Genomic DNA, 49,876 nt, shown 5'->3' on the forward strand with positions numbered 1-49,876 from the left:
GCTTCCGCTTCATCTGTCCGTCCCTTTGTCGGGTCGGACTCTAGCTCCAACTGGAGGAAAAAGCGGGGGTCACGTCATAACCTCCGAGCCATCGCTATTCACGGAGACAAACCGACTCGAATTGACGAACTTTGTATCCTTACCGGCCCCCTTTTGCGCAGCAGACACTCGGCAAACCAGCCGATCGCCGGAAACCCAGTTGCACCAATCGAGCCGAAGCGGATTGCCGTCGGCCTTGAACACCATCTTCGGCTCGTTGGTCGCCAGCGACACGACGAAGAGGGCGTTCGACTTGCCACCCATCGGTGCGAGATAAGCCACTTTGGCGCCATCGGCGGACAGGCTGATGTCCATCACCGACTCCATCGCGCCGAATCTCGCAGCCAGATCGTCGGGCGCGTCGGCAGCCACCAGTGCGGACATGGCGAGTCCGCACAGCAATACCCTTTTCAACATGCTGCTCCCCCCGAAATATTATTGCTTCCCCAGGCAGATGAATACGCAAGCGTTTTGATTCGGCAAGTCGTCAACTTGCCTAGCGATGGCTTCACTGCCATTCAGCGCCCGCCCTCGTTCCCGCCCAAGGATTCTTGCCTGTGACCACGCCTCGCCAGCCCGCCGAATGGGCCGCCCATGACGCCGTCTGGATCGGATTTCCGAGCCATGGCGAGCTATGGGAAGATGATCTCGCCCCCGCGCAAGCCGAAGTCGCAGCCTTTGCGAATGCCGTCGATGCCGATGGTGCGGGCGAGCAGGTGATCCTCGTTGCCGCAGACGAAAAGGCGGCAGAGGCGGCACGTGCGCTTGCGGTGCCGCGCGTCGCGATCGAGGTTGCGCCGTTCGGCGACATCTGGCTGCGCGACACGGGGCCGATCCTGGTTTCGGACGGCAGCGCGCGATCCTTCCACTTCAATGGCTGGGGCGGGAAGTACGAGCTTGAGGGCGACGACGATGTCGGGATGCGCCTCGCCGACGCCCGCGGCATCGCCGCCATGCGCTGCGACTGGATCCTCGAAGGCGGCGCAATCGACGTCGATGGCAGCGGGCTGGCGGTGACCACCGAACAGTGCCTGCTCAATCCCAACCGCAACCCGGCCTTCGACAAGGCCGAGATCGAAGCGCGGCTGAAGGCAGACCTGGGGCTCGACCGCATCCTGTGGCTGGGCGATGGGCTCGCCAACGACCATACCGACGGGCATGTCGACAATCTGGCGCGCTTCGTCGGCCCGGGCCGGATCGCGATCCCGATCGCCGCCGGCACGGACGATCCCAATGCTGCCATCTATGCCGATGCCGCGGCGCGCGCGCGCGCGTTCGAGTTGGAAGTCGTTCCCCTGCCCTCGCCTGGCCGCGTCATCCGCGACGACGAGGTCGTGCCGGCATCCTACATGAACTTCTATATCGGCAATGCCGCCGTCGTCGTTCCCGTCTATGGCGCACCCAACGACGATGCGGCGGTGAAGGCGATCGCCGATCTTTTCCCGGCACACAGGGTTGTCGGACAGCGCGCCGATCATATCTTGACGGGCGGCGGCAGCCTCCACTGCATCAGCCAGCAAATCCCGTCACTTCAGGACGACCGATGACCGAAATCACCGTCGCCGCGCTCCAGCTCGGCTTCACCGCCGATATCGACGAGAATATCGCCAACGTCTCCGAACTGGTTCGCGAGGCGACGGCGAAGGGCGCGAAGGTGATCCTGCCGCCCGAGCTGTTCGAAGGCCCCTATTTCTGCCAGGTCGAGGACGAGGGGCTGTTCGCCAACGCGAAGCCGACCGAGCAGCACAAGGCGGTGATCGCGATGCGCAAGCTCGCCGCCGAACTGGGCGTCTATATCCCGACCAGTTTCTTCGAGGCCGACGGCCCGCATCATTACAACAGCCTCGCCATGATCGACGACAAGGGCGCGATCATGGGCGTCTATCGCAAGAGCCATATCCCCGATGGCCCGGGCTATGAAGAAAAATTCTACTTCCGCCCCGGCAACACCGGCTTCAAGGTGTGGCCGACTCCCGGCGCGACGCTGGGCATCGGCATCTGCTGGGACCAGTGGTATCCCGAGACTGCGCGATCGATGATGCTGATGGGCGCGGACCTGCTTTTCTATCCGACCGCGATCGGCAGCGAGCCGCACGATCCCTCGCTCGACACCAGCCGCCTATGGCGGCGCGCGATGGTCGGCCATGCTGTGTCCAATGTCGTGCCGGTGATCGCCGCGAACCGAATCGGCAACGAGAACGGCCAGATATTCTACGGCAACAGCTTCATCACCGACGAGCGCGGCGACCTGATCGCCGAATTTGGCGCTACGGAAACCGGCGTGCTGACCGCGACGCTGGACCTCGACCGGGTGAAGCGCCATCGTGCCGCCTTCGGCTTTTTCCGGGATCGCAGGCCCGATCTCTACGGAAGGATCGCCGAAGACATATAATCGAGGAGAGAGCGATGAGCGTTGCCCGCCACTATGTGATGATCGCCAAGCCGGGTGAAAGCGCCGCGCTGGAAACCGCGCTGAGCGATCTCGCCGACAAGGTGCGCACCGTGCCGGGCAGCGAAGGCGTCGACATGCTGCGCGATGTGGCCGACGAGCATCGCTTCGTCTTTATCGAGAAATGGGAATCGGTCGAGGCGCACAAGAATGCTGGGCAGCATTTGCCGCGCGAGGTGCTCGCCCCGCTCGGCGCCGCGCTCGCCGGGCCGCCCGATGGCGCCTATCTCGACTATCTGAAGATCGTCTGATCGCGCAGATCGAGCGCGCGCGCGAACACAGCTTCGAACATCTCCCGCGTCAGGCGGCCGGTATTCTGATTGTAGCGCGAGCAATGGTAGCTATCGATCAGGATCCGGCCATCGGGCATGCGATGCTCCGCAAGATGGGCGAAACGCGCCTTGGGCAGCTTGCCACCGAGCACCTTGACCGCTGACTGGTGCGCGATCTGGCCGAGCGCGACGAAGATGCGGGCGTTGGGCAGTGCGTCGACCTGCGCGTCCAGGAACGGCCGGCAATTGCGGGCCTCCTCGGGCGTCGGCTTGTTCTCGGGCGGGAGGCATTTGACCGAATTGACGATGATCGCGCCTTTCAGGCGCAGGCCATCATCGACACGCGCATCGTAGCGCCCCTCGCTCAGCCCGAACTTGTCCAGCGTCTCGAACAGGAGCGGCCCTGCGAAGTCGCCGGTGAAAGGCCGCCCCGTGCGGTTGGCGCCATGCTTGCCCGGCGCGAGCCCGACGATGCCGAGCCAGGCACCCGGATCGCCGAAGGCATGGACCGGCGCGTTCCACCAATCGGGATATTCGACCCGCAACTGATCGCGCAGCGCGACAAGCCTCAGGCAGCGTGGGCAATCGCGCGGTGGCTCCGTGGCGGCGAGCGGGCTTTCCAGCAACGTCATGGCGCGATAGTCGGCAAAACCATGTCGAAGACAAGCTATGCCATCGCGCTTGGTTCCAACCGGCGGACGCGCAAGGGGTCGCCCGAGGCGACGCTGCGTGCGGTGATGCGCAAGCTGGATGCGGCGGCCGAATCGCGCGTGATCGCGACGCCGGCCATGGGTGCGGCTGGGCGGCGCTTTGCCAACGCGGCCATAGTGGTGCGATCGAAGCTCGAGCCGCCCGAGATGCTCCGTCGCCTCAAGACGATCGAGCGCAAGCTGGGGCGACGGCGCGGGCGGCGCTGGGGCGACCGGCCGATCGACCTCGACATCATCCTGTGGTCGGAAGGGCCGTGGGTCTCGAAAGGGCTGGTCATCCCTCACCCCCATTTCCGCGAGCGCGACTTCGTGCTGCGCCCGCTGGCCAGCATCGCACGCGACTGGCGCGATCCGCTGAGCGGTTTGACCATCGCCCAGCTTCATGCGCGGTTGACCCGGAGGCGTCCCGCTTCTAGGTGACGCGCCTTGGCCTGACCGGGCTCGTAGCTCAGTCGGTAGAGCAACGGACTTTTAATCTGTAGGTCCCGGGTTCGAATCCCGGCGAGCCCACCAGTCAGGCCGCTCTACACCCCGCATATATGCGCAGAACCCCAATAAAACCCTAGATTTCCGCCGGTTTATATGCGCAGAATTGCGCATAGTTCCGCAGCCTACCGCGCCCCTTGTCGGGGCACTTCTGGGGGCACTGGCGATGAAGGAGGGTTCGGTGCCCCTGACTGATGCGAAAGTCCGCAACGCCAAAGGGGCGGACAAGCCTTATAAACTAGCCGATTCTGGCGGGCTATACCTATTCGTGACGCCCACCGGATTTCGTTCGTGGCGCATGAAATACCGTTTCGCGGGCAAAGAGCGGCGGCTGACGTTCGGCCCCTACCCTGAAATCAGCCTGCTCGCCGCGCGTGATATGCGCGATGAGGCGCGCCGGCACCTGCGCAACGATCGCGATCCGGGCATCGCCAAGGTAAAGGCGCGCGCTGCCGCCCAGGTCAGCGCCGCCACGACGCTCGAGGCAGTCGGCCGGCGGTGGCATGAGGCAATGCGCCCGCGCTGGTCCTCTGTTCATGCGGACAAAGTCATACAGCGCCTTGAGGCGAATCTGTTCCCCGCGCTGGGCAGCATACCGATCGCGGAAATCGACCCGCCGATGATGCTGGCGGCGCTCCGCAAGATCGAGCGCCGGGGCGTCGTCGAGATGGCCCATCGCGTGCGCCAGAGCGCCAGCGCCATCTTCGTCCATGCCATCAGCGAAGGAATCGCGAGCACCGACCCTGCGGCCGTCGTCACCAAGGCCCTGAAGCCCATGCCCAAGAAGCAGCCGCAGCCCGCGCTGCTGACGACCGATGCCGCGCGCGGCGTCTTGTCAGCGGCGGAGGCATCGACCGCCGATGCCGTGACGAAGCTCTGCTCCCGCTTCATCGCCCTGACGAGCGTCCGTGTCGCCACCGCGACTGGCATGGAATGGAGCGAGGTGACGGGCATAGATTGGGATGACGAGCGCTACGGCCCGGATTTGCCGACGTGGACCATACCAGCTCGACGGATGAAGCTCGACAAGGATCGGAAGGTCGAGGCGGCCTTCGACTTCATTGTGACGCTATCGAGTGAGGCAGTCGCCGTGCTGAGGACCGCCCGCCGCCTGAGCGGGGCGAGTTCGCTGGTGTTCCCGAGCTATCGCAACGGCCGTCAGGCGCTCAGCGGCAATACGATCAACTCGCTTTATCAGCGGGTCGGCTATGCGGGAAAGCATGTGCCCCACGGCTGGCGGGCTACGATGTCCACCGTCATGAACGAGTGGGCCAAGCGCCACGGGCAGGATGACGATCGCATGGTGATTGACCTGATGCTGGCGCACGTGCCGAAAGGCGTCTCGGGATCAGAGCGCGCCTATAACCGCGCCGCCTATCTCAACCGGCGGCGGCAACTGTCCCAGATCTGGGCCGGCTTGCTCATGGATGGCATGACGGGACCGGATGCCATCATCGACAGAGGTGATCACGCCGCCCTGGCGGGAGCCTGATAGCCGGCCGGATCGGAAATCCATTCATCGATCTGGCTTTCGTACCAGCCGACGGCGTTCCCGCCGAGATTGACCTTCGGCGGGAACGTCCCCGCGATCACCCGGCGATCGATCGTCGCGCGATGAAGACCGCAGCGGCCGGCGACTTCGTCGAGCCTCATGATGCGTTCTTTCGTCATTTTCTGGCCTCCTTCACCAGATCGTCGATATTGAGAGAGCGGATGGCGGAGGCGATGCAGAAGGCTGCACTAGCCTCGGCGGCATGAACCAAGGCACCCTGACCGTCCTTCTCCTTACGAGCCGCATCGCGCATCTGTTGGGCGCTAATCTTCTCTTCGTTAGCCACCTCCGCACACCGCTCCACCACGGCCCTGACCAGCTTCTCGTGGTCGGTAGAGGGCGCGCGCTTGTTCCATGCTGCAAGGGCTTCGGCTTTAGTACCCCAATGACGCGCGATCGGCGTGCAGTCGTCCTGCGCACACTGGGCATACCAGGCGTTGTCGAGAGTCTCGCCTAGCAAGGCCTCGCCGCCGCAAAATGGGCACGGCAGAAGCTCAACCATCTCTTTGGGATCACCGCATTCAGCTATTAAGGGCTGACCTTCATTATGGTCAGAGTCGCCGCGCTGATTAAGGCCAGGGTTTACCATCTTCACCCCTCCATATGCTCGTTGCGGCGGAGGGCGGCTGCGATAAATCGACCAGCAAGGCCTTCGGCAGCATGGACGAGAGCGCCAGTGCCGACGTTCTTTGCACGCGCGGCATCTCGCAAAGCTAGATCAGCAGCCGCATATTCCTCCGCCAGCGCCGCCGCTCGCTCTGTGGTCTCGCGCGCGACCGCGATGCGGTGGCGGGCGAAGGCTTGGACGGAGGGATCGTCATCCAGTTCACCGCAAAGAATGTCTCCATATTTGTGAGGATCGCCATACCGCAGCAAGTGCAGTTCCGCCGCAGCATCCCTATCCGCCTGCGTCACAAGCGCAGGGTCCAGCTTATCGGCGGTCATCGTCCAGTGTCCTTGTTGGAGAGGGCGGCTTGGGCGACGGTCTCAGCGTTGCGCTGCTCGGCGAACCATTCGATATCATCCTCGATATCGACGCCATCGCTCCAGACGCGTGCCTCGACGATATCGATCATATCCGCGCCGGGCTCGGCGGCGAACCCTGCTGCGATAGCTTCGTCCCTGGCCCCGTGGTCAGTGCAAAAGGTCTCGTCGTCGTGCGGCTTCCACCACCAACGCCAATCGCCTTTCGCGTCTTCGCCCATGCCGGCACGCAATCGATCACGGATGTCATCATGTTCATCGGACCATTCGCCACCGCAATGGATGTCGCGCAGCATGGATCTGACATCCGCGCGCAGCTTCTCGATCTCTTCTCCTTGAGCCTCGACCAGTGCGAGGCGGTCGGATGCGGGTGGCTCGGGGGATGCGGCGAGCATGGCTGCCTGATATTTCTTTACTAGTTTGTCACCGGCCTCACGAAGCGAGTTCAGCCTATATTCGCTCTGTTCGAGTTTACCCTGAAACCAGCCAACTTGCGCCCAAGGATCGTTGTAAAGCAGGCAGCAATCGACTTCGCCAGGATGTTCGGGGCAGTCGGAGCCATCGCTTGAACGCGAGCCTGCGCCGTGGTCAGCGGCGTCGTTCAACAATCGCTCGCTCGACAAACGATGCTCCGGCTTATCGGCGACCAACCCGATATTCTGTTCGGTGGCGGCGAAGGCGGACAGCGGATTAGACGGGCAGCGAAGCATGACCAACTGGGCGAGAGCCAGCCCTGCCAGCCCCACCATATGATCTTCCGCTTCTTCGCGAACATCATCGGGGAGTTCGCCGTCAGGATAGTCGTCGAATATGCCTTCATAGCTGCATAGGGCCTGCCCCATACGCCCAAGGAAATCCGTCTGCGTCCTCGCCACATCACGATGCGCGCTTTCGACGACATCGCTGACCGCCTCCCTCGCCCGCGCCTCGGCCGCAGGGTCTGCAACTGATTGGGTCATGTCAGTGGTTCCTCGATTTCGTCGTTAAGGTCGTATTCGACGACACCCGTCCCGCCGCAGCGCTCGCAAGGGACACCGTCGTCATCGGGATCTCCATTGCATCCCGGCGAATGTTGCAGGCCGCATCCCAGACAATTGGGGCACTCCGCCTCGATCAGCATCGGCGTCATCTCAGTCGTCCTTGGTGTTGTTGGAGCCGGGCGAGAAGCGATGATCCCAATCGACCGAGACCGCGCCATGACGCTGCTCAAGGATCGCGCGCGGGAACGGCTCGATCTCCGAATAGCCGACGCACTGGTAGCCAAGGCCGCGCGAGGCGAGCGTGAATGCGCTGTATCCGCTGCACACGTCGAGATAGCGGATCGTCATTCCCCGCCCCCATTGAGGGCGTCGCGGACGGCATAGCCAAGATCGGTAAGGTATCCGTGACGGTCGCACAGCCCCATCGCCGCCAGTGCTCGCTCACCAGCTTCAGCCTCCACCTCGCTTTGCCACGCAAACATCCCACAGACTGCGTGCTTCTGTGCCTCAGTCAGCCTCTCGACGATCGCCTTGATGTCGTCAGACATGGGCGGATTCCTTGGCGATAAATGCCATTTCGTGCTCGGAGCAGTAGCGGCGGAACGCATCCTCATGCAGTTCGCCGACCAGCATTTCGATGCTGTGGCCGACAGTGCCGCCCTTCCACGACCCCTTGCGTCGCCCCGTTTCGCCCGAGAAGTCTATGCTCAGCGACCGAGACACGCGCTTCCGGAACCAACCAAGCCACTTGAATCCGCGCTCGCCGAGCGCCCACTCACGTTCTTCGATCCTTGTCGTGGCGGTCAGTTCCTCGCCGTCGAAATCCCGGAAGGAGAAGACTGCGGTGGGGCACGCCGCTTCAATCGCCCGCTCGACATTCCAGCGATTGCGCCACTCTCGATAGTTAGGCTTCTGCGGCAGATGGCTGAATAGCGATCCCGAGAGATCAAAATAGCTGTGCCTGATCAGCCGCCATGAGCGCCACGGCAGAAACCAGACCTTGCTCTTCGTGGTCTCGCTGTCATGCGTCTGCGGCCCGTAGTGGAAGTGCACGGAGCCTTCGAACGTCGAGAATCCGAACTCGCGATGATGGCAGTCCCAATATCCACTGCCCTTCCCCTTCGACCATTCATAGCGCGACGTATCGACCCAACGGCGGTAGGGCTTGAGGAGCGCAGGCAGGGACACGATGAGCGTGTGAGCGCCAATGCACAGGCGGAGTTTGCAGCCGGGATATTCATCGCCATCCCCAGACGAGAGCATTACCGCGATCTTGCGGTATCGCGGTTCATGGGCATAGGTGAAGGGGCCGAAATAGCGATCGTTATCGCTCCAGCGAACGCGCCGAAACCTCATGTGATTTCTCCATTTTTTGGCTAGCGCCTTGATGTCGGGGGCCGTCACGACTGGCCTCCCAAGAATACATCCTCGACGAACTCGCGGGCGAGCCGGGCAAGCGTCAGATCGCCCCACTGCGCTTCCCAGCGGCGGGAATATTGAATGCCCCCGGAGTTGAAGGTCATTGACGTGAAGGGTGTCGTGCCTCCGATATATTCGGAGATTTCGACGATCGTATACGGGTGTCGGTAGACGCTTTCCCGATGCGTGCCGTCGTGGACCCAGCTTCCCTTGCTCAAACGAGGGCGACCGACGCACCACACGTCCTCTTGGAAATCGGAGACCCGCGCGCTCACGACTGGCCTCCCGTCGCTCGGGCGATGGCGGCGCGCATGGCGTCCACCTGAGCGGTGTTGTTGAGCGCCGGAAACGCTGAGAGCAGTTTGACCGCGAACCGTAGCTGGACCAGCAGATCATGGGCCGCGCCGAATAAGGCCGCGTTGGCCGCGACTTCTTCCGGCGGGCGCATATTGCTGACCACCGCCGCCACTGCGAGTGAGTCCGCCGGGTGCAGGATGTTATAGTCGCCGAATAAATCCGGCCCTTCGGCACGGTACGGCCCCGGAGTATGCCCCGCGCTCACAGGACATCTTCCCACTGAGCGCCGCAACGGGTGCAGCGGTAGTGGTGGACGCCTTCGAACGCGTCCTCTCCGATGGTCTCTTTGCCAGGGTGGCCGCGAAGGGCGCACCAGAGGCGCGTGATGGTGTTCATCATGCGAACTGATCCTGCTTCTTTGAGAGGTTGGCTTCCCAGCGCGCGCGGCCGGGCCAGCGGCGCCAGAGTTCATTGGCGACACGGAGGGCGTTGAGGCCGTATTTGGCCTCGAACGTCGTCCAATCGCCGCGCGCTCGGAATGGCCCGGTCTCGCCGCGCTGTTCTGCATGATGAGCGTTACACAGGGGGATGGCGAAGCGATCCGCGACCTTGGTCCCGAAGCCCTTCCCGCCCGCATAATCGACGTGAGCGGCCTCGATCTTGCCGCTGCACCCGCCCTGTTTGGCGCAGGCGCATTCGTGCCCCCTCACCCACTGGAGGAAACCGCGAGCGTCCTTCTCGGCTGGGCGACCGCTGTTGCGGTGCTTGCGCTTCGGGATCAGCGTCATTCGCCCCAGCCCTTCCGATCGAGGAATGAGCCGACCAGCGAGCCGTTGGCGTTGACCCAGATCTTGTCGCCGGTGGGCGACACGACGAGCGCCTTCGTGCCGTCGCGCGACCGCGCCAGAACCGGGCATGTGATGTCGTAGATCGGCATCTTGTCGCCGACCGGCACATAAAACTCGCGCACCGTCGTGACGCTGTAGACCGTCATGGTCTCGACCGTATTAGGATCGCGCCCGGTCTCGCGCATCCAGCGCCGCTGCCGGTAGGTGTACCACTGGCCCTCGACGCGCCAATCGCGCCAGTAGTTGGGCTTGGACGGGATGATCTGCCAGACGATGTTGTTCGCCCTCGCCTCGTCGGGCGTGGGCAGCAACATGTGCCGTGCTGGCGGCGCTGCGCCGATCCGCATCAGTCTTCCTCTTCCAGAAAGCCGATACGGATGCCGGGCCAGCGCGCTTTCGCGGCCTCCCATGCGGCCTTGTAGGTCGCGCCCAGCACGATCCCCTGCCAGTAGCCATGCCGGCGGGAGCCGGTCCACGCCGACCAGCGACGGTTGACGTCGATAACGTCCAGTTCGCGCGCCATCACGAACCCCGAAGGTTGGCCGACGCCCGCCCCGAAGGCGTCGGCTTGGTTGCGGGCGCTGCGGGAGCTTTGCAGCCGGGGCTGTGGGGGTTCGAGAATAGGAATGCCGCGATGCGCTGGGCCACGGACGGACGCTCCCGCCCCCGCAGCCATTCGTCGCGGAACTGTTCGTGCCGGCGCGCGCAATAGCGACGCAGCGCATCGGGCGGCATGTCGCTGACCCTGACGGGCGCGTTCTTGAGGTGATCGAGCATCACCGCGCCACCGCCATCACGACCGGGACAGCGAAGAAGAAGGCGGCACCGGCGGCCATCCACATGGCGGCCTGCCAACCGGTTATGGCGAACGAGCGATGCTCACTGGTGAAGGTGACGCGCATCACGCAGCCTCCGTCTCAGGCGCAGGCGCAGGCGCAGGCGCAGCAGGCTCGATCAGGCCGCAGATGGCCGCCATCCGCTCCAGATGATCGACGAGCGCCATGCTCTCGTCGCCGAGACGGGTGCCGGCGCGGGTCGCGGACCAGTGCGCGCGAGCCTGCTCAAAGGTGAAGTAGCGGCATCCCGCGATGATCCGCGCGCCTTCAGGCGTCGCCGCTACGACGAACGTGTATCCGTCCGTCCGAGTGGCCGCGACGATAGGCAGGGAGACCTGCGCATTGCCGTAGACCCGCGCATTGCCGGAGACCCGCGCATTGCCGTAGACCCGCGCATTGCCGTAGACCCGCGCATTGCCGGAGACCAGCGCATTGCCGGAGACCTGCGCATTGCCGGAGACCTGCGCATTGCCGGAGACCCACGCATCGCCGTAGACCTGCGCATTGCCGGAGACCCACGCATCGCCGGAGACCCACGCATCGCCGGAGACCTGCAGGCTCTTCTCGCTCTCGACATAGCCGCCGAGATCGCCGGCAGCGACACTCAGCCCGATCGCTACGAGAGCCCTGATCCTGAAAAGCGTGCGGCCGTCCCACGTGGTGACGGTGTCATCCTTGAGCAGTTCGTATTTGGTGTTGGACTGCTCGGCCTTTTTGCGCGTGGCCATGTGATTGGACCTCCCATCGGAGCCCCGTCTTGCGATCCGCTACGCCGGGTGGCGGATGATCTGGGGCGATGGGAGGTAGTTTGCATTTCGCAAACCGCCAGTCAACATTTAAGTTTGCATTTCGCAAACTGCTTAGTGGATCTCCACTTTGAGCACCACGGCTGTAAACTTCCGCGACCCTGATGGGGCGTGAACCTCGTCGATCCATGCCTTGTATTTCTTGTCCTGATCAAGCAGCGCGGCCGTGAGCCATCCGTCGCGCGGCAGGAAGCCGATTTGCAGACGCTGGGCGTTTAAAACGGCAACCGCCCTGGGGTCGTGCTCGTTGTCTGTGATATGCACGAGCGTCACTGGATCGCCCCATCGGCACGCAACTATATTGGCTTGGTAGAAAGACTCTCCCACGACGCTGGCCTTGTACTGGCGCGGCGGCACGGTTGGTATTTCGTACCTATCACTTTGACCGCCAATAACCACGCGGACTGTAATGGAAGCTCCAGACTCTCCTATGGTGACGCAGTTGATACTTGCATGCAGAAGCCGCTGTCCTGCAGTTAATCCTCGAGCCACCCAATGCCGCGCGGTCACCGCTCCTATAGTCCGCCCCGCGCCATCGACGAACACGTAGCCACCGGGCTTATCGCTATCGGGCAGAACCTTCAGCGGATCACCCATCCGCGCATCGGCGGCAGCCTGCGAACTTCGCGAGCCGGGGCTCGGTTTGAAGGTTTCTTCCCGCATCCAATCAGTCTCCGGTGCCGGTTTTAGGCTCGTCCGGCATGGGTGTTTCGAAAGCTTCGGATGTACGCACTACAACGAACGCATCCTTCCTCCACTGTCTTAAGGCCATGGCATCTTTTGGATGCATCAACAGTTCGTAGGGCGCGATGTTCAGGGCCTTAGAAATATCGCGAATTATGGGAGGCGAGTAATCCTGCCTATCGTTAAACAGTAGGCTGATCGCCGCCTTGCCCAAGTCGGTTCTCTCGGCGAGCTGGGCTTGAGAAACCTCCAATGTCTTCAACCAGTCGCGTAGATACCAGTTGGTATATCGCTTGGGGCGTGAGTGGGCCATCACCGCACCTTACCCGAGCGGCAGATGATAGTCGTTTGCGCAATGCAAACTTCGTTATTGAATTTGAGTTTGTAATATGCAAACTCATTTCTATGAGCGCCGATCCAACCCCAACCACCCTGGCTCGCGAGGCCGGTATCAGCGTGCCGTACGCCAGCCAGATTCTCAAAGGCTCCCGCACCCCCGCAAGGGCGCTGGCGATCCACATCTTTCGTGTGACGGGCTGGTCTCACCCGATAATCGCCAGCTTGTCCGGTGAGGAGATTGGGCTGCTCGAAAAGATAGACCCGTGGTCGCCGCGACAGGAGGCCGCATGACCGACTCCCACCCCACCAACTACGTCACCACCCTGACCGAGGATCGCATTCGCGAGATCGTGCGGGAGGAGATTGCTGCCGCGCCGGACGTCGCCCTTGTCAGGCTGCGCTTCGAATGTCTCGACTACGCATCCGCCGCCGCCGCTGCCGAAGAGCCGGATAGTGTGACGTTCGCGCGCGCCGAGGAGGTGTTTGCCTTTGTGACCGCCGGCCCGGGTGCAAAGTAGATGAACGCCCTCACCCTCGCCGCCGCCCTTTCGGTCTCCCGCCTGATGCCAGTGCGCTTCAACGGCGGCATCCCGGCCAACGACCAGCGCCCCGACTGGTGCGCGGGTTCCTGCCACACGTGCGGCATTAGCGCCTGGCATCCGGAGGCCTACAGCTGCACCGCGCCTGATTGCGAGCTTCGTCATGCCCACGAGGAACCACGGCGCGAGCCGGGCTAACAAGAGTTATTCACAGTTAATTCAATTAGTTAAGTAGTTAAAACGGGACAGTTTCATGGTCGGTGCGAAGGGCTCCGGGGCAGCGAGGGCTGCTTCGGTGGGTGGAAAGCCGCGTCCGCCATTTCGGCGGTATCGGCTGGGCCAATCGGGCTGGGAGCCCATCGGCGAAGTCTACCCTGCCGCTCTTCTCACCGACCCGGATTGGAACCGCCACGCAGGTTTTGCGCGGCTTGAAAGGGAGAAGTGACGATGACGGACGTTATTTCGGCGGACCAGCTCCGCCTGCTGATCGAGCGGATAGAACGGCTCGAAGAAGAGAAGAAAGGCGTCAGCGACGACATCAAGGATGTGTACGCCGAGGCCAAGTCGACCGGCTACGACGTCAAGACGATCCGCCAGATCGTGCGCCTGCGCCGCATGGAGAAGCATGTCCGCGAAGAGGCCGACGCGCTGCTCGAAACCTACAAGGCCGCGTTGGGCCTCGCCTGATCGTGTCTCGCGGTCACGCCTATCGTGACGGCCACCACGGCCGGAGCTTCCGGTCCAGGCCGGGTGTGGGGAGCGCGACCTTGGTCGCCTCCCTCGCCTGCGCGCGCTGCGCGAAGGTGGGCGAGATCAACTTCTCGACGTCGATGCCGCCCGCAGACCAGATCGACCAGAAGTTCGCGGCCAAGGGTTGGGACGTGCGGAAGCGGCTTTGCACCGGCTGTCGCGCCGATATCGCCGCGGACAAGCAAAAGGAGAAGAAGATGGCATCCACGCCGTCGGCCAGCGCCATGAAGGCGCAGGCAAAGATGTTCGAACTGCTCCAGGTGTATTTCGACAAGGACAAGGGTGCGTTCACTTCCGGCTGGTCCGATAGCCGCGTGGCCTCGGAAACCGGATTGTCGCCCGCAATGGTGACGCAGTTCCGGACGGCCGCCTTCGGCGAACTGAAGGAGCCGCCGGAGATTGCTTCGCTCCGCGCCGACATCGTCGTGCTCGCAGACCTTGAGCGCGAGCATCATGCACAGATCGAGCAATCGATCGCCGAAGTCCGATCCCGGCTGGCCAAGGTCAGCGAACAGTGGAGGGCGGCATGATCGTCACCACCCTCACCACCCTGACCCTTCTCTCATGGACGGGCTTCTGCATCGTCTATGCGAAGTGGTCTTCGGACAAGCACCATCTGGTCACGCTGGCGCGCGAGCTGGCGGAGGCGGAACGGCTGCTGGCCATCGCGGAAGATCGCCTGTCTTCGGGTGGGCGGACCCGCGCCGCGCGCCAGCGGGAGGCTGACGAGGCGCGGCGGGTGCAGATCCTCGCCCGGCTTCGGGAGGGGCGCTGATGGACAGCTACGTCCCATTCTATCTGGTCTGGAGTCCGACCGGATCGACGCCACCGCGCCACCGCCATGGAACGCAGGACGCAGCAGAGGCGGAAGCAGACCGATTGGCGCGCGCCAATCCGGGGAAGAAATTCTTCGTCGTCGCGCCGCTCTACTCGGTCCTCGTCGCCGGCTTCGAAACGAAGCGCTTCACCGTCCCTGACGAGGTGCCGTTCTGATGGTCGCGCTCATCTGCTCTCACCTCGAATGCTCAACGCCGCTGGCGCACAACCCGCGCCGTAAGGGCACGATGTGCCAACGCCATGCGTCGCAGGTCGCCGCGCTCTCGATCGAGCGCCGGCAGAAGTGCAGCGCCGCGATGAAAGCGCGCCTCGCCGATCCGGATGAGCGTGCCCGGATTTCCGCACGCTGCAAGGCCGGCTGGCGTCGCGCCCTCGCTGAGAAGCCTGCATTGCGTGCGCAACTCGCCGAAACCGGTCGGCGGCTCGGGAAGCTGAACAAAGGCAATACCCTCACGCCGGCCGGATCGCCCAGCCGCGTCCGCGCGGCCCGCAAACAGTCCGAATTCTACATGGGCTGGTGTCCGCTCGAATATCGCGACGACTATCGAAACCTCGTCAAGAATCACCGGATCACCGCCGAAGAGGCGCGCCGGATCATCCTCGATCAGATCGCGGCTGACGCGAGGACTTTCGCGCGTACCGGCATGTTGCCCCAGTCGCAGCGCCAGGCGGCGAGTGGTGCGCTATGAGCGCGGTTCCGGGCACTGTGCAGGAGATCGTGCAGCGGGCAGCGATGCTGACCGGGCTGACGCGGGCGGAGATTGTCGGAGACTGCCGGCAGCGGACGGTAGCCCGCGCGCGGTTCGCGGTTTGCGTGGTCGCCAGCCGTAAGCTGGGGCGATCGTCGGTGGCCATAGGGCGCGCGCTTGGTGATCGCGATCACACATCGATCCTCTACGCGCTGCGGCGCGCCGAAACACTTGTCCGCGACGACGAGGATTTCGCTCGGGTGGTCTTCGATCTGGAAGCCAATACCGGGAGCAGCGCCTACCCCACGCCACTCCCGGACGCTGATCGGATGATCGTGCGCATAGAGACTACCGCTGGGGTGGAGATCGGTTCCAGATGAGCGCTGGCGACCTTCTTGGGCGCCTTGTCGCTGCTGGCGTGCCCGCCGACCTGATCGGCGAGGTTGCGATGGCGCTTGCCCGAGGCGAGGCAGCGATCGAGGCGATCGGGAAGCGGCGATCATCCGACCGCGACCGCAAGGCCAAGTCACGTGACATCACGGGACAGCACGTGACATCCCGTGACGCCGCGGACACTCCCGCCCCCTCGCCCCCTTCCCCTTCCTTCCCCCAGACCCCCAACAAACCCCTACCCCCACACCCCCACCCGGATTGCGAAATCCCGCGCACGCGTAAGGCCGACCCGTTCCCCATGCCGGATTGGGCCGATGCGCAGGCCTGGAAAGACTTTCTCGCCAACCGGGCGAAGAAGCGGCTTCCGAACACTCCATCCGCCCACAAGCGGTTCCTGTCCGACATTGCCCGGCTGACCGATGAGGAATGGCCGCCCGGCCGCCTGCTGCAACACGCCGCCGAGCGCGGCTGGTGCGGAATCTACGACCCAAGGGATGAGGAACAGCGGAATGGCAGGCGAAATGGAAGGCGAAGCGCTGACGACGACAGCCCCCACGGGCCGAGCACTCGCGCCGCAATCGGATTCCTTGAAGACCTTGACCGATCTGACGCCGGTCACGCGTGAACAGTTTGCCGCTGTGCTGACGCCGTGCCTTGCTCTGGTCGCTGCAACGGGCATGGACGATCGGGCGCGGCGCGAATGGCTGCACGCGGCTTTCGCGGTTCTCCGTCACATCCCGGTCGATTTGCTGAAGCGCGGCGCGAAAGCGGCGATGGCGCGGGTGGATCACCCGAGCAAGATCGTTGCCGCGATCATGGCCGAAGTTTCGGGCGACGTGGAATGGCGACGAAACACCGTGCGGAGTGATGCACTTCGGGCGTCGGAGGACGAGGAGCAGCGGCTTCGCCTGACCCATCAGCGCTGGAAGCCGCGACCGGGCGAGACGACGGCAATTCTGGCCGAACACGGCATGTGCTCATCAGCGCCGGCGACTGATGCGCCCAAGCCGCTCCCCGCCGTCGAGGACTATCTCGCGATCGGCGTGCCGCAGGCAGACGCCGAGAAGCTGGTTGCGAGGCAAAGGGCTGACGCGGCGAAGGGTTCGATCGCGCAGACGGAAGCCGCGCGGGCGGCGGCATAGATAACGACAAGAGCGGGGCGACAATGAGCGATTGGTGCATATTGAGGATGGCGGGCCGCAGTACGCTGGCGCTGGCGACGGGGCTCACCGAAGCCGGGTACGAGGTGTGGACGCCGATCGAGATCGAGAGGCTGCGAGCGTCGCGTCGTCGCAAGGCTATCGTGGAGCGACCCTCACCAATCATGCCGGCCTACGTCTTTGCTCGATCCATACACATCGCCCAGCTGTTCGCCCTGGCATCAGATCCGACCCGTTCGTTGCCGGGATTTTCGGTCTTCCGCTATCGGGACAGGATTCCGCTGATCGCCGACGCCGAATTGCAGGCTCTGCGTCGGCGCGAGGAACGGGCGCGGATCAGGATTCTGAAGAGTAAGAAGACCGATCCCTTTGAGCGTGGCGAGATCGTCAAGGCTCCTGATGGCGCGTTCGCGGGCATGTCGGGCGTCGTCGAGCTCAGCGACGGGAAGCACACGCTGGTGATGTTCAACGGGCGCTTCGGCGTGAAGATTGACACTTTCCTTTTGCGTGAGAATGAAATAGGAACAAACCGTCCCGATTTGGGAACCGCTGCCTGAGCAGCTTGTCGGAGATGCGCGGGGCTTGAGCCATCGGCGCGCCGCACACCGGAGACCGCCAGATGTGGCGTTTCTGCGGAAGTGCGAAGCATTGATTACGCCGAAACCGCGAGCCTGACCCCGAGCGCCTTCATCACCGCCGATATCGTCGAGAAGGACGGATTGCCGGTATCGGCCAGTGCCTTGTAGAGCCCAGCCCTTGTGATGCCAGCCTTCTGCGCCACCTCGGTCATTCCACGAGCGCGCGCCACGTCGGCGATGGCGGCCTTGATGAGCGCTGGATCGCCTTCCTCAAGCGCGGCGTCGAGATAGGCCGCGATTGCTTCGTCGTTATCGAGATGCTCAGCCACATCCCATCGGGTTGTCGTAACCATTTTCATACCTCCTTCGCGATTTCCTTTGCGTCCCTGATGTCCCGCTTCTGCGAAGACTTGTCGCCGCCCATGAGCAGGATCACCACGACCGGGCCGCGCTGGGTCAGATAAATCCGGTAGCCGGGACCGTAGTCGATCCGCAGTTCGCTCACACCCTCGCCGACCGGCTTGATGTCGCCGAAGTTGCCGAGCGACAGGCGGCGAATGCGAACGTCGATCTTGGCCTTGGCTCGCACATCACGCAGGTCGTTGAACCATGTCGTGTAATGGATTGTCTGGCGAACCTCGATCATGCGTATCCTATAAGATACATCATCGAGCCGGTCAAGAGAATGTATCGTCTGGTATACGTTTATTCTCGTCCCCGCCCCGCTGGTTACCCTTTCCCCAGCGGTCGGGTCGCAGCCCCCGGTGTTCGTCCGAGCCGGGCTTAGCTGGCAGTGTCGTGGTGGCCGGCGCCACCTAGCCACATCGGGCGAACAGATCATGCGGGCATAGTTCAACGGTAGAGCATCAGCCTTCCACGCTGAGAATGATCGGTTCGAATCCGACTGTCCGCTCCAACCATCGCGAGGCAACCATGGCCAAGCTGAGCTCATTGCCCCCGTTGCTCACGCCTCTAGCGCCGACGATAGACTACCTTGAACACAAGCCCAGGAGTGCAGAGGGCCGGCGTCTCATCTTCTCACCATGGCGCAAATGGTACAGCACCGCGCGCTGGCGCGCTCTGCGGCTCACGATCTTCAGACGCGATGATTTCACATGCCAGATGTGCGGTCGGCTCGACGGCAACACCTCTCGGCTGATCGCCGACCACCGAGAGCCTCACCGCGGCGACGCGGCACTGTTCTGGTCACCTTCCAACCTTCAGACACTCTGCAAGCCCTGCCACGACGGCCCGAAGCAGCGCATGGAACAGCGCGGCGCATAGCCGCGATGGCCACCCCCGGGTCGAAAGTCTGAGCGGCCGGGGCGTCGTAATACCGGCCCCGAGACACGGAGGGATTTTTTCGTGGTGGGTTGGAGGCTGGAGCGAACTTTCTGGGGACTTGGTGCCTGATGGCAGATCGCAAAACGACTATCGATTGGCCCCGGATCGAGATTGAATACTTGGCCGGCGAAGATTCCATTCGCGAAATAGCTGATAGACATGAGATTTCTGACACGGCTATTCGGAAGCGCGCCAAGGTCGAAGGCTGGGTTCGCAAGGTTCGCACGCCGAAAAATCGCGAACCGGTGCGCTCACCGCCCCCGCCACCGCGGTCGTCTGAGAAATCGGGAGAATCCCCCGCCATCGCCGGTGAGGCTCGGTCGCTCGTCGCTCGGATGCTCGACGAACTGGATGTGATTACCAGCCGCCGCGGCGAGCTGGAGGATATGATTATCGACGCGACTGACGGCGACGACGATGCCGCGCGCCGTGAGGCGATGATGAAAGCTGTTAGTCTACCGGGTCGAGCTGCGACCCTCAAAACCCTCGCTCTCGCGTTCAAGACGATCAACGAGGCCAGTGCCCCGCAGGGCAAGAAGGCCGCTGCACAGGAGCGGGCAGATGAAGTTGCCCAGCGATTCAGGCCGATGGGGCCGCCAGCGCTCAAGTCGGTAAAATAGCGCGTGGCCGACTGGACCACCGCCTGTCCTGATTGGGAAGACCGGATCAGGCGCCGGCAATCACTTATACCATTCAAGCCGCTATTTCCCGCCTCAGCCGAGGCGAAGATGGCCACGTTTAAATCGCTTCGCATCCCAGATCTTCCAGGGCAGCCTACCATCGGCGAAGCCTGTGCGCCGTGGATGCTCGAGTTCGCCGAAGCAATCTTCGGTGCGTATGACCCTGAAACTGGTGAGCAGTTCATCAAGAACGCCCTGCTTCTGGTCAGCAAGAAGAACACGAAATCGACGATCGCGGCCGGCATCATGTTGACCGAGCTCATTTGCGGATGGCGGGAGCACGACGAGAATATCATCCTGGCGCCGACGATCGAGGTGGCGGGAAACAGCTTCAAGCCTGCCGCCGCCATGGTGCGTGCCGACCCTGAGCTAATCGACCTGCTTCATATTCAGGACCATCTTAGACTGATCACGCACCGAGCGACAAAGGCCACTCTCAAGGTCGTTGCGGCGGATACGCGTACGGTCGCGGGGAAAAAGGCAAGTCGGGTTCTGGTCGACGAGTTGTGGTTGTTCGGTGAGATGAACAATGCGGACGGCATGCTGGGGGAGGCCACCGGCGGCCAGATCGGGAGGCCCGAGGGCTATAGCCTGTTCCTCACCACGCAGTCGGACAAGCCGCCGGCCGGCGTTTTCAAGGAAAAGCTCGCTTACGCGCGGGACGTTCGCGATGGCATAGTCGATGACCGCGAATTTCTCCCGGTCCTGTACGAATATCCGCTTTCGATGCTCAAGGCCGATGAGCACCTCGATCCGGCAAATTTTTACATCACCAATCCAAACATCGGCCTCTCCGTTCGGCAGCGCTGGCTGGAAACGGAGTTCACGAAATACGAAAATGCCGAGGACGGCACCAAGCAGATATTCTTCGCCAAGCATCTCAATGTGGAGATCGGCGTCGGCCTTCGCCACGACGCATGGATCGGCGGGGTTTATTGGGAGGGTGCGGCAGCAGCCCCCGAGCTTTGGGACGGCACGCTGGAGCAGTTCCTCGAAATCGTCGAGGTGGTCGTCGCGGGGATCGATGGCGGCGGGCTCGACGACCTTCTCGGACTGGCTCTGCTCGGGCGCCATCGCGAGACTAAGCAGTGGCTGTTGTGGTGCAAAGCGTGGGCGCAGATGGATGTATTCGAGCGCCGCAAGGACATCGTCAGCCGCCTGAATGACTTCGTCGCGGACGGATCATTGGTAAAGTGCACCGAGCCGACGCAGGATCTGGTCGAGGTGGCGAACCTGCTCGATCAAGTCAAGGATGCCGGTCTTCTCCCTGACGAGGCGGCGATCGGATGCGACCCAGCCGGAATCACGGCGATGGTGGACGAGCTGCGCGGACGCGGCTTCACCGCCACTCAACTGCTCGCGGTCCCGCAGGGGTTCAGATTGTCGTCGGCCGTATGGGGCACAGAGCGCAAGCTGAAGGACGGCACGTTCATTCACGCCGATCAAGCGCTGATGGCGTGGTGCGTCGGGAACGCGAAGTCGGAGTCGCGCGGGAACGCGGTGCTGATCACCAAACAGGTTTCCGGCAAGGCCAAGATCGACCCGTTGGTAGCGGCGTTCAACGCCGCAATGCTCATGAGCCGTAATCCTGCGGCCAAGAAAGCGTCGGTTTATGCAACGCGCGGCGTGATCCGCCTGCGCTGAGGGAGGACAGATGGCTGGAATGTCCCCCGAAGATTATCAGGCCGCTGCCGGATATCGCCGTTCGAGCGCTAGCCCGGGGTCGGCGCCTGCAAAGATCGCTGTGCCTGTCCGCGCGTACACGGCCTATGAGATGAACGACCCGGCGTTGATCGATTTTCTGCGCGACGGATCGCCATCGGTATCGGGCGTCGTCGTCAACGACCATGTGGCGCTTCGGAACAGCACTTTCTATCGCTCGATCGCATTGATCGCCGGTTCGATGGGCATGCTTCCATTGCACCTGATGCGCCGCCTGCCCGACGGTCGCATCGAGAAGGCGCGCAACCACCCTCTGTTCCGCGTGCTCCACCGCAAGCCCAATTCCTATCAGACGGCGGTCGAGTTCAAGACCTGGATGCAGATCATGGCGTTGCTCGACGGCACCGCCTATGCGCTGGTTGTCCGTTCGCGGGGCAAGATTACCCAGCTTATTCCGCTTCCCCGAAAGTCAGTTCGCCCGAAGCTCAACGACGATTTCGAACTGACCTTCGAATACCGCCGGCCCTCTGGCGGCACGCGCATCCTCTCCGCTCGCGATGTCATGTACTTCCGCTCGCCAGTCACGATCGACGGGCTGACGGGCGTTTCTCTGCTTAAAGTTTCCGCCGATACGATCGGACTGGCGAGCAAGGCCACGAAGGCCGTTGCGCGCATCCTGACCAAAGGAGCGATCGTTTCGGGCTCGCTCGAGACCGACAATTCGCTCGGGGAAGAGGCCATCGCCAATCTGAAGGCCAGTCTTCAGGAGGACTATTCGGGCGTCGACGCATCGAACGATTGGCTCATTCTTGAGGAGGGCCTGAAAGCAAAGAGCCTTTCGGCGAACGCCAAGGATTCTCAGCTGGCAGAGACGCGAAAGGCCGAAGCCGAGGAAATGTCGCGCTTTACCGGCGTTCCTCGCCCGCTGCTCATGTTCGACGAGACGAGCTGGGGCAGCGGGATCGAGCAGCTCGGGCTATTCTTCGTCACATACTGCCTGATGGTGTGGTTCGTCATCTGGGAAGAGGCCGTTTGGCGCCTGCTCGACGATGACGAGCAGGAAAGTGCCGATGGCACGATGCTCTACGCGAAATTCAACGAGCGCGCGCTTTTGCGCGGTTCGATGAAAGATCAGGCCGAGTTTTTCTCCAAGGCGCTCGGCGCTGGCGGCGGCTTCGGATGGTCGACCCAGAACGAGGCGCGGGATGCCTTCGACATGAACCCACACGAGGATGGCAACGATCTTCCCCGCCCCGGCACCACTGCCGCCGCGGCTGTCGAAGATGCCGAACCTGAGCCCGACCCCCAACCCGCGCCCAACAAGAAGCAGAAGCAGGATGCATAGGATGTCACCGATTTTCGCGATGGCGCGTCCCGGCGCGCTGCCCATTCCCGGCGACAAGCGTGTCGGCGCCTTCACCAAGGCCGACGTCATGTCGCGCTGGTCCGATGATGCCGCAGGCATCCGCCCCGCCGCTCTCGAACAGGGCGACAACGTCATCACCATGTTCGATGTGGTGGGCGAGGACTGGTGGAGCGGCGGCGGCATCACGGCCAAGAAGGTTGCATCGCAGCTGCGCGCGATCGGCGATCGGCCGGTTGAAGTGCAGATCAATTCGCCGGGCGGCGACATGTTCGAGGGCCTCGCGATCTACAACGTGCTGCGCGAGCATCCGCAGCAGGTGACCGTGAAGGTCATGGGTATGGCGGCATCGGCGGCATCGATCATCGCCATGGCGGGTGATGCCATCGAGATCGGGGCCGCATCCTTCATCATGATCCACAATTGCTGGGTTTTGGCGATCGGCAACCGCCACGACATGGCAGAGACGGCGGCGTGGCTCGAGCCGTTCGATCGGGCCATGGCTGACGTCTATGTTCAGCGCACCAACCAGTCGAGCGCCGATGTCATCAAATGGATGGATGCCGAGACCTACATGTCCGGCAGCGTGGCTATCGAGCGCGGATTTGCCGATGCGCTGCTCGCCGCCGATCAAACGAAGGTCGACGAGAAAGCGAAGTCGAGCGACCGCGAGATCAACGAAATCAGGGCGATGGAGTTCACGCTTCTCGCCGCAGGCGCCACGCGCACCGAAGCCCGCGCGCGCATCAACAAGATCCGGGGCACGTCGGACTCTGCCCCCGAGCCCACCACGCCTGGCGCTGGTGATCCCGAACTGGCCGGAGCCCTGGCCGGACTTCTGAGCACCATCAAAGGATAATCGAAATGAAGAAGCAGTTTGCCCTGCTCGCCTGCACGGCGAGCCTGTCGGCGCACCTTGCCGCCGCCCCCCGCGCCGTCGCCGCCATGCCGCGCGCGGATGTCAATGATCCCAAGGCGCTTATCGCGGCGCTCAACGGCGCCTTCGAGGAATTCAAGGCCACCAATGACGCCAACCTCAAGGCGAAGGCCGACGACGCGCTCGTGACCGAGAAGCTCGACAAGATCAATTCGGCCATGAGCGAACTCGAGAAGGCGATCGACGAGCATGCCAAGAAGATCGCCGTCGCCCAGCTCGGCGGCGGCAGCGATCTTGAGCCGACCGACCCTGAATATCTGAAGGCGTTCAAGGCGCACATGCGACGGGGTGACGTGTCGGCGGCCATGACTGTCGGCGTCGCGACTGACGGCGGCTACCTCGCGCCGACCGAGTGGGATCGCACGATCACGCAGAAGCTCAAGCAGATCTCGCCCATTCGCGAGAATGCGCAGGTGATCTCGATCAGCACCAACGGCTTCTCTCGCGTCTATAACGACGGGGTGATCGGTTCTGGCTGGGTCGGCGAGACCGCTGCTCGCCCGATTACCGCGACTCCCGGCTGGACCGCGCTCACCTTCAATACCGGTGAGCTCTATGCCAACCCGGCAATTTCGCAGATCGCGCTGGACGATGTGGCGATCGATCTCGAACAATGGCTGGCCAACGAGGTCGACGGCGAATTCGCCATTCAGGAAAACATCGCGTTCCTGTCGGGCAACGGCACGAACAAGCCGATCGGCATCCTGAACTACGTGACCGGGGGCGCCAATGCCGCGACGCACCCGTTCGGCGCGATCCTCGCAACGACCGCAGCGGCAGTCGGCGCGGTCACGACCGATGAGGTGCTGACGCTGGTCTATTCGCTCCCGAGCGAGCGCAATGCCAACGCCAAGTTCTTCCTCAATCGGACGTCGCTCGGCAACATCCGCAAGCTGAAGGATGGCCAGAACAACTATATCTGGCAGCCGAGCTACACCGCTGGCCAGCCCTCCACGCTTGTCGGCTATCCGGTGATCGAGGTTCCCGGCATGCCGAACATGGCGACGGGCAACATTTCGATGCTCTTCGGCGATATGGAAGCCACCTATCTCGTGATCGACCGCGTCGGCACGCGCGTGCTCCGCGATCCCTTCACGAACAAGCCCTACGTGCACTTCTACACGACCAAGCGCGTCGGCGGGGGCGTCCAGAACCCGGAATATATGCGGGCCATGAAGCAGGCCTGATTGTGAACGCGGAGCCGGCTTTGGCCGGTTCCGCACCATGATCCCGAGCAACCCAGAAGGAGGACATGATGTCCACAGCTAAAAAGCCGGAACCGGCGGCCGCCGTTGCGCAGGCGCCGGTGACCGATCAGATCGACATGAACGATCCCACTCTCTCCAATCTCGAAGCGGTCGAGAAGAATCTCTCGTCTGTCGAGCCGGCGCCCGCTCAGCCGGAATAAGCCCTCCCCCCTGACTGAGGGCCGCTCGCCCCGGCGGCCCTCGCTTTTCCCAAGGATATCCCGATGACGCTGCAACTGAGCACCGCCGTCCGCAATGCCATGCTCGATGCGATCGAGGTGGCTATCGCCGCTTCGGCCATCCTCCGCATTCGCACCGGCGCGCCGCCCGCGAACGTCGCGGCAGCTTCGACCGGCACCGTGCTTGCCACGCTCAACCTGCCCGCAAACTGGATGCAGGATGCCGCAGCCGGCGTGAAGGCGCTGCTCGGCACATGGCAGGACACCGCCGCCGATGCCTCTGGCGTTGCCGCGCATTTCGAGGTCGTCGCGAACGACGGCACCACGCGCCACATGCAGGGCACGGTCACCGCGACCGGCGGCGGTGGCGACATGACGCTCGACAACACGTCGATCGTTTCGGGGCAGACGGTCACAGTCACGTCCTTCTCGCTCACCGCCCCGAACGCCTGATATGGCCCTTGCCTCGATCAACGCGGCGGGCTGGTCGGCCGAATATTCAGGCACGCCGCCTACCTTTGCGCCCGACAGCTCGCCCGAGACGATTTCGGTCTCGCGGCAAGGCTTCGACGCGACGGGGGCGGCGGCGGTCTATGTCGAGCAGATCACGCTGACCAAGCGCGTGCGTCAGGCCTATCCTAACCAGGCGTCGCTTTCGGCTGCCACCGTTTCGCTGTCCGACTATGTCTATTCGACCGACACGATCTCCGGAGTCACGAACAATTCGACCGAGATCAGCCCCAAGCCGATCGCGCAGTGGCTCCAGTCCGACCGGCGCATCGTTGGCAATAGCATTTCGGTCGAGATTTTCGCGGTCCACCGCAATGCACGCGGCTTGATGCCCATCGCCGCCGTCATATTCACGGCGACCGACGGCACGACGACGATATCGCAGACGGTCGCTGCGCCGGCCATTTCGACGGCCGCGAACGACCAGTGCCCGGTTCTGGCCTACAAGGCGGTGCTGGATATCACGTCGCTGGCCGACAATGCCGATATCACGGTGAATGCGAAGGTCTATCCGTGGATCGGCGGTGCCGGTGCGGTCGCCGACAGTTCGGCGCTCGCGGTCGACAGCACGGGTTTCTGCGCGCAGCTTTATCGCAAGAATACGTCGCGCGCCGCCGCGCCGCTCTATTGCTATGTCGATTCGACGAGCGGCAGCGACAGCACGGGGGTGGCGAGCGCCAATGCGGCGACGGCGGCGGCATCGCCGGTCGCGACGATCGGCGGCGCCTGGGTGAAACTGCGCGCGCTGATCGGCGGGGCGACGGTCGATGGCTGCGAGGTGCGGCTGAAGGCGGGGACGCATGTCTTCGGCGCGGGCAACGTCTTCAACACCTATCAGTCGAAGGCGGAAAATCTGATCACCCGCGACCCTGCGGCGACGCGGGCCAGCGTGATCCTGCAATTTGGCTCGGCCAATCTGGGTTATGACAATATCAGCTGGGTGCGGGTCGAGGATGTCACGATCCAGCGCACCGGCATCTATGCGTTCAACATGGCCAAGGCCGTGTGGCGCAACGTCGATTACACGGGCGGGGGGAGCGGCTTCAAGGGCTTCTCGGGCAACGTCTATATCGAAGGCGGGTTGAACGCGACCAGCCTGGATAATGATTTCGTCGCCAGCACCGGGCAGAAGATTGGCCTGTTTCGCGGCGCTGCGACGAGCGGCGGTCCATTTCCGCTCGATGCGACCGCCGTGTTCGGCTGCAGCTTCGCCGTCGCCCCCGGCTTCGGCTGGGTCGCCGGTCGCCGCGACGGCACGATGGTCTGTTTCAACAGGATCATGGGCGCGACGGCGGAGGTGTGGTCGCCGGGCGGCGCGGCGGTCAGCGGTGTCGCGTTCATCCAGAACCTGCTCGAATGGAAAGGCGCGGGCATATCGGTCTCGTTCGGCCCGTCGCGTGACGCCGACACGGGCTCGATCACGCACCTGTGCGTCTGGCACAATACGATCCTGGGCGCGAACAGCGCCGGGCGATCGAACATTCTCTATGATGACGGGCCGAACGGCAATCTGCGCACGCATAAGCTGCAATCGTTCGTCGGGAATATCCACGCGCAAATCAACACGAAGAGCGACTGGTTTGCCGGGGTCAATTCGGGGCTGGCGGATGCGTCGAGCCATGTCGGCAACTGGTCCTATCTCCACGGGGTCGGGTGTCGCGGCGAAGTCAGTCTCTATCTCGACGCCGGCCCCGGTCTTCCGCAGTTCCGGCAGGACTATCCGGGCCTGAAGGCGTCGATCGGGACGAGCAGCGTGACGCCCAACGCCGTCAATTTCGTGACCTACGGCGCGGTGACCTATAACGGATCCACCTATACCGCCGGTGCCGGCGGCTCCAATGCGCGTCTCACCGGCTCCAGCAATGCCGCCTATGGCCGCATTCCGGTCAGCACGGGTGTGCTGCCCTTCGATCTGCAGGGTCACGCGCGGCGCACAGATGCCGCCGCCGCTGCCGGCGCCTACGAAAACGAGCAGCCGATCGTCAGCACGGGCGGCCTTACCGCTACGCTCGGCGCGATCCAGTTCGCCGCAGCCGGCGCGGTCGCCAATCCGCCGATCGTCGGCACCGCCGCGATCACGCTCGGCGCGGTCACGCTGGCGGCCGATGCCGACGTGATCGTGAAGGGCGCGGCGGCGATGACGCTGGGCGGACTGACCCTTGCAGCGGACGGCGCAGTCGTCGGCGGTCCGATCACCGCGACCGGGGCGATCACCGCGACGAGCGAGCGCACGATCAAGCCGACGCCCGTGCCGAGCGGCACCGGGGCCAGCGACGTGACCGTGCCGACCAGCGCCTATCGCTGGACGGCGATCTTCGATCCGTCCGACCGCACGCCGTTCGCGATCGACTGGTCGGGGCTGCTGCTGAGCGACGAGAAGGTATCGGCGATCCAGAAGATCACCATGTCGGCGGCCGGGGCGGCCGTGGGCATCGAGATCGACACATCGACCGGGCGCACGCCGATCATCGGCACCGACGGCAAGATGACGCAGTTCTGGTTCCTCTGCGCTGCGGGCTTCCAGAACAACGCTGCCTTCCAGAATGGCGGCGTGCAGATCGGCCTCTCTGTCCTCGTCCGCACCGATTCCGACCCGTTCAAGGAATATGAGCGGACAGGCGTGCTTCAGGTGGAGCAGCTCTGATGTCGGTCGACAATGGCCGCCGGGTGCGCCTGATCGTCGACGGACTGTTCGACGGTATGGCGGGGGAGTCTGGCGGGATCGTGGCGTTCGTGCCCAATCTGTCCGCAATGCGGCCGGAGGCTGCGCGCGGCGGCATTATGGACGGTGAGCCGGTGCTGCTCACGCTGGACGCGCGGCGCTCCGATGGCCGGATCTACTCCTATCGCTGGAGGCGGCCATGACGATCGACGAGATGCGCGCGATCCTCGGCCTGCCCGAAAGCACGCCGCCCGAGACCGTCGTCCAGCTATACGGGCAATATGTGCTCAATCAGGCGTCCGCCGCCGATCTGCTGCCGCTGGCGCAGATCAAGACGGCGCTGCGGATCACGACCGATGCCGAGGACGACACGCTCGCGCAGTTCCGGCTGACGGGCATCGGCTGGGTCGAGGATTATACCGGCATCATCCTCGCGTCGCGACCGGTCACGCAGCAGTTCAAGTGTTTCAACCGCTTGAGGCTCCGCGCCTGGCCGGTCAACTCGATCGTCAGCATCAACTATTTTGCGGCCGACGGCACCGCGACCCAGCTCGCCGATAGCGAATATCGCCTCATGGCGATCACGCGCCCCGCGCAGGTAGGGCGCGCTGCGTCGGGTGTGCCGAGCGCTGCCGCGTGGCCGGCGACCATGGGCGGCGTCGATGATGCGGTGAGCGTCACTGTGCAGGCCGGATATTCGTCGGCCGATGCGATCCCGAACGAGTTGCTCACGGCGGCGCTGGTGATCATCCGATCGCTCTATGACGATCGTCGGGTCACGCCGGAGGCCGCCGACAGCGCCAAAGGGCTTTGCCAGTTTCATCGACGGTGGATGGTATGAAGTTCGTTGCGCTCGCTGCCGGCGACCTGAACCAGCTGGTGTCGATCGAGATCGAGCATCGCGAGCCCAATGGGCGCGGCGGCTGGAATCCCGTCGGGTGGACACAGGTCGGGACCGCATGGGCGCAGATCATCCCCCTTCGCGGCGACGAGGCGCTTCGGCTCGGCGCTGAGCGTCAGACGATGCTCTACAAGGTCGTCATCCGCTATTGGCCCGGCCTCACCTCCCAGCACCGCCTGCTGTGGAACGGCACGCCGATGAATATCAGGATGCTGGGTGATCCCTATGGTCGGCGCGACCGCTGGGAAATGACCTGCGAAGTCGGGACGGGCGTCTGATGGCGCGGTCGAAAGTTCGGGGCCGCGCGCGCACGAAGCGCCTGCTCAAGGCGATCCCGCAGGTCTATCGCAATGAGATCGTCGATGCTTTCGAGGAAGCCGGTCCGCAGTTCGTGTCGGCCATGCGCGCCCGCGCGCGTCAGAAGACGGGCGCTCTGCGGCGGGGCATAAAATATCGGGTTCTCAAGGGTCGCTTGAGCCTGAAAATAGGCCTGCTTGGTCGAGACGCCCCTTTTTACGGGCGCATTCAGGATCGCGGCCGCCGGGCGCAGGTCGTGACCGTTCGGCGCTTCAAGCGTGGATCGGCGCGCTCGTATATCCGGGGCATCAAGAGCGGCTCCGGCGTCATTTCGTACAAGATGCGCGTCCGCGCGATGCAGGGCACGCGCTTCGTCACGGGCCAGTTCACCAACCTGCGCCGCGCTCTGTCCGTCAAATTGAGCCGTGGTTTCGAGCGGGGCCTGAAGGCGCTCAGCGGGGGTGGCTATGAGTAGCGCGCTGAGCGTCGCGGAGCTTGCCGCCTACCAGCGGCTCGCGCCGAACATCGTTGGGGCGGCTGTCTATCAGCACGTCCCGGACGAGGCCGCGCTGCCCATCGTGATCATCGGTGACATGGATGGGCGCAGCGTCGGCGCCAAGGACGACGGCGGCGATCGCTTCGTCAGCCTCACCATCCAGTCGATCACCCAAGGCGAAGAGCGGAAGCCCTGCCTTGATCTGATCGAACAGATCGAAACGCTTTTCGATGGGTTTGCGACCACGCTCGACGGGTGGGAACTGACCTTCGCGTTCGAAAGCGGCGACGCGATCCGCGACGACGAAAGCAACATCTACCTCGGCCAATCGGTGCTGACGATCCTCGTCTCTCGCGCCTGATTTTTCTGAAAATTCAACGTCTCCGGGGGGTGCTTCGCCAGCGCCCCTCATTTTCATGGAAGGAGAAGCACGATGGCGAAGCGCCTAGGCAATGACTACCGGCTCTGGATCGAAAGCGCCACGGCCGGCACCTTCAACGAGATCAAGGGTCAGACCACCCTCAAGATCAGCCGGCAGGCCGGATCGATCGACACGTCGACGAAGGACGACTTCCCCTATGGCACGCAAGCGCCCGGGCTGAAGACGCTGACGGTCGACGTCGAACTCTACCCCAACCTGCCCGACGCGAACGGCTACACCCGGTTCGAGACGCTGTCGCAGGGCTCGACGCCGGTCAATTTTCAGGTCCGCAAGGGTGGATCGGCTGGTGCTGCGGGCGATGTCGTGTTCGAGGCGTCGATGTATATCGGCAACTTCGATACCGACATGTCGAAGAACGATGTGCTCAAGGTTACGGCCCAGCTGACGCTGGCAGCTGCGCCCGGGACCGACGTTCTCGCCTGATGGCCGGCACGATCAGGATCGGAGCGAAGTCGTATGATACGGCTCGCCCCGACAACCTGGCCGATGAACTGGCGGCCGGCCTTGGCCTTGGGGTCGACGAAGCCCGCCAGTTTCTCTGTGATCGGCCGTCGGCCAGTCTCGTCGCGCGCGCGCTCGCTCCCTTTCTGGACGAGCCGCGCCCGGCGACGGCTGACCTTGCCCGCGAGATCGCGGCGGCCGGAACCGCCATGGTCGCGGCGGAAGTCGCGGCCATGCTGATCGACGAAGGGGATGACGAATGAACCTGGCCGATGAACTGCGCGGCGAAGTCGATATCGAACTCGACGGACAGCGCTTCGTGCTGCGGCCCAGCTGGCAGGCGGTGCGCAAGATCGAAAGCATGCTCGGACGGGCACTGATCCCGCTGGCCATGCAGGCGGAACAGTCCGCCCTCAATCAGGACGAGATGGCAATCATCGTCGCCGAGCTGGTCCGCGCATGGGGGCAGTCGCTTCAGGTCGACGACGCAACGCCGCTGATCGACAAGGCGAACGCCTCTGCGGCGCGTGGTGTGAACGCCGAGCGCATCGGCGAACTGCTCTATTCGGTGGGCGTCATGAACGTCATGCCGCGCGTGAGCCTCGTGCTCGGCCTGGCGGCGAGCGGTGGGTGCTTGCCGTCGGGGGAACTGAAGACGGTGGGGACGACGATGATCCCCGAGACCCCCGCCGTCGAATCGCTGGACTCGCCAGCGCCTGTCTCGGGTGGACAGCCGACCAGTTCTGGATGAGCACCGGTCATGAATTCTGGTCGGCGTTCGAAGCGTGGAAGCTGATCAATAGTCCGAGCGAAGAAGATTAACGGAGTTGCCAATCCAGGTCGCCCGTTCCGCGCATATTTAGTTCTCAGGGCCGCCGCGCCTACGCCGCGAATATCGACTTTTAAGCATTTAGGATTTGAGCCGATGTCAACTAATAGCACGCCTGTTATTGCGCCCGAATGGAGCGTTAGTCTCTCCGGAAAATCATATGAGCTTCTGCCTTCGGTCGATCGCCTGATCGCCGTCGAGCGCCTGTCTGGTCTCACGATCTTCGGTCTCGTCGACCGCGCGGCCGGCGATGGACTGACGCTCGACCAGCTCGCCGGGGCCGTCTCGGGATTGGCGGTCGCGGAACCGGGCGATCCGATCTTCGGCTTTGGCGGCGTGGAGGCGGCCAAATTGGGTATGTCGACCAACCGGCCCACCGTGGCGGCGGCCATCGTCGAGGCGGGGCCGATGAAGGTATCGGCCGCCCTGCTCGCCCCCCTGTCGGCCTATCTGACCGGCAAGCTCAACGCTGACGGCACCATCAAGGCGGAGTAAATCCGGTGGCCGAACGCGCGGACGTAAAAGCGCTGCTCCTTAACGTCGAAGCCAATGTCGAACTGCTTCGCCGGGGCATGAATCAGGGTATCGGCGCTGTCGACAAGTTCGATAAGCAGGCTCAACGCCTGCTCGATCGGTTCGACGGTCGCATGGCGCGCGTCGGGCAACGGGGGATGCCTGCCCTTCAGGCCAATCTCGACAAGGTCCGCGGTTCGATCGGCGCGCTGGCGGCCGGGCTGGGCGTGCTCGGCGTCGGCGCGTCGGCGCGAACCTTCCTATCGCTCGCCGATCAGGCCAAGTCTCTCGACGCGCAGTTGCGGCTGGCGACGCAGGGGCTTGGCTCGTTCGGCGAAGCGCAGGCGGACGTGCGGCGCATCGCCGCCGAGACCCGCACCTCGCTCGAGGCGACGGCTTCGCTTTACGGCAATTTCATCCGCGCGGCCGGGGAATCGGGGCGAACGCAGGGCGATGCGGCGCGCGCGACGGAGACATTCTCCAAGGCGCTGAAGATCGGCGGGGCGACCGCCGAGGAAGCCGCCAGCGCGACGCTGCAATTCGGCCAGGCGCTCGCCTCTGGCGTCCTGCGCGGCGACGAGTTCAACAGTATCGCCGAAGCGTCGCCCCGCATTCTCCGCCTGCTTGCTGACAGTCTGGGCGTCCCGGCGGGCCAGTTGCGCGCGCTGGCGGCGCAGGGCAAGCTGACGAGTGAAATCCTCTATACGGCGCTGACCGACAAGCGCTTCACTGCGACGCTCGACGCCGAGTTCGCCAAGCTCCCGCAGACCTTCGACGAATCGATGCAGCAGATCCGCAACGCGGCCGTCATCACGTTCGGGGCCTTCGATCGCGGCGGCCAATTCTCGCAGTCGATCGCCAATTTCGCCACGCAGGGCGCGACCGACATGAAGTCGCTGGAGACGGCGGCCGAAAATCTGGCGATCAGCATCAAGGCAAGCCTCGCCGGCCTGTCCAGCGCCTTTCAGCCGCTGCTCGACGCGGCGCGCGACGCCTATCGCGAAATCTACGGCATGGATTGGGGTAAGTCCGGCGCCGGCACGATCGACATTCAGGGTTCGCTCGATCAGGTCGATACCGCCACCCGTTGGCTGTCGCGACAGGGGCCGCTCGGCGCGGTGCTGACGGGCAACAGTCCGTTCTCCAATCGCGACCAGCGCACCGGCAGCAATTTCGGTGGGCGCTATCGGGATGCCTCCACCGCGTCAGCCCGGATGCGCCGGCTGGAGCTTGGCGAGCAGGTGTTGCTCGATCGCTTCGGGTTCCGGGGCGCCGGAGTCGACGCGTGGGGGCCTGTCCAGCGCCGGGAAGCGCCGAAGCCTACTCCATCGGCCACAGACACCGCCAAGGCCGCCCGAGAAGCCGCCGCCGCGCGCCGGAAGGAGGCGCAGGCCGTCGTGGACGCCGCGAACGATGCGCGCGCCTATGCGGCGGCCCAGCGCAGCGCAAACGACACCATCGCCCGTGCCCATGCCGAGTTGACCAATTCGGCCGCCGAGAGGGCGCAGATCGAGCGCGACCGGGTGGAGGCGGATCGGGTCAGCAAGAACGACGAAATCGCCCTGCAGGGGAAGGCGGGCCGCTATACCGCCGAGCGCGTCAAGGCGCTGCAGAAGCTCAACGATCAGGCCGCCGCCGCGCAGACGGCCGTGATCGACACGCGCGAGCAGCAGCGGCTGGTCGACGAGGCCGCTTCGGTCGCCTCCCGCGCGCTCGACACGCAGCGCGATATACTGGAGCAGCAGGCCGGCCTTACTCGCACCGCTGCCGAGCGCCGCGCGATCGAACTCCGCCTGCTCGACCTCCAGCGCAAGCAGGAGGAGCTTGCGCTCGACAATATCCTGAAATCGACGACGACGAGCCCGGAAGAGAAGGCGCGTGCCCGCACCGACAAGGGCACCCTCAACGCCCGCTATGGCGTCCGGGAAGCCGGCATCATGCAGTCGACGGCAGGCCCCGGGGAGGCGTATCTTCGATCGCTGCCGCAGTCGGCGGCCGAAGTGAAAGAGGCGATCGACGGGATCAAGGTCCAGGGCCTCCAGTCTCTCAACAGCGAATTGACCGACGCGATCATGGGAGCAAAATCGCTCGGCGCTGCTTTCAAGAATGTCGCCAACCAGATCATCGGCGACCTGCTGCGGATCGCGATCCAGCAGGCCGTTATCAAGCCACTCGCCACCGCCCTGTTTGGTGGGATCGGATTCGCCGATGGCGGCAAGGTGAGCATCCCCGGCTTCGCTACCGGCGGATTGCTTTCCGGCCCCGGCACCGGCCGGTCTGACAGTATGGTTGCGCGCGTGTCCAATGGCGAGTTCATCGTGAACGCCGCCGCCACCCGCGATCACCTTCCCCTGCTCGACGCGATCAACAGGGGCAAGCTGCAGGCATTCGCCGACGGCGGGCTGGTGACGCCACGGGCGCCGATAGTCTCGCCGACGGTTCCGTCGTCGTCGCTAATGAGGCGCGCCGCGCCGACCGCGCCGACGCAGGTGATCGTCCATGTCGAGGCCAGCGATTATTTCGATGCCCGCGTTTCCAGCATCAGCGACAATCGCGTGCTCGCGGCGGCGCCGGCCATCGTTTCGGCAGCGCAGGTTCGCACGACGAGCGCGCTCCGGCGGGGGAGGCTCTGATGGCGCTGGTCACCCTGCCTGACAACAGCTTCCGCAATGCGCAGTGGACGCTCAATCAGCCGACACAGGTCAACAAGTCCGAATGGACCAACAGGCGCCAGGTGACGCAGCTTCCCGGCGCTGCATACTGGACCGTCAGCGCCGACCATGTGCCGATCATCCGCGAGGGCGCCTTCAGGCCGTGGCGCTCGTTCCTCGCCGGCATGCGCGGGCAAGTGAACACGACGCGGCTGATCGCAGTCGAGGAAGCGCAGCATGGTGGCGCCAATCCTGTTGTGACCAGCGGCGTGGCCGGGGGCTTCTCCGTTGGGCTTTCCGGCATGCCTGTATCGGCGCAATTCCTGCCCGATGGCGCATTCATGACGATCACCTATGCCGACGGGCGTGAGCAGCTCGTCGTCGTTCGCGGCAATGTGATGGCGAATGAATCCGGCGCAGGCGCAGCGATCGTCGAGCCGATGTTGCTGGCGTCGCTAAGCGGTGCGACGGTCGAGACGCGCCTGCCCTGGGCGCGGATCGCCTTCAACGCCAGCGCGCAGCCCTATTCGGTCGACGCCGGGCAAATCTATTCGATCAAGATCGAAGGCACCGAGACTTTCTGATGTCCATGCCCGACGCAACGGCCTCCGCCGCCCTGGGCGGCGCAGTGGTGCGCCCTGCCTTCCTTTGCTGGCTCGATATCGTCGGGGATCCCGTGCGCGCGACGACGTGGCCGGTTTCGCTGGTGATGAGTGGGACCGGCGATTCGGATCTCGACGGCTACACGTTCAGCGCGGTCGACCCGACGATGGTCGATGTCTCGGCGGTCAAATATCAGGAAGGTGGGGCGGAGAGCGTCACGGCCTCGCTGTCCGGCCTGATCCTGCCTGACAACGATCTGCTCAACATCATCGGCGACGAGAGCAAATGGCGGGGACGCGAGGCGCGTCTGTGGGCCGGAATCTACAATGAGGCTTATGCCCAACAGGGCAGTTTCTGGAACTATTACACCGGGCGCATGGTCAGCGCGACGATGCGTGGATCGGCGCAGGCGGGCGTGATCGAGATATCGATCGAGACCTATCTTGCCGCGCTGACGCCGGCATCGAACCGCAACTATCTCGATCAGTCGCACTTCGATCCGCTCGACCGATCGGCGGAGGCGACGCTGGCCGTGATCAACGGAATCGGTTCGACGAGCGGCGTTGCGCCCGGTTCAGGCGGGTCGTCTGCGATCGGCGGAGGATCGCCGATCGGCACTCCATGGGTGAAACAGGTATGATGCGGCTGCCAGACTGGGACGATCGGCTTTCCGTGCTGATCGCCGAGCGTTTCGACGCGCCATTTGCATGGGGATCGCATGACTGCGCGCTGTGGGGCGCGGACGTGGTCGCGTCGCTGACCGGCATCGACCATGGCGCTGCATTTCGCGGGACATATAGCGATGCGCGCGGTGCGGCGGAGGCGCTGCGCATCCATGGCGCTGGCACGATCGTCAAGACGTTCGATACTTATTTGACGCGCTGCCGACCTGCGTTCGCGCGGCGCGGCGATCTGGTGAAGGCACGCGGATCGATCGGTGTGGCGATCGGCGGCGATGCGCTGTTCGTCGGCGCGGAAGGCGAGCGGGACGGACTGGTCCGCATCGCGCGCGCCGAATGGTCGCTGGCCTGGCGAGTCTGACGAAATGGGCAAGATACTGAAGATCGCGCTCGTCGTCGCAGCGGTGGCGGTGAACGTCATTCCGGGCGCAGGACAGGCCGTCAGCGGTGCGATCGTTGGCGCACTGGGGGGCACATTCTCCGCGCTTGGCGTCGCAGTGACGGCCATCCAGGGGATTACGGCGCTGGGGCTCGCCGCCGGGCTTGGCATGGCCTCGAAGGCGCTGGGGCTTGGACCGAAATCGCCGAGCATCAGCAGCTCGACAGGCAATCGTCTCAATGCGACTCTGGTTGGTACGACGCCGCGCACCATCGTCTATGGCCGCACCGCGCTGGCTACCGATATTCGGTATCAGGCCTATACCGGAGCCGATCAGGAATATTATCACCAGATCATCGTCTGCGCCTCGCACGCGGTCCAGTCGGTCGAAGAGATCTGGATCGAGGAGCAACAAGCCTGGTCCAGCAGCGGCGGGGTGACGTCGGCCTATTCGGGCTATCTGCAGGTCGATGTCGTGCTCGAAGGCTCAGCATCGAACATGATCGATATCGACAGCGTGTGGAACGCGGCGAATAATCGCCGCCTGACGGGCTGCGCCTATGTCCATATCCGCTACAAGCTGACCGGCAACAGCAAGAAGGCCGAAAGCCCGTTCGCATCGACCGTTCCGAACCGGATGACGATCGTCGGGCGGGCTATGAAGGTCTATGATCCGCGCCGGGATTCGACGGCGGGCGGATCGGGTTCCATGCGTGCTGACGATCAGTCGACATGGGCGTGGTCGGTCTCCGGCGATGAAATCGGGCGCAATCCAGCGCTGGTCGAGCTCAATTACCTGCTGGGCTGGCGGATTGGCGGAAAGCTGGCCATCGGGCGCGGAATACCGCCAAACCGGATCGACATGGCGTCATTCATCGACAGCGCCAATCTGTGCGATGAGCCGGTAACGCTGGCGGCAGGCGGGACCGAGCCGCGCTATCGGTTCGACGGGATATTCTCCGAAGGTGACGATGGCGCGTCGGTGCGGGGCGCCATCGAAACATCGATGAACGCGGTGCTGCGCGACGGCGGCGGGCGGCTGTCGCTTTCAGTGCTTCACAACGATCTGTCGGCTCCGGTGATCAGCTTCACCGAAGATGACGTGATCGGTCCATTTTCATGGGAGCAGACCTCGCCGATCAGCGAGGATCGCAATATCGTGCGCGGGCGCTACACCAGCCCGTCCGCGCTTTACCAGTTGGTCGATTATCCCCAGGCATCGATCGACAGCGGCGATGGCATAGACCGCATCCTCTCGCTTGATCTGCCATGCGTACAATCGATCGGACAGGCGCAGCGCCTGGCGAAACAGCAGATCCAGCGGCTCAAATATCTCGGCACCTTCACCGCGCCGTTCAACGCCAAGGGCTGGGCGGCGCAGGTCGGGCGGATCGTCAATCTCAATTTCGCGCCGCTTGGCTGGGCGAATATGAAGTTTCGCGTTGCACAGCAAACGGTGCAGCCCGATGGCGTGTGCGAGCTGGTGCTTCAGATCGAAAATCCCGCCATATACGCCTGGGATGCTGAGGAAAGCCCGGCGCTGACGCCGCCGACGCCAACGCGCTACGACTATCTCAACAACCCCCTGCTCCCGTCGGACTGGGCCTATGGCGTCAACCAGTTCGCCAACAGCGCCTTTCGGTTTGGGGTGAGTCAGTGGGGTAAGCCATGGTCCGGCGAGGCTGGAAACGGCGTTCTGACGTGGTCCGACGGGAAGCTCCTGTTATCCAGTCCCGCTCCGGATCCCGGTGCGGATGCAGGCTTTTGCAGCGTTTCTGCATATGACGGCGGGTCGCTGCTTGGTGGCTGGCACCTCTTCCAGGTTCGGCCTGGACAGCGCATCGCGGTGCGCGCACGAGGCTCTGTCAGCCGCACAAATGCTCACTTTTCAGGCGTCTTTCGTTTTTACGACAACCCCACGTCCACGCCGATCGCCGAGGCGGTGGGCACGGCCTTTCCGGGATATTCGCGCGATCTTTCGTCGGATATGCAGGAGGCTGCATATTATGTCGACGTGCCGGCTGGCGCGAAATGGCTTTGGATCGAGTTTTATGGAAACTCGATATCTTCGGGCGACAGCGTCACCATCTCGCTCGAATCCATGCTGCTCGCCTATATCGACCCGGCGCAGACGATCCCGCCCGTCTGGAACGAGGGACCGACAAGCGCCTATCGTGCTGACGTAACCGGCGAGAACACGGCGCTCGACACATTCAACGTCAACGGCGTGCCCGCCTCGACGCTGATCACCACCGTCAACAACATCGGCAGCGATAGCGTCCTGTCGCGCGGCGAGAAGCCGCAGGTCTACACCGCCTATGACGGGCTCAACAGCAACTGGGGCGCGCTGGATGCCAAAGCGGCAGCGCTCGGCATTGCTGCTACGGAGCGCGCTGCCGCCAGTTCAGCAATGGGGACGCTCTACAGCTACCTCATAGGTCTCTCGCCTTCGTGGACCGACAACACAACCGACACGGCGATCAGCGCCAGCACATGGCAATCCCGCTGGGGCAGCGCCTATGGGACCGTCGCGAACTTGCAGGCGGCTATTCAGGGGCAACCGGGAAATCCGGGCACAAATGGCGTTGACGCGCTGACCATTTCTGCGCCGAGCTCAATCTCGGTGCCCTGCACGACGAACGGGACGCCCAAAGCAGCTGTACCCGGCTTTTCGATCAAGGTTGGTCAGGCCGGTGCCGACGTTACGAGCAGCGCGACCTACGGCACGCCCGTCGTGTCTGGCCTCACCGGCTCCATCGTCGTCAGCGGCTCGGGTGTCGTCTCCGGCATCAGCGGGTTTCCGGGAGACAGCGGCTCGATCGAAATTCCGATCAGCCGTGCAGGAGCCAGCCCGGGAAGCGCGATAGTCAATTACACAAAGGGGAAAGACCCGCCGGCATACGCCACCGATGATGACACGACGATCAGCACGCCCGGCACGAGCTATGGCGAGGTTGCGCGCAACACGCTGCTCTGCGGCCCCAACGGCACCTTCTCCTGCGCGTGGAACGTCTCGGCGATCGTCACCGGCGGGTCGAGTGCGGCGATCGACGGATATCTTGAATATAGCCTCAACGGTTCGACGTGGACGACGATCAGCGGGTCGAGCGGCAGCAGCGGCTCGTTCCCGCCGGGCGAAGGGCTCGCGCCATCCGCCACGGCCGGGTTCAGCGGTTCATCCGTCAGCCTGTCGACCAAGCAGACCTTCTATGTCCGGCTGATGATGCGCCGCACGGGCGCTGGCGGTGTGGGCAGCGTGGGCGGCAGCCTCCAGACGCAGTGGAGCGGATGATGCGGCATGTGATCCTGAAACCCGATCAGCAGCAGGCCCAGCTTGTCGACAACACTGACGGCCACGATCTGACCGATCGCACCGTGATTGTCGTCGATGATGATTTCTCCTGGGCGACCAGCGACATCGACTGGTCCACGCTGACCATCGTGCCGAACACCGCCAAGGCGCTGGCCGACCTGCGCGCGCGGCGAGACACGCTGATGTTCGCGACCGACCCGACCCAGCTCGCCGACAAGGATGAGGCTTACCGGGCGGCATGGAGCGAATATCGGCAGGCGCTCAAGGATCTGCCCGAGACGGCGGCGGACCCGTTCAACCCGGCATGGCCGTCACCGCCGGATGAAGACGCGCTGATCAAGCTCGTCGGGGCCTTCATGGCCTCGCGCGCGACCCTGCTCACGCTCTGACGAAAGGACCGACGATGAAGCGAACGCTGCTGGTCGCGGCGGTGCTGGCCCTTGCCTCGTGCGGGCAGACCGGTGCTGACGGCTATGAATATGGCAATGCCACGATGGCGCGCGACACGGTGACGGTCAGCGTCATCGCCTATCCGACGCAGGCCGCACTCCGCGCCGCTGCGCGCGATCAAGGGGTGAAGGCCGAGGGGGCGGATTTGATGGCCTTCGCGACGATCAGCGAGGCCGCCCCGCGCTGCACGATCCACATCGTCGATCCGGCGGCCGTCTATCGGCCGGAATGGATCGGGCACGAATTCACCCACTGCATTCGCGGGGAATGGCACCGATGAACATCAGTCACCTTCTCGACCATCTGAGCGAGCCGGCCAAGGCGGTCGGCGACGCCCTGTCTGTCACCGTTCTCGTGGGGGCCATCATCAACATGCTGCCGTCGATCGCCGCGCTGCTCACCATCGTCTGGACCGCGCTGCGCATCGCGGAGTCCACCATCAAACTGCGCCGGATGCTGGCCGACAAATCCGAGAAGGAGGCAGGCGAATGAAGACGATCCTGATCTGGAGCCCCCCACTCTCCGAGCCCAAGCGCGTCACGGTCGACGATGCCATTGCATCGGCCGCCGTCCGTGCTGGCGTCGCGACCCCGGTGGACCCGCGCGACCTTGGAGTCCTTTTGGCCGGCGGCGCGGTGTCGCCCGACAATCCCGTAATGATCGCGCTCGGACAGGTCGAAGGTGAGCGCAAGTTCATGGTGCGGCTGGCGGTGCCTTCGGCTGTCGCATCGATCGCGCTGGGCTTGGGTGCTGCGGCCGTCGTTTCGGCGGGCGGGCCGGCACCGACGCCGACCCCTACGCCCACTCCGACGCCTACCCCGACCCCAACTCCCACGCCGACAATCACGGACATTGCGCCGGGTGCCGGCTGGAACGGTACCGCCGGGTCAGTGGCGGGAGCACCGACCGATCCCACCCGAACGACCGCGAAGCCCGTCCTGAGGACCCTCGTCGATGTCGGCGGCCATGTCGTCGATCCCAACAATCGCGTCATCGGGGTCCACGCCTATTCGCTCAACGGCACGGGGCCGATCGCGCAGACTGTCTCTGTCTGGATCGAGGGGAACAGCTACGACATCCCCTTCGGTAGCTACAGCTATACCGACGCCAATGGTAACGCTCGCACGATCTGGGGCTATTTTGCGCGCCTGAAGCACAGCCTTTTCGCGCAGAACGGCAGCGCCAATGTCTATTGGACCTGCGATCCGACGGCCGGCGATGCGACGATGCAGCGTCGCGTTATCGGGCCGTTCAAATACACTCGCGTGGCATTCACCGGCTACGATTATGACATTCAGGTCGGCGCGAGCCTCACGGCCAACGGCACGACAATCTTCAACACGCAGCAGGCGGCGCTCAACTACCTGCGCTCGGTTAGCGCCATAAATCCGCGCCTCACCCACATGGAAAGCGCCACGCTCGTATGGACGGGGCCAACCTTCGCCTATGCCGGCGGCGCTGGCTTTCTCACGATCACCCATGCGCCGGGCGTGGTCATTACCTATCGCGTCGAGACCGCGATCGTCGCAAATCCGCGTCAGATCTACTGCGGCTACAACGGGATGATTTTCCGGGGCTCGGGCATCAAGTTCGACTATGATTATTTCGGCGGGTTCTATCTGACGTACGAGTTCGGTGCCGCCACCAAGGGCGTCATCCTCGACGGCCCGGAAATCTTCGCGACATCCGGCGCTTTCAACAAGATGGGCGGGGTCCGGAACGAAATATTCGTCCACGCCGGCAGCAGCGGCGGAGACAAGTTCATCATCCTCGATGACACCTATATGCACGATTGCCTGCACGGCTTCGTCGGCGGCGCGAGCGGCATTGCGCTGATCCGCAATGCTCGCATGAAGACCATCGCGGGCGACTTCACGCAGACGGTCTACAACATCTATGGCCTGACCGTCGATGACGGCCGCAACGACTATTATCGGGACTATTTCGGAACCGCTGATGGCGGAAATGCGGCGATGACGCTGCGATACGAGGGCGCGGACGCAACGGCAACTTGGGAAAAGGCCTATGGCACGAACACCAAGATCACGCTGAAGAGCGGCGGTGTGACGCGGCTGGTCATCAACGTCGGCGGCACCGCAGACGCCGATGGAGCGATCTACTTCGACGTGTCCGATGTGGTCGCGCGGATCAACGACCAGCTCGGCGGGTCGGGATGGACTGCCGTCTTCCAGTCGAACAAGCTCCCCGCTGCCTGTCTACAATCGGGCATGGCGAGCGGCAGCCCGCCGATCGCAGGCGGGACGGACGCCAGCTTCGGGGGCGTGGTCAATCCGCAAAGCGTCAAATCGGTGACGCGGCAAATTTATGTCGTCGCCGATGTCCATGGCGATGTGGTCCAGCCGACCGTGTACGGCTCGCCGATGGTAGAAAACATGGCGCTGATCAATGTCAAAGGATCGGCGCTTATCGCTCCCCAGCAATTCTTCCTGAGCGATGTCGCCACCATCTCCGACATTGTCGTCGCCAATTACGCTGTAGGCGGAAGTGGTTTCGCAACGGGCATTCTCGCGCAGGTTGGCGTCGCACTCCAGAACGCGCACTTTCTCCATTGCACCTTCGCCGACGCCCGCTTCGCTCTGCGCGGCAACATGGACGACAGATCCTCTATCCGCGCGAGCGTCTTCCGGAGCATTTCGAGTGACGCGGGCAAGACGCTGTCGCTGGCGTTCGACAGCAATTTCGCCGAGGCGACGAGCTTTGCTTCGGCGGTCACCGTTTCCAATGCCAAGAATGCTGGCTCGACGGTCGCCGCGCTGATCAATGATCAGGCCAACGGCGACTTCTCGGCAAAGGCAGGTGGAAACTTGGCATCGACGACTTCGCTGCTTCAGTTCGATCTGACCAATGCCTCTCGGTCGGCAACGTCACGCATCGGCGCGCTTGCATAGCGCCGCCGCGCCGCCGCGCCCATCAACCCAAAGCCCGCGATCAATGTGAGCCAGGTCGCGGGCTCTGGCACCGCTGCAGCGTCGGAGATCGTGACGGTGATTGTTGTCGGATCAAAGTTGCCGACGTCATAGTCGATCAGGAAATATCTAAGGTCATAGCGGCCAGCTTCGCGCCAATCCTCAGTCTCGATCTGGTAAGGTGGTAGAATCGTGAAAGCGCTCGTCATCGTCTGGACGGCACCGCCTGCAAACGGTGTTTCGGCTCCGCCATCATTTCCGCCGCAATCTTGCCATGGCGCGTCGGGCCCGGATCGGCATTGATAATCGTAGTGCTTATAGATGGCATACCCACCATTCATCCGTGCGATGGGGCCTTGGGCCTGGACGGTGATTGTATAATCACCCGGCGCAATGCCGAAGCCGATGTTCGGTATGCCCCATTCCCAGATGAGGTTGCGCCCCACCGCTGAGAACGTCGCCTGATAGACGACAGCCGCGCCACTCTGCGCCGCGCACGACAGTGCTGCGGCGGCCGCCAATAGAGCGAATCGCATGATGTATCTCCCCTTTTCACGGGGAGAGTGACGCCATGCCGCCGAGCGTGTCCAGCCCGGGTCACCTTCCGTTCCAATCTGAAACACATGCCGCCGCCGCGCGGCCATGGAGGCAATATGGCGAAGACGATCGACCAGCTGATCGACGAGGTGATCGGCCGTGAGGGCGGCTATTCCAATCACCCGGCTGACAAGGGCGGCCCGACCCGTTGGGGTGTCACGCAGGCCACGGCGCGCAATCAGGGCTGGAAAGGCGACATGCGCGACTTCCCCCGCGACATGGCGGTGGAGGTGTACAAGCGCCTCTATTGGCTGCGCCCGCAGTTCGACAAGGTGGCGCAGGTCTATCCCCTCGTCGCAGCCGAGATGTTCGACACCGGCATCAACATGGGCGACGGGGTGGCGACGAGCTTTCTGCAGCGCGCGCTCAACGCCCTGAACCGCGAGGCGACCGACTATCCCGATATGGCCGTCGACGGGGCGATCGGCCCGCGCACGCTGAACGCGCTCGAGCAATATCGGCGCACGCGCGGCGCAGCGGGCGAAGCGGTGCTGGTGAAGGCGCTCGATTGCCTTCAGGGCGCGCGATATCTCGACCTGGCCGAGAAGCGTCCGGCGAACGAGGCGTTCGTCTATGGCTGGCTCGCCAATCGCATCGGACAGGCGGCATGAGCCTCCCCGGCTGGCCGCCGCGTGACTGGCGCGCGCTTCTCGCTCTGCTTGCCTCGATCGCTGGCGCGGGCGTGCTGACGCTCATGCTGGCGTGGATCGTCTCCATGCTCGATCGACGCGGGCAAGCCGGCGAGCTGGCGAACATCGCCTATGGCCTGTGCGGCATCATCGGCGCGGTGATCCTCGCGCTGGGCTTCGCGATCAACAAGCGCAGTTTCTCCGCCAGCGCCGGCCCCGTGAGCTTCACGGCAACTGGCGGCGATGACGAGGATGAGATGCCGCCGGGCCGATCTTCGGCGGGAACGGAGCCCAAGCTATGACATGGATCATCATGCGCCTGATCGCGGCCGGCGTCCCCGAGCGCATCGCCAAGCCGGTGCTGATCGCCGCGCTGGTCGCGCTGGCGCTCGCAGGGCTGGGCATCGCCAAATGCTCATATGACCGCTCGATCATCCGCGCGCATGATGCGGCGGCGAACCTCGCTGCCGAGAAGGCCGGACGCGCCGCCGACCAGAAGGCCGCCGACCAGCGGCAGGCAGACACAACCCGCGCCGCCTCCGAAGCGGCCCAGCTCGACAAGGTGACCACCAATGCGAATAGCCCTGATGACGCTCGCCGCGCTTACTATCGCTGTGTCCGGCTGCAGCAAGCCGCCCGTGCGAACGGTGAGCGATCACCCGCCTGTTAGCGATCTGGTGTGCCTGATCGAACCGGCCGTGCCCGACGAGGTGACGTTGACGGTCGATCCGAACGCTGGGCTGAACTTCGACAAGGCGGCGCTGTTGGCTGGCCGCGACTGCCGCGACGCGCTCAAGCGCGTGTGCGGCTGGCACAAGGATCGGGGCGCGCAGATCGTGTCCTGCGAACCGAGGGCGCAGTAGGGTTCAAACCGTGGGTCTTGCATTCTCCTCTGGCTTGACCGCTTATGGCGCCGCAATGGACGGCGGCGCACATCTGATACTCCGGATCGAGACTGAGAAGCCGGTCGAACTCGGGGAATTTGTTGCCACCTTTGTCGGTCTCGGAAACCAGTTCGAGACCTTTTACGACGGTCTGCATCCTGACGACCGGGGCTCCGTTCGCTTTTATGTTCGAGAAGTTCGAGCGGGATCAATCATCGCCGAACTCGTTCCCTATGCCTTCGCGGCTTCACCGGTCCTCGGCGAGGTTATGGCCGTTGTATCTTACGCCAACGATCTTCATGATTTCGTGGCCAATTTCGGCGGGCGTCTATCACGCTATTTCAAGCGCGATGGGCGCTCCCCGGATGTGAACAAAGCCGACCTGGCTGACTTTTTGCGCACTGTTCAGGCAGTGGCGCATGATTCAGACGCGCAACTCTCGCTGGCGGCCTTCGATGGCTCCGATCAGCGCATTGCCTTCCAGTTTACGACACCGGAAGCGCGCGAGGCCGAGCACAATATAAACGAACATCGGGCGGAGATGGAGCGGAAGACCGATGCCGAGCATGAGCGCGTCTTGATGATTTTCACGACGACCAAGCGCGCCCACGCGCGAGCCGGAAAGCGCACCGGAGAGAGGGTGAAGATCGAGACGATCAGTCCGCGCGAACTACCCATCGTTTACGCGTCCACCCTGGCTGAAGAACGCATAAGACACGAGATCGCGGACGCCGATGACAACGTCTATAAAAAGGGCTTTGACGTTGACGTGAATGTGGAGGTGGCCGGCGGACGGCCGATCGCATATCGCGTGGTCGCCGTGCACGACGTCATCGATCTACCGGACGATTAAATCGTTAATCCGGCAAGTTCAGCTTGCGCCTGATGCCCGCCGCCTCTGCCTCCAGCATGCGCGCCCGCGCATGGGCGTCGCGGCTGGCCTTGGAGTGCGGCGTCTCGCAGCGCGCCGCATAGCGCTCGCTGCGGGCCTTATCCTCCAGATCGCGCAGCTGGGCGCGCAGCGCATCGCGCTCGTCCGGCGCGCTCTCGAACTTGACGAAGATCCCCGAAAAGAAGGTGCCGAAGCGATCGAGATGCCCGTGCCCTGCCTGCGCGGCCGCGCGCCTGGCATCCTCGATCGTCGGATACCAGCGACTTCGGCCGGCGGGCGTGACGTAGCGGTGCTTCAAGCGCGCTCCTGAGCCGCAGCCTTGCGCAGCGCATCGTTGATGCGCGTCTGCCATCCCGCTCCCCCGACCTTGAACGCGTCCAGCACGTCGCGGTCGATCCGCAGCGTCACCTGTTCCTTGTCGCTGCCCGCAGGCCGCCCACGGCGTCGCCGCGTCGCCTGCGCCTCTGCCAGCGCCTCTTCGGTGACATCGAAGTCCTCGGGGTCGCTCGGGTCAGCCTTTATCGCGATATGCTCTTTCTTCACCGTCGTTGCTCCTGCGCACTGAAAGGAAGCGAACCCGCTCGCCGCGCCACACATGGACACCGGTATAGAGCTTGCCGCCCACCATGCCGATAACCTTGAAGCGGTCCTCGCCATCGACCGGGCGGATCGAGGCGATCACCAGATGGTCGGCATCGTCGAACAGCCCGACCCCGAACGCGAGCGAGAGGCCATGCTTCTCGCGGTTGGCTGCGTCCTTGGCGGGGTCGAATTCGCTTTCCATGTGAATTGATGTAGCTACAATAATAGAGACGATCAAGCATTAAATGTAGTTACGAATTATCCATGTCAGCCGCTTCCCCGGCAACTCTGCCGTCGATCATCATCCGCACCGTCCGCTGCACGCCGGCATAGCGATAGATCGCCTCAATGGCGGCGTGCAGAGCGTTGCATCGCATGACGCCGGACAGGTAGTTGCTGTGGTTCGACATGTCGCTGCGGTTCATCGCCGCCCAGAACTGATCATACCATAGCCGCTCACCCCCATGACGATCATAGAGGTAGGCCAGGGCGAACTTGATCGCCCATGTGCGCTCGATCGGGGCGGCGCGACCACGATCTACCGCATCCTCCAGCGTCAGCAGGGCAAATTTGGTGATGGCCTTCTCTCCGATTCTCGACATCGCTCGTGATGAGAACACACCGCGAACGCCCGCGCAAATCGAAGCGAAGTATTTTGGGGGCATCCTTGGGGGCACCGGCCGATCAGGCAATGCCGCAAATCGATGGATTGATGCCGCACAAGTCGCATGGTTGTGGTAGGCGGCGAGCCCACCAAGGTCAGGCCAAGGCCGCTCTTACCTTTTCGCGATATTCCGGCGGGCAGATCAACAGATCGGGCAGCAACGTATCGCGCGCATTGTACGAACAGGGATTGCCGTCGATCCGCTCGGCGATCATGCCCGCGCCCAGCGCGACGGCGACCGGCGCCGCATTGTCCCACTGATACTGGCCGCCCGAGTGGAGATAGACATCACCCTGCCCCAGCAGCACGGCCATCGCCTTGGCGCCCGCCGAGCCCATCGGGATGAGTTCGGCGCCGAGCGCATCGGCAACGCGGTGGCATTCCTGCGGCGGCCGCGTGCGGCTGACCAGCATCCGCACGCGCGCCGGGCGCTCCACGGGCGCGGGGGGTTGATCGGAGCGCAGCACCCTGCCCTGGGCGGGCAAGGCGACTGCGCCAATCGCGGCGTGCCCATCGATCGCGAGAGCGACATGGACGGCCCAATCGTCGCGACCTTCGGCATATTCGCGCGTGCCGTCGAGCGGATCGATGATCCAAACGCGGCGTTTGTGGAGACGACTGAGATCGTCGACACGTTCCTCGGACAGCACGCCATCCTCGGGCCGGTGCTGGCCGATCGCCGCCATCAGGAAGGCGTTTGCGGTCTGATCGCCCGCGTCGCCGAGCGACTTGCCTTCGAGCAGGCCGCTTTGCCTGAGCGTCATGAGCAGGCGCCCCGCAGTTTCTGCAAGGCCGGCGGCGAGGCTCGCGTCGTCGAGGTCCGCAGGCGTCGTCATACCTGCTCCTCCACCGGGCCGGTCGCGCCGATCGCGGGCGCACGCTGGCGCAGTCGCGCGAATTCGACGACCTGACGGCCGACGAGCTCAAGCTGCGACGCCGCGGCAGGATCGGTACAGCAGCCGTCGACGAACAGGCCGCTCGCGCTCTTGATCGCTGCGCCGAGCGGGGTCGGCCAGCCGCGCAGCGCGTGGACGATCGAGCGCATCGTCGCCAGCGTAGAACCCGTCGCCTGCCAGCCGCCGGCGGTGACGATCAGCCCGACGGGAATGCCGTCAAGATAGGCGCGCTCATCCTTCGACGTCTCTTCGATATAATCTATGGCGTTCTTCACGAGACCCGAGATCGAGCCGTGATAGCCCGGGCTGGCGATGATGACGCCATCCGCACCGCGCACAGCCTCGACCAGATCGCGTGCGACGGGGGAGCTGGCCGCCACGCCAGGGCCGAAGTGGGGAAGCTCCGCAAGCCGGACGCCGCCGAACAAAGTGACATCCGCCCCATCCGCCTTCGCCGCATCGAGCGCGATGCGAAGCGCGGTTTCAGTGGAGGATGTGGCGGCGGTCGTGCCGCCGATGCCGACAATCGAAAGCGTGCTCATGGCCCCGAAGTGGCAGCTTCGATGCAGACCGGCAAGGTGCCTTGTGCCTCCTCATGCGCCGGCCATGCGTGGCAGGGGAGCGGGTGTGGCGGAAAAGCGAGGCGCAGGCGCGGGCTGCGTCACCCCGCCTGCCTCGACAAAGGTCGCGCGCGCCGCATGATGCGGATGCGCGGGCGCCTCGGCCATGGACAGCACAGGCGCGAAGCAGATGTCGGTGCCTTCCATGATCGCACACCATTCGTCGCGCGTCTTCGAACGGAACAGCGCTTCGAGCTTCGGCCGCTGGGTGGCCCAGCCGCGCGGATCGAAATTGGCGGCAAAGTCCGGATCGTCGCCGATCCCGGCCTTCTCCTTCAGCAGCGCGAAGAACTGGGGTTCGAGCGAACCGATCGAGACATATCGACCGTCGGCCGTTTCATAGACATCATAGCAGGGCGCACCGGTATCGAGCAGGTTGACCCCGCGCCGGTCGGCCCAACGGCCTTGCGCCATGAAGCTCCACGGCATCGCGTGGATCAGCGCAGCGCCGTCGATCATCGCGCAATCGACGACCTGCCCCTTGCCCGTCGTCCGCGCGGAAATGATCCCTGCCAGCATCCCGAAGGCCATCATCATGCCGCCACCACCGAAATCGCCGACCGCGTTGATCGGCGGCGTGGGCTTCTCCCCTGCCCGGCCATAGCCGTGAAGATTGCCGGCAAGCGCGATATAATTGATGTCGTGCCCGGCGAGCGGCGCATATGGCCCCTCCTGCCCCCAGCCGGTCATGCGGCCATAAACGAGCCGGGGATTGTCGGCGAACAGGACGTCCGGCCCCAGCCCCAGCCGCTCCATCACGCCGGGGCGGAAGCCCTCGATCAGGCCGTCCGCGTCCTTCGCCAGCGCGCGCAACTCGGCAATGCCTTCGGGTGACTTCAGATCGAGACCGACGAAGCGGCGATTGCGCGCGAGAATATCCTTCTCGAGCCCGCCGGTAATCTCGCCGCCGCCGGTGGAGCGCTCGACGCGGATCACCTCTGCGCCGTGATCGGCAAGCA

The 49,876-nt window shown here is 63.9% G+C and carries 80 protein-coding genes and 2 tRNA genes (1 of these 82 cut by a window edge); 51 read left to right on the plus strand and 31 right to left on the minus strand.

Annotation, left to right across the window (positions count from 1 at the left end):
- Positions 1-69: 69 nt before the first annotated feature.
- Positions 70-423, minus strand: coding sequence for a hypothetical protein (locus tag AC3WT0_RS02520; protein WP_492751209.1), 354 nt, complete (start codon positions 421-423; stop codon positions 70-72).
- Positions 424-596: 173 nt separating this feature from the next.
- Here AC3WT0_RS02520 and AC3WT0_RS02525 point away from each other — a divergent pair, with 173 nt between their 5' ends.
- From AC3WT0_RS02525 to AC3WT0_RS02535, 3 genes are read left to right on the plus strand one after another with little or no spacing between them, the layout of a single operon-like run.
- Positions 597-1,586 (plus strand): agmatine deiminase family protein, encoded by a 990-nt coding sequence (locus AC3WT0_RS02525; protein ID WP_492751210.1) that lies wholly within the window; start codon positions 597-599, stop codon positions 1,584-1,586.
- The gene (gene aguB, locus AC3WT0_RS02530; RefSeq protein ID WP_492751212.1) at positions 1,583-2,431 is read left to right on the plus strand and encodes an N-carbamoylputrescine amidase; all 849 of its coding nucleotides are present in this window, start codon (positions 1,583-1,585) and stop codon (positions 2,429-2,431) included. The genes AC3WT0_RS02525 and aguB overlap by 4 nt, the downstream gene beginning before the upstream one ends.
- Positions 2,432-2,445: 14 nt before the next feature.
- A complete protein-coding gene (locus AC3WT0_RS02535) occupies positions 2,446-2,739 on the plus strand; it encodes a putative quinol monooxygenase (RefSeq protein WP_492751214.1) in 294 nt (97 codons plus the stop codon).
- Here the strand turns inward: AC3WT0_RS02535 and AC3WT0_RS02540 are convergent.
- Positions 2,721-3,392: a uracil-DNA glycosylase gene (locus tag AC3WT0_RS02540; protein ID WP_492751216.1), complete on the minus strand. Its 672-nt coding sequence runs from the start codon at positions 3,390-3,392 to the stop codon at positions 2,721-2,723. The two genes, AC3WT0_RS02535 and AC3WT0_RS02540, sit on opposite strands and share 19 nt — an antisense overlap.
- Positions 3,393-3,413: 21 nt before the next feature.
- Between AC3WT0_RS02540 and folK the strand changes: the two genes are divergently transcribed.
- The 3 genes from folK (at position 3,414) to AC3WT0_RS02555 (ending at position 5,448) form a co-directional block, all read left to right on the plus strand.
- Entirely contained in the window at positions 3,414-3,890 is a 477-nt protein-coding gene (folK, locus tag AC3WT0_RS02545; protein ID WP_492751218.1) for a 2-amino-4-hydroxy-6-hydroxymethyldihydropteridine diphosphokinase, read from the plus strand.
- A gap of 17 nt (positions 3,891-3,907) precedes the next feature.
- Positions 3,908-3,983 (plus strand) — tRNA-Lys (locus AC3WT0_RS02550).
- A gap of 154 nt (positions 3,984-4,137) precedes the next feature.
- Entirely contained in the window at positions 4,138-5,448 is a 1,311-nt protein-coding gene (locus tag AC3WT0_RS02555) for a tyrosine-type recombinase/integrase (protein ID WP_492751220.1), read from the plus strand.
- Here AC3WT0_RS02555 and AC3WT0_RS02560 read toward each other — a convergent pair.
- The 19 genes from AC3WT0_RS02560 to AC3WT0_RS02650 form a co-directional block, all read right to left on the minus strand.
- On the minus strand, positions 5,424-5,627 hold the full coding sequence (locus AC3WT0_RS02560) for a helix-turn-helix transcriptional regulator (protein ID WP_492751222.1): 204 nt from the start codon (positions 5,625-5,627) through the stop codon (positions 5,424-5,426). The genes AC3WT0_RS02555 and AC3WT0_RS02560 overlap by 25 nt on opposite strands.
- On the minus strand, positions 5,624-6,010 hold the full coding sequence (locus AC3WT0_RS02565) for a Lar family restriction alleviation protein (RefSeq protein ID WP_492751224.1): 387 nt from the start codon (positions 6,008-6,010) through the stop codon (positions 5,624-5,626). The genes AC3WT0_RS02560 and AC3WT0_RS02565 overlap by 4 nt, the downstream gene beginning before the upstream one ends.
- 89 nt (positions 6,011-6,099) lie before the next feature.
- On the minus strand, positions 6,100-6,453 hold the full coding sequence (locus tag AC3WT0_RS02570) for a hypothetical protein (RefSeq protein ID WP_492751226.1): 354 nt from the start codon (positions 6,451-6,453) through the stop codon (positions 6,100-6,102).
- Positions 6,450-7,451, minus strand: a complete 1,002-nt coding sequence (locus AC3WT0_RS02575) for a hypothetical protein (RefSeq protein WP_492751228.1) — start codon at positions 7,449-7,451, stop codon at positions 6,450-6,452. The genes AC3WT0_RS02570 and AC3WT0_RS02575 overlap by 4 nt, the downstream gene beginning before the upstream one ends.
- Positions 7,448-7,621 carry a hypothetical protein gene (locus AC3WT0_RS02580; protein ID WP_492751230.1) on the minus strand — a complete coding sequence of 58 codons (174 nt, stop codon included), beginning with the start codon at positions 7,619-7,621 and terminating at the stop codon, positions 7,448-7,450. Before AC3WT0_RS02580 ends, AC3WT0_RS02575 begins: the two co-directional genes overlap by 4 nt.
- Position 7,622: 1 nt before the next feature.
- A complete protein-coding gene (locus AC3WT0_RS02585) occupies positions 7,623-7,820 on the minus strand; it encodes a hypothetical protein (RefSeq protein ID WP_492751232.1) in 198 nt (65 codons plus the stop codon).
- Positions 7,817-8,020 (minus strand): hypothetical protein, encoded by a 204-nt coding sequence (locus AC3WT0_RS02590; RefSeq protein WP_492751233.1) that lies wholly within the window; start codon positions 8,018-8,020, stop codon positions 7,817-7,819. The genes AC3WT0_RS02585 and AC3WT0_RS02590 overlap by 4 nt, the downstream gene beginning before the upstream one ends.
- Positions 8,013-8,876 (minus strand): hypothetical protein, encoded by an 864-nt coding sequence (locus tag AC3WT0_RS02595; protein ID WP_492751235.1) that lies wholly within the window; start codon positions 8,874-8,876, stop codon positions 8,013-8,015. The genes AC3WT0_RS02590 and AC3WT0_RS02595 overlap by 8 nt, the downstream gene beginning before the upstream one ends.
- Positions 8,873-9,166, minus strand: coding sequence for a hypothetical protein (locus AC3WT0_RS02600; RefSeq protein WP_492751237.1), 294 nt, complete (start codon positions 9,164-9,166; stop codon positions 8,873-8,875). Before AC3WT0_RS02600 ends, AC3WT0_RS02595 begins: the two co-directional genes overlap by 4 nt.
- Positions 9,163-9,453 (minus strand): XkdD/Y8K6 family phage-associated protein, encoded by a 291-nt coding sequence (locus tag AC3WT0_RS02605; RefSeq protein WP_492751239.1) that lies wholly within the window; start codon positions 9,451-9,453, stop codon positions 9,163-9,165. The genes AC3WT0_RS02600 and AC3WT0_RS02605 overlap by 4 nt, the downstream gene beginning before the upstream one ends.
- Positions 9,450-9,587: a hypothetical protein gene (locus tag AC3WT0_RS02610; RefSeq protein WP_492751241.1), complete on the minus strand. Its 138-nt coding sequence runs from the start codon at positions 9,585-9,587 to the stop codon at positions 9,450-9,452. Before AC3WT0_RS02610 ends, AC3WT0_RS02605 begins: the two co-directional genes overlap by 4 nt.
- Positions 9,584-9,976: a DUF968 domain-containing protein gene (locus AC3WT0_RS02615; protein WP_492751243.1), complete on the minus strand. Its 393-nt coding sequence runs from the start codon at positions 9,974-9,976 to the stop codon at positions 9,584-9,586. Before AC3WT0_RS02615 ends, AC3WT0_RS02610 begins: the two co-directional genes overlap by 4 nt.
- Positions 9,973-10,383 carry a hypothetical protein gene (locus tag AC3WT0_RS02620; protein WP_492751244.1) on the minus strand — a complete coding sequence of 137 codons (411 nt, stop codon included), beginning with the start codon at positions 10,381-10,383 and terminating at the stop codon, positions 9,973-9,975. The genes AC3WT0_RS02615 and AC3WT0_RS02620 overlap by 4 nt, the downstream gene beginning before the upstream one ends.
- Positions 10,383-10,559 carry a hypothetical protein gene (locus AC3WT0_RS02625; protein WP_492751245.1) on the minus strand — a complete coding sequence of 59 codons (177 nt, stop codon included), beginning with the start codon at positions 10,557-10,559 and terminating at the stop codon, positions 10,383-10,385. The genes AC3WT0_RS02620 and AC3WT0_RS02625 overlap by 1 nt, the downstream gene beginning before the upstream one ends.
- Entirely contained in the window at positions 10,559-10,813 is a 255-nt protein-coding gene (locus tag AC3WT0_RS02630) for a hypothetical protein (RefSeq protein ID WP_492751246.1), read from the minus strand. Before AC3WT0_RS02630 ends, AC3WT0_RS02625 begins: the two co-directional genes overlap by 1 nt.
- Positions 10,813-10,938: a hypothetical protein gene (locus AC3WT0_RS02635; protein WP_492751248.1), complete on the minus strand. Its 126-nt coding sequence runs from the start codon at positions 10,936-10,938 to the stop codon at positions 10,813-10,815. The genes AC3WT0_RS02630 and AC3WT0_RS02635 overlap by 1 nt, the downstream gene beginning before the upstream one ends.
- Entirely contained in the window at positions 10,938-11,600 is a 663-nt protein-coding gene (locus tag AC3WT0_RS02640; protein WP_492751249.1) for a hypothetical protein, read from the minus strand. The genes AC3WT0_RS02635 and AC3WT0_RS02640 overlap by 1 nt, the downstream gene beginning before the upstream one ends.
- 132 nt (positions 11,601-11,732) lie before the next feature.
- Positions 11,733-12,341, minus strand: a complete 609-nt coding sequence (locus tag AC3WT0_RS02645) for an HIRAN domain-containing protein (RefSeq protein WP_492751251.1) — start codon at positions 12,339-12,341, stop codon at positions 11,733-11,735.
- A 4-nt stretch (positions 12,342-12,345) separates the two neighbouring features.
- The gene (locus tag AC3WT0_RS02650; protein ID WP_492751253.1) at positions 12,346-12,675 is read right to left on the minus strand and encodes a helix-turn-helix domain-containing protein; all 330 of its coding nucleotides are present in this window, start codon (positions 12,673-12,675) and stop codon (positions 12,346-12,348) included.
- Between the two features lie 35 nt (positions 12,676-12,710).
- Between AC3WT0_RS02650 and AC3WT0_RS02655 the strand changes: the two genes are divergently transcribed.
- The 12 genes from AC3WT0_RS02655 to nusG all read left to right on the plus strand — a co-directional run bounded on the left by AC3WT0_RS02655 (position 12,711) and on the right by nusG (position 17,626).
- Entirely contained in the window at positions 12,711-12,992 is a 282-nt protein-coding gene (locus tag AC3WT0_RS02655; protein WP_492751254.1) for a hypothetical protein, read from the plus strand.
- Complete coding sequence (locus AC3WT0_RS02660; protein ID WP_492751255.1) at positions 12,989-13,219, plus strand: hypothetical protein; 231 nt, start codon at positions 12,989-12,991, stop codon at positions 13,217-13,219. Before AC3WT0_RS02655 ends, AC3WT0_RS02660 begins: the two co-directional genes overlap by 4 nt.
- Complete coding sequence (locus AC3WT0_RS02665) at positions 13,220-13,438, plus strand: hypothetical protein (RefSeq protein WP_492751256.1); 219 nt, start codon at positions 13,220-13,222, stop codon at positions 13,436-13,438. It begins immediately after the preceding gene.
- Between the two features lie 249 nt (positions 13,439-13,687).
- A complete protein-coding gene (locus AC3WT0_RS02670) occupies positions 13,688-13,927 on the plus strand; it encodes a DUF2312 domain-containing protein (RefSeq protein ID WP_492751257.1) in 240 nt (79 codons plus the stop codon).
- Between the two features lie 80 nt (positions 13,928-14,007).
- Complete coding sequence (locus AC3WT0_RS02675; RefSeq protein WP_492751258.1) at positions 14,008-14,520, plus strand: hypothetical protein; 513 nt, start codon at positions 14,008-14,010, stop codon at positions 14,518-14,520.
- Positions 14,517-14,765: a hypothetical protein gene (locus AC3WT0_RS02680; RefSeq protein WP_492751260.1), complete on the plus strand. Its 249-nt coding sequence runs from the start codon at positions 14,517-14,519 to the stop codon at positions 14,763-14,765. Before AC3WT0_RS02675 ends, AC3WT0_RS02680 begins: the two co-directional genes overlap by 4 nt.
- Positions 14,765-14,983: a DUF2188 domain-containing protein gene (locus AC3WT0_RS02685; RefSeq protein ID WP_492751262.1), complete on the plus strand. Its 219-nt coding sequence runs from the start codon at positions 14,765-14,767 to the stop codon at positions 14,981-14,983. The genes AC3WT0_RS02680 and AC3WT0_RS02685 overlap by 1 nt, the downstream gene beginning before the upstream one ends.
- Entirely contained in the window at positions 14,983-15,516 is a 534-nt protein-coding gene (locus AC3WT0_RS02690; RefSeq protein WP_492751264.1) for a hypothetical protein, read from the plus strand. The genes AC3WT0_RS02685 and AC3WT0_RS02690 overlap by 1 nt, the downstream gene beginning before the upstream one ends.
- The gene (locus tag AC3WT0_RS02695; protein WP_492751265.1) at positions 15,513-15,896 is read left to right on the plus strand and encodes a helix-turn-helix domain-containing protein; all 384 of its coding nucleotides are present in this window, start codon (positions 15,513-15,515) and stop codon (positions 15,894-15,896) included. The genes AC3WT0_RS02690 and AC3WT0_RS02695 overlap by 4 nt, the downstream gene beginning before the upstream one ends.
- Before the next feature lie 311 nt (positions 15,897-16,207).
- Positions 16,208-16,534 carry a phage replication initiator YdaU family protein gene (locus AC3WT0_RS02700; RefSeq protein WP_492751847.1) on the plus strand — a complete coding sequence of 109 codons (327 nt, stop codon included), beginning with the start codon at positions 16,208-16,210 and terminating at the stop codon, positions 16,532-16,534.
- Positions 16,431-17,051 carry a hypothetical protein gene (locus AC3WT0_RS02705; protein ID WP_492751266.1) on the plus strand — a complete coding sequence of 207 codons (621 nt, stop codon included), beginning with the start codon at positions 16,431-16,433 and terminating at the stop codon, positions 17,049-17,051. Before AC3WT0_RS02700 ends, AC3WT0_RS02705 begins: the two co-directional genes overlap by 104 nt.
- Positions 17,052-17,098: 47 nt before the next feature.
- Positions 17,099-17,626: a transcription termination/antitermination protein NusG gene (nusG, locus tag AC3WT0_RS02710; RefSeq protein WP_492751267.1), complete on the plus strand. Its 528-nt coding sequence runs from the start codon at positions 17,099-17,101 to the stop codon at positions 17,624-17,626.
- Positions 17,627-17,721: 95 nt separating this feature from the next.
- On the opposite strand, the gene AC3WT0_RS02715 is transcribed toward nusG, so the two are convergent.
- Together AC3WT0_RS02715 and AC3WT0_RS02720 are read right to left on the minus strand one after the other, a co-directional pair.
- Positions 17,722-18,000 (minus strand): addiction module antidote protein, encoded by a 279-nt coding sequence (locus AC3WT0_RS02715; RefSeq protein WP_492751269.1) that lies wholly within the window; start codon positions 17,998-18,000, stop codon positions 17,722-17,724.
- A gap of 2 nt (positions 18,001-18,002) precedes the next feature.
- A complete protein-coding gene (locus AC3WT0_RS02720; RefSeq protein ID WP_492751271.1) occupies positions 18,003-18,293 on the minus strand; it encodes a type II toxin-antitoxin system RelE/ParE family toxin in 291 nt (96 codons plus the stop codon).
- A 195-nt stretch (positions 18,294-18,488) separates the two neighbouring features.
- Here AC3WT0_RS02720 and AC3WT0_RS02725 point away from each other — a divergent pair.
- From AC3WT0_RS02725 to AC3WT0_RS02860, 28 genes are all read left to right on the plus strand, one after another.
- Positions 18,489-18,563: transfer RNA gene (locus AC3WT0_RS02725), tRNA-Gly, on the plus strand.
- Between the two features lie 206 nt (positions 18,564-18,769).
- On the plus strand, positions 18,770-18,931 hold the full coding sequence (locus AC3WT0_RS02730; RefSeq protein ID WP_492751849.1) for an HNH endonuclease: 162 nt from the start codon (positions 18,770-18,772) through the stop codon (positions 18,929-18,931).
- A 128-nt stretch (positions 18,932-19,059) separates the two neighbouring features.
- Positions 19,060-19,611, plus strand: coding sequence for a hypothetical protein (locus AC3WT0_RS02735; protein ID WP_492751273.1), 552 nt, complete (start codon positions 19,060-19,062; stop codon positions 19,609-19,611).
- 3 nt (positions 19,612-19,614) lie between these two features.
- Positions 19,615-21,315 carry a terminase large subunit gene (locus AC3WT0_RS02740; protein WP_492751274.1) on the plus strand — a complete coding sequence of 567 codons (1,701 nt, stop codon included), beginning with the start codon at positions 19,615-19,617 and terminating at the stop codon, positions 21,313-21,315.
- 100 nt (positions 21,316-21,415) lie between these two features.
- Complete coding sequence (locus tag AC3WT0_RS02745) at positions 21,416-22,678, plus strand: phage portal protein (RefSeq protein ID WP_492751275.1); 1,263 nt, start codon at positions 21,416-21,418, stop codon at positions 22,676-22,678.
- Positions 22,617-23,555, plus strand: coding sequence for a head maturation protease, ClpP-related (locus AC3WT0_RS02750; RefSeq protein WP_492751277.1), 939 nt, complete (start codon positions 22,617-22,619; stop codon positions 23,553-23,555). Before AC3WT0_RS02745 ends, AC3WT0_RS02750 begins: the two co-directional genes overlap by 62 nt.
- Positions 23,556-23,560: 5 nt before the next feature.
- Positions 23,561-24,820: a phage major capsid protein gene (locus tag AC3WT0_RS02755; RefSeq protein ID WP_492751280.1), complete on the plus strand. Its 1,260-nt coding sequence runs from the start codon at positions 23,561-23,563 to the stop codon at positions 24,818-24,820.
- 68 nt (positions 24,821-24,888) lie between these two features.
- The gene (locus AC3WT0_RS02760) at positions 24,889-25,041 is read left to right on the plus strand and encodes a hypothetical protein (protein ID WP_492751282.1); all 153 of its coding nucleotides are present in this window, start codon (positions 24,889-24,891) and stop codon (positions 25,039-25,041) included.
- Positions 25,042-25,104: 63 nt separating this feature from the next.
- Positions 25,105-25,512, plus strand: coding sequence for a hypothetical protein (locus tag AC3WT0_RS02765; RefSeq protein ID WP_492751284.1), 408 nt, complete (start codon positions 25,105-25,107; stop codon positions 25,510-25,512).
- Between the two features lies 1 nt (position 25,513).
- Entirely contained in the window at positions 25,514-28,213 is a 2,700-nt protein-coding gene (locus tag AC3WT0_RS02770; RefSeq protein WP_492751286.1) for a hypothetical protein, read from the plus strand.
- Positions 28,213-28,434 (plus strand): hypothetical protein, encoded by a 222-nt coding sequence (locus AC3WT0_RS02775; RefSeq protein WP_492751288.1) that lies wholly within the window; start codon positions 28,213-28,215, stop codon positions 28,432-28,434. The genes AC3WT0_RS02770 and AC3WT0_RS02775 overlap by 1 nt, the downstream gene beginning before the upstream one ends.
- Entirely contained in the window at positions 28,431-29,072 is a 642-nt protein-coding gene (locus AC3WT0_RS02780; protein ID WP_492751290.1) for a head-tail connector protein, read from the plus strand. Before AC3WT0_RS02775 ends, AC3WT0_RS02780 begins: the two co-directional genes overlap by 4 nt.
- Complete coding sequence (locus tag AC3WT0_RS02785; protein WP_492751292.1) at positions 29,069-29,410, plus strand: phage head closure protein; 342 nt, start codon at positions 29,069-29,071, stop codon at positions 29,408-29,410. Before AC3WT0_RS02780 ends, AC3WT0_RS02785 begins: the two co-directional genes overlap by 4 nt.
- On the plus strand, positions 29,410-29,904 hold the full coding sequence (locus AC3WT0_RS02790; protein ID WP_492751294.1) for a hypothetical protein: 495 nt from the start codon (positions 29,410-29,412) through the stop codon (positions 29,902-29,904). The genes AC3WT0_RS02785 and AC3WT0_RS02790 overlap by 1 nt, the downstream gene beginning before the upstream one ends.
- Positions 29,897-30,286: a DUF3168 domain-containing protein gene (locus tag AC3WT0_RS02795; RefSeq protein WP_492751296.1), complete on the plus strand. Its 390-nt coding sequence runs from the start codon at positions 29,897-29,899 to the stop codon at positions 30,284-30,286. The genes AC3WT0_RS02790 and AC3WT0_RS02795 overlap by 8 nt, the downstream gene beginning before the upstream one ends.
- A 72-nt stretch (positions 30,287-30,358) precedes the next feature.
- Positions 30,359-30,790, plus strand: a complete 432-nt coding sequence (locus tag AC3WT0_RS02800; RefSeq protein WP_492751297.1) for a phage tail tube protein — start codon at positions 30,359-30,361, stop codon at positions 30,788-30,790.
- Positions 30,790-31,071: a hypothetical protein gene (locus AC3WT0_RS02805; RefSeq protein WP_492751299.1), complete on the plus strand. Its 282-nt coding sequence runs from the start codon at positions 30,790-30,792 to the stop codon at positions 31,069-31,071. The genes AC3WT0_RS02800 and AC3WT0_RS02805 overlap by 1 nt, the downstream gene beginning before the upstream one ends.
- Entirely contained in the window at positions 31,068-31,559 is a 492-nt protein-coding gene (locus tag AC3WT0_RS02810; RefSeq protein WP_492751300.1) for a GTA-gp10 family protein, read from the plus strand. Before AC3WT0_RS02805 ends, AC3WT0_RS02810 begins: the two co-directional genes overlap by 4 nt.
- A 174-nt stretch (positions 31,560-31,733) precedes the next feature.
- Positions 31,734-32,132 carry a hypothetical protein gene (locus AC3WT0_RS02815; protein ID WP_492751302.1) on the plus strand — a complete coding sequence of 133 codons (399 nt, stop codon included), beginning with the start codon at positions 31,734-31,736 and terminating at the stop codon, positions 32,130-32,132.
- 5 nt (positions 32,133-32,137) lie between these two features.
- Complete coding sequence (locus AC3WT0_RS02820) at positions 32,138-34,783, plus strand: tape measure protein (protein ID WP_492751304.1); 2,646 nt, start codon at positions 32,138-32,140, stop codon at positions 34,781-34,783.
- Entirely contained in the window at positions 34,783-35,385 is a 603-nt protein-coding gene (locus AC3WT0_RS02825; RefSeq protein WP_492751306.1) for a hypothetical protein, read from the plus strand. The genes AC3WT0_RS02820 and AC3WT0_RS02825 overlap by 1 nt, the downstream gene beginning before the upstream one ends.
- Positions 35,385-36,044 carry a hypothetical protein gene (locus AC3WT0_RS02830; RefSeq protein WP_492751308.1) on the plus strand — a complete coding sequence of 220 codons (660 nt, stop codon included), beginning with the start codon at positions 35,385-35,387 and terminating at the stop codon, positions 36,042-36,044. The genes AC3WT0_RS02825 and AC3WT0_RS02830 overlap by 1 nt, the downstream gene beginning before the upstream one ends.
- Positions 36,041-36,445, plus strand: coding sequence for a DUF6950 family protein (locus tag AC3WT0_RS02835; protein ID WP_492751310.1), 405 nt, complete (start codon positions 36,041-36,043; stop codon positions 36,443-36,445). The genes AC3WT0_RS02830 and AC3WT0_RS02835 overlap by 4 nt, the downstream gene beginning before the upstream one ends.
- 4 nt (positions 36,446-36,449) lie before the next feature.
- Entirely contained in the window at positions 36,450-39,755 is a 3,306-nt protein-coding gene (locus AC3WT0_RS02840) for a hypothetical protein (protein ID WP_492751311.1), read from the plus strand.
- Positions 39,755-40,165: a phage tail assembly chaperone gene (locus AC3WT0_RS02845; protein ID WP_492751312.1), complete on the plus strand. Its 411-nt coding sequence runs from the start codon at positions 39,755-39,757 to the stop codon at positions 40,163-40,165. Before AC3WT0_RS02840 ends, AC3WT0_RS02845 begins: the two co-directional genes overlap by 1 nt.
- 14 nt (positions 40,166-40,179) lie before the next feature.
- A complete protein-coding gene (locus AC3WT0_RS02850) occupies positions 40,180-40,506 on the plus strand; it encodes a hypothetical protein (protein WP_492751313.1) in 327 nt (108 codons plus the stop codon).
- A complete protein-coding gene (locus AC3WT0_RS02855) occupies positions 40,503-40,718 on the plus strand; it encodes a hypothetical protein (RefSeq protein WP_492751315.1) in 216 nt (71 codons plus the stop codon). The genes AC3WT0_RS02850 and AC3WT0_RS02855 overlap by 4 nt, the downstream gene beginning before the upstream one ends.
- Positions 40,715-43,135 (plus strand): hypothetical protein, encoded by a 2,421-nt coding sequence (locus AC3WT0_RS02860; protein ID WP_492751316.1) that lies wholly within the window; start codon positions 40,715-40,717, stop codon positions 43,133-43,135. Before AC3WT0_RS02855 ends, AC3WT0_RS02860 begins: the two co-directional genes overlap by 4 nt.
- On the opposite strand, the gene AC3WT0_RS02865 is transcribed toward AC3WT0_RS02860, so the two are convergent.
- Entirely contained in the window at positions 43,075-43,689 is a 615-nt protein-coding gene (locus AC3WT0_RS02865; RefSeq protein WP_492751317.1) for a PEPxxWA-CTERM sorting domain-containing protein, read from the minus strand. The genes AC3WT0_RS02860 and AC3WT0_RS02865 overlap by 61 nt on opposite strands.
- Before the next feature lie 117 nt (positions 43,690-43,806).
- Between AC3WT0_RS02865 and AC3WT0_RS02870 the strand changes: the two genes are divergently transcribed.
- From AC3WT0_RS02870 to AC3WT0_RS02890, 5 genes are read left to right on the plus strand one after another with little or no spacing between them, the layout of a single operon-like run.
- Positions 43,807-44,361, plus strand: coding sequence for a glycoside hydrolase family 108 protein (locus tag AC3WT0_RS02870; RefSeq protein WP_492751318.1), 555 nt, complete (start codon positions 43,807-43,809; stop codon positions 44,359-44,361).
- Positions 44,358-44,681, plus strand: coding sequence for a hypothetical protein (locus AC3WT0_RS02875; protein WP_492751319.1), 324 nt, complete (start codon positions 44,358-44,360; stop codon positions 44,679-44,681). The genes AC3WT0_RS02870 and AC3WT0_RS02875 overlap by 4 nt, the downstream gene beginning before the upstream one ends.
- Complete coding sequence (locus AC3WT0_RS02880; RefSeq protein ID WP_492751321.1) at positions 44,678-45,049, plus strand: hypothetical protein; 372 nt, start codon at positions 44,678-44,680, stop codon at positions 45,047-45,049. The genes AC3WT0_RS02875 and AC3WT0_RS02880 overlap by 4 nt, the downstream gene beginning before the upstream one ends.
- A gap of 7 nt (positions 45,050-45,056) precedes the next feature.
- Positions 45,057-45,242, plus strand: coding sequence for a hypothetical protein (locus tag AC3WT0_RS02885; RefSeq protein ID WP_492751322.1), 186 nt, complete (start codon positions 45,057-45,059; stop codon positions 45,240-45,242).
- 10 nt (positions 45,243-45,252) lie between these two features.
- Positions 45,253-46,116: a hypothetical protein gene (locus AC3WT0_RS02890; protein ID WP_492751323.1), complete on the plus strand. Its 864-nt coding sequence runs from the start codon at positions 45,253-45,255 to the stop codon at positions 46,114-46,116.
- 4 nt (positions 46,117-46,120) lie between these two features.
- Here AC3WT0_RS02890 and AC3WT0_RS02895 read toward each other — a convergent pair whose 3' ends face one another.
- The 7 genes from AC3WT0_RS02895 to AC3WT0_RS02925 all read right to left on the minus strand — a co-directional run.
- Positions 46,121-46,453 carry a hypothetical protein gene (locus AC3WT0_RS02895; protein ID WP_492751324.1) on the minus strand — a complete coding sequence of 111 codons (333 nt, stop codon included), beginning with the start codon at positions 46,451-46,453 and terminating at the stop codon, positions 46,121-46,123.
- On the minus strand, positions 46,450-46,698 hold the full coding sequence (locus tag AC3WT0_RS02900; RefSeq protein WP_492751325.1) for a BrnA antitoxin family protein: 249 nt from the start codon (positions 46,696-46,698) through the stop codon (positions 46,450-46,452). Before AC3WT0_RS02900 ends, AC3WT0_RS02895 begins: the two co-directional genes overlap by 4 nt.
- Complete coding sequence (locus AC3WT0_RS02905; protein ID WP_492751327.1) at positions 46,667-46,975, minus strand: BrnT family toxin; 309 nt, start codon at positions 46,973-46,975, stop codon at positions 46,667-46,669. The genes AC3WT0_RS02900 and AC3WT0_RS02905 overlap by 32 nt, the downstream gene beginning before the upstream one ends.
- Positions 46,976-46,988: 13 nt before the next feature.
- A complete protein-coding gene (locus tag AC3WT0_RS02910) occupies positions 46,989-47,339 on the minus strand; it encodes a hypothetical protein (protein WP_492751329.1) in 351 nt (116 codons plus the stop codon).
- 157 nt (positions 47,340-47,496) lie between these two features.
- Positions 47,497-48,237: a 3'(2'),5'-bisphosphate nucleotidase CysQ gene (locus AC3WT0_RS02915; RefSeq protein ID WP_492751331.1), complete on the minus strand. Its 741-nt coding sequence runs from the start codon at positions 48,235-48,237 to the stop codon at positions 47,497-47,499.
- Positions 48,234-48,839 (minus strand): NADPH-dependent FMN reductase, encoded by a 606-nt coding sequence (locus AC3WT0_RS02920; protein ID WP_492751332.1) that lies wholly within the window; start codon positions 48,837-48,839, stop codon positions 48,234-48,236. Before AC3WT0_RS02920 ends, AC3WT0_RS02915 begins: the two co-directional genes overlap by 4 nt.
- Before the next feature lie 51 nt (positions 48,840-48,890).
- On the minus strand, positions 48,891-49,876 hold the 3' portion of the coding sequence (locus AC3WT0_RS02925) for a CaiB/BaiF CoA transferase family protein (RefSeq protein WP_492751334.1). 73 nt of this gene lie beyond the right edge of the window; 986 of the gene's 1,059 nt are visible here — the last part of the coding sequence; the start codon falls outside the window, past its right edge; its stop codon occupies positions 48,891-48,893.

It is taken from the genome of Sphingomonas sp. EU05-FHT14C10, from assembly GCF_058790595.1.

Bases quoted from the DNA above. Each gene is read 5' to 3' on its own strand.
- AC3WT0_RS02665 (WP_492751256.1), top strand. From the start codon at position 13,220: ATGAACGCCCTCACCCTCGCCGCCGCCCTTTCGGTCTCCCGCCTGATG.
- AC3WT0_RS02855 (WP_492751315.1), top strand. From the start codon at position 40,503: ATGAACATCAGTCACCTTCTCGACCATCTGAGCGAGCCGGCCAAGGCG.
- AC3WT0_RS02540 (WP_492751216.1), bottom strand. From the start codon at position 3,392: ATGACGTTGCTGGAAAGCCCGCTCGCCGCCACGGAGCCACCGCGCGAT.
- AC3WT0_RS02580 (WP_492751230.1), bottom strand. From the start codon at position 7,621: ATGACGCCGATGCTGATCGAGGCGGAGTGCCCCAATTGTCTGGGATGC.
- AC3WT0_RS02535 (WP_492751214.1), top strand. From the start codon at position 2,446: ATGAGCGTTGCCCGCCACTATGTGATGATCGCCAAGCCGGGTGAAAGC.
- AC3WT0_RS02810 (WP_492751300.1), top strand. From the start codon at position 31,068: ATGAACCTGGCCGATGAACTGCGCGGCGAAGTCGATATCGAACTCGAC.
- AC3WT0_RS02690 (WP_492751264.1), top strand. From the start codon at position 14,983: ATGGTCGCGCTCATCTGCTCTCACCTCGAATGCTCAACGCCGCTGGCG.
- AC3WT0_RS02815 (WP_492751302.1), top strand. From the start codon at position 31,734: ATGTCAACTAATAGCACGCCTGTTATTGCGCCCGAATGGAGCGTTAGT.
- AC3WT0_RS02640 (WP_492751249.1), bottom strand. From the start codon at position 11,600: ATGGCCACGCGCAAAAAGGCCGAGCAGTCCAACACCAAATACGAACTG.
- AC3WT0_RS02805 (WP_492751299.1), top strand. From the start codon at position 30,790: ATGGCCGGCACGATCAGGATCGGAGCGAAGTCGTATGATACGGCTCGC.
- AC3WT0_RS02630 (WP_492751246.1), bottom strand. From the start codon at position 10,813: ATGCTCGATCACCTCAAGAACGCGCCCGTCAGGGTCAGCGACATGCCG.
- AC3WT0_RS02790 (WP_492751294.1), top strand. From the start codon at position 29,410: ATGGCGCGGTCGAAAGTTCGGGGCCGCGCGCGCACGAAGCGCCTGCTC.
- AC3WT0_RS02850 (WP_492751313.1), top strand. From the start codon at position 40,180: ATGAAGCGAACGCTGCTGGTCGCGGCGGTGCTGGCCCTTGCCTCGTGC.
- AC3WT0_RS02910 (WP_492751329.1), bottom strand. From the start codon at position 47,339: ATGTCGAGAATCGGAGAGAAGGCCATCACCAAATTTGCCCTGCTGACG.
- AC3WT0_RS02775 (WP_492751288.1), top strand. From the start codon at position 28,213: ATGTCGGTCGACAATGGCCGCCGGGTGCGCCTGATCGTCGACGGACTG.
- AC3WT0_RS02755 (WP_492751280.1), top strand. From the start codon at position 23,561: ATGAAGAAGCAGTTTGCCCTGCTCGCCTGCACGGCGAGCCTGTCGGCG.
- AC3WT0_RS02835 (WP_492751310.1), top strand. From the start codon at position 36,041: ATGATGCGGCTGCCAGACTGGGACGATCGGCTTTCCGTGCTGATCGCC.
- AC3WT0_RS02770 (WP_492751286.1), top strand. From the start codon at position 25,514: ATGGCCCTTGCCTCGATCAACGCGGCGGGCTGGTCGGCCGAATATTCA.
- AC3WT0_RS02730 (WP_492751849.1), top strand. From the start codon at position 18,770: ATGTGCGGTCGGCTCGACGGCAACACCTCTCGGCTGATCGCCGACCAC.
- AC3WT0_RS02715 (WP_492751269.1), bottom strand. From the start codon at position 18,000: ATGGTTACGACAACCCGATGGGATGTGGCTGAGCATCTCGATAACGAC.
- AC3WT0_RS02520 (WP_492751209.1), bottom strand. From the start codon at position 423: ATGTCCGCACTGGTGGCTGCCGACGCGCCCGACGATCTGGCTGCGAGA.
- AC3WT0_RS02765 (WP_492751284.1), top strand. From the start codon at position 25,105: ATGACGCTGCAACTGAGCACCGCCGTCCGCAATGCCATGCTCGATGCG.
- AC3WT0_RS02760 (WP_492751282.1), top strand. From the start codon at position 24,889: ATGTCCACAGCTAAAAAGCCGGAACCGGCGGCCGCCGTTGCGCAGGCG.
- AC3WT0_RS02670 (WP_492751257.1), top strand. From the start codon at position 13,688: ATGACGGACGTTATTTCGGCGGACCAGCTCCGCCTGCTGATCGAGCGG.
- AC3WT0_RS02575 (WP_492751228.1), bottom strand. From the start codon at position 7,451: ATGACCCAATCAGTTGCAGACCCTGCGGCCGAGGCGCGGGCGAGGGAG.
- AC3WT0_RS02685 (WP_492751262.1), top strand. From the start codon at position 14,765: ATGGACAGCTACGTCCCATTCTATCTGGTCTGGAGTCCGACCGGATCG.
- AC3WT0_RS02705 (WP_492751266.1), top strand. From the start codon at position 16,431: ATGGAAGGCGAAGCGCTGACGACGACAGCCCCCACGGGCCGAGCACTC.
- AC3WT0_RS02735 (WP_492751273.1), top strand. From the start codon at position 19,060: ATGGCAGATCGCAAAACGACTATCGATTGGCCCCGGATCGAGATTGAA.
- AC3WT0_RS02660 (WP_492751255.1), top strand. From the start codon at position 12,989: ATGACCGACTCCCACCCCACCAACTACGTCACCACCCTGACCGAGGAT.
- AC3WT0_RS02920 (WP_492751332.1), bottom strand. From the start codon at position 48,839: ATGAGCACGCTTTCGATTGTCGGCATCGGCGGCACGACCGCCGCCACA.
- folK (WP_492751218.1), top strand. From the start codon at position 3,414: ATGTCGAAGACAAGCTATGCCATCGCGCTTGGTTCCAACCGGCGGACG.
- AC3WT0_RS02780 (WP_492751290.1), top strand. From the start codon at position 28,431: ATGACGATCGACGAGATGCGCGCGATCCTCGGCCTGCCCGAAAGCACG.
- AC3WT0_RS02830 (WP_492751308.1), top strand. From the start codon at position 35,385: ATGTCCATGCCCGACGCAACGGCCTCCGCCGCCCTGGGCGGCGCAGTG.
- AC3WT0_RS02785 (WP_492751292.1), top strand. From the start codon at position 29,069: ATGAAGTTCGTTGCGCTCGCTGCCGGCGACCTGAACCAGCTGGTGTCG.
- AC3WT0_RS02875 (WP_492751319.1), top strand. From the start codon at position 44,358: ATGAGCCTCCCCGGCTGGCCGCCGCGTGACTGGCGCGCGCTTCTCGCT.
- AC3WT0_RS02565 (WP_492751224.1), bottom strand. From the start codon at position 6,010: ATGGTTGAGCTTCTGCCGTGCCCATTTTGCGGCGGCGAGGCCTTGCTA.
- AC3WT0_RS02870 (WP_492751318.1), top strand. From the start codon at position 43,807: ATGGCGAAGACGATCGACCAGCTGATCGACGAGGTGATCGGCCGTGAG.
- AC3WT0_RS02570 (WP_492751226.1), bottom strand. From the start codon at position 6,453: ATGACCGCCGATAAGCTGGACCCTGCGCTTGTGACGCAGGCGGATAGG.
- AC3WT0_RS02700 (WP_492751847.1), top strand. From the start codon at position 16,208: ATGCCGGATTGGGCCGATGCGCAGGCCTGGAAAGACTTTCTCGCCAAC.
- AC3WT0_RS02795 (WP_492751296.1), top strand. From the start codon at position 29,897: ATGAGTAGCGCGCTGAGCGTCGCGGAGCTTGCCGCCTACCAGCGGCTC.
- AC3WT0_RS02635 (WP_492751248.1), bottom strand. From the start codon at position 10,938: ATGCGCGTCACCTTCACCAGTGAGCATCGCTCGTTCGCCATAACCGGT.
- AC3WT0_RS02825 (WP_492751306.1), top strand. From the start codon at position 34,783: ATGGCGCTGGTCACCCTGCCTGACAACAGCTTCCGCAATGCGCAGTGG.
- AC3WT0_RS02915 (WP_492751331.1), bottom strand. From the start codon at position 48,237: ATGACGACGCCTGCGGACCTCGACGACGCGAGCCTCGCCGCCGGCCTT.
- AC3WT0_RS02680 (WP_492751260.1), top strand. From the start codon at position 14,517: ATGATCGTCACCACCCTCACCACCCTGACCCTTCTCTCATGGACGGGC.
- AC3WT0_RS02590 (WP_492751233.1), bottom strand. From the start codon at position 8,020: ATGTCTGACGACATCAAGGCGATCGTCGAGAGGCTGACTGAGGCACAG.
- AC3WT0_RS02750 (WP_492751277.1), top strand. From the start codon at position 22,617: ATGCCGAACCTGAGCCCGACCCCCAACCCGCGCCCAACAAGAAGCAGA.
- AC3WT0_RS02560 (WP_492751222.1), bottom strand. From the start codon at position 5,627: ATGACGAAAGAACGCATCATGAGGCTCGACGAAGTCGCCGGCCGCTGC.
- AC3WT0_RS02585 (WP_492751232.1), bottom strand. From the start codon at position 7,820: ATGACGATCCGCTATCTCGACGTGTGCAGCGGATACAGCGCATTCACG.
- AC3WT0_RS02860 (WP_492751316.1), top strand. From the start codon at position 40,715: ATGAAGACGATCCTGATCTGGAGCCCCCCACTCTCCGAGCCCAAGCGC.
- aguB (WP_492751212.1), top strand. From the start codon at position 1,583: ATGACCGAAATCACCGTCGCCGCGCTCCAGCTCGGCTTCACCGCCGAT.
- AC3WT0_RS02845 (WP_492751312.1), top strand. From the start codon at position 39,755: ATGCGGCATGTGATCCTGAAACCCGATCAGCAGCAGGCCCAGCTTGTC.
- AC3WT0_RS02840 (WP_492751311.1), top strand. From the start codon at position 36,450: ATGGGCAAGATACTGAAGATCGCGCTCGTCGTCGCAGCGGTGGCGGTG.
- AC3WT0_RS02865 (WP_492751317.1), bottom strand. From the start codon at position 43,689: ATGCGATTCGCTCTATTGGCGGCCGCCGCAGCACTGTCGTGCGCGGCG.
- AC3WT0_RS02650 (WP_492751253.1), bottom strand. From the start codon at position 12,675: ATGGCCCACTCACGCCCCAAGCGATATACCAACTGGTATCTACGCGAC.
- nusG (WP_492751267.1), top strand. From the start codon at position 17,099: ATGGCGGGCCGCAGTACGCTGGCGCTGGCGACGGGGCTCACCGAAGCC.
- AC3WT0_RS02695 (WP_492751265.1), top strand. From the start codon at position 15,513: ATGAGCGCGGTTCCGGGCACTGTGCAGGAGATCGTGCAGCGGGCAGCG.
- AC3WT0_RS02610 (WP_492751241.1), bottom strand. From the start codon at position 9,587: ATGATGAACACCATCACGCGCCTCTGGTGCGCCCTTCGCGGCCACCCT.
- AC3WT0_RS02615 (WP_492751243.1), bottom strand. From the start codon at position 9,976: ATGACGCTGATCCCGAAGCGCAAGCACCGCAACAGCGGTCGCCCAGCC.
- AC3WT0_RS02620 (WP_492751244.1), bottom strand. From the start codon at position 10,383: ATGCGGATCGGCGCAGCGCCGCCAGCACGGCACATGTTGCTGCCCACG.
- AC3WT0_RS02645 (WP_492751251.1), bottom strand. From the start codon at position 12,341: ATGCGGGAAGAAACCTTCAAACCGAGCCCCGGCTCGCGAAGTTCGCAG.
- AC3WT0_RS02800 (WP_492751297.1), top strand. From the start codon at position 30,359: ATGGCGAAGCGCCTAGGCAATGACTACCGGCTCTGGATCGAAAGCGCC.
- AC3WT0_RS02625 (WP_492751245.1), bottom strand. From the start codon at position 10,559: ATGGCGCGCGAACTGGACGTTATCGACGTCAACCGTCGCTGGTCGGCG.
- AC3WT0_RS02880 (WP_492751321.1), top strand. From the start codon at position 44,678: ATGACATGGATCATCATGCGCCTGATCGCGGCCGGCGTCCCCGAGCGC.
- AC3WT0_RS02720 (WP_492751271.1), bottom strand. From the start codon at position 18,293: ATGATCGAGGTTCGCCAGACAATCCATTACACGACATGGTTCAACGAC.